The following is a 54241-nucleotide window of genomic DNA, read 5'->3' as shown; positions in this document are numbered from 1 at the left end:
CGCCCTGCGCCTCGGCTGCGGCACCGCCCCGGCCTTCGACATCTCGGCCGCCTGCGCCGGCTTCGGCTACGGTCTGGGCATCGCGGACGGCATGATCCGCGGCGGCAACGCCGAGTACGTGCTGGTGATCGGCGTCGAGCGGCTCAGCGACCTGACCGACAAGTCGGACCGCTCGACCGCCTTCATCTTCGGCGACGGCGCCGGCGCCGCGATCGTCGGCCCGTCCGACGTCCCCGGCATCGGCAAGCTGGTCTGGGGCTCGGACGGCTCGCAGGCGGACGTCATCTCGCAGACCGCCGCCTGGGACACCGCCTTCGCCAAGCCGGACGCCGTCAACGGCGCGGGCGACGAGCTCAAGTGGCCGGCCCTGCGCATGGAGGGCCAGCCGGTCTTCCGCTGGGCGGTCTGGGAGATGGCCAAGGTGGCCCAGCAGGCGCTGGACGCCGCCGGGATCTCCGCCGAGGACCTCGGCGCGTTCATCCCCCACCAGGCCAACATGCGCATCACCGACGCCATGATCAAGGCGCTCAAGCTTCCCGCCTCGGTGCCCGTCGCCCGCGACATCGCCGAGACCGGCAACACCTCCGCCGCCTCCATTCCGCTGGCGATGGAGCGCATGCTGGAGAGCGGCGAGGCCCGCAGCGGGGACCTCGCGCTGATCATCGGGTTCGGGGCGGGTCTCGTCTACGCGGCGACAGTCGTTACGCTCCCCTAGGCGCGTTTCGCCCCACTCATCCACAAACCCGCACCCGGCCGCCGGTCGGATGCGTTCAACACCGAAGAGGAGCAGCCAGTATGGCTACCAAGGACGAGGTTCTGGCCGGTCTCGCGGAGATCGTCAACGAGATCGCCGGCATCCCGGCCGAGGACGTCGAGCTCGACAAGTCCTTCACCGACGACCTGGACGTCGACTCGCTGTCCATGGTCGAGGTCGTCGTGGCGGCCGAAGAGCGTTTCGACGTCAAGATCCCGGACGACGAGGTCAAGAACCTGAAGACCGTCGGCGACGCGGTGGACTACATCCTCGCCAACGCCGCCGCCTGATCGTTCGGCACGTTCGACACGTTCGACCGTCACGTCCGTCCGGCACTCACCGCCACGGACGGCTGACCCTTCGGTCCGGCTCCCCGCGAGCCGGGCCGATCCGCCGGCCGGGACGCCCCACCGGGTGCCCGGCCGGGCCCGTACTCGGCTCGCCGCCGACCCCGCACAACGTGAAAGAAGAAGAACCAGTGACCGCTGAAAACCGTACCGTGGTCGTCACGGGTATCGGCGCCTTCACGCCGCTGGGCGGCGACGCCGCCACCACCTGGGAGAACCTGGTCGCCGGGCGCTCCGGAGTGGCGGCCCTGACCGAGGAGTGGGCGGCCGAGCTGCCCGTCCGGATCGGGGCGCGCGTCGCCGTCGAGCCGGGCGAGATCCTGCCCCGCCCGCTGGCCCGCAAGCTGGACCGCTCCGCCCAGTTCGCCCTGATCGCCGCCCGCGAGGCCTGGGCCGACGCCGGCTTCGAGACCCCGGCCACCGACGAGTCCTCCAAGCTCGCCCCCGAGCGCCTGGGCGCCGTCATCGCCTCCGGCATCGGCGGCGTGACCACCCTGCTCGACCAGTACGACATCCTGCGGGAGAAGGGCGCCCGCAAGGTCTCCCCGCACACCGTGCCGATGCTCATGCCCAACTCCCCGGCGGCCAACGTCGGCCTGGAGGTCGGCGCCCGCGCCGGCGTGCACACCCCGGTCTCGGCCTGCGCCTCCGGCGCCGAGGCGATCGGCTACGCGATCGAGATGATCCGCACCGGCCGCGCCGACGTCGTGGTGGCCGGCGGCACCGAGGCCGCGATCCACCCGCTGCCGATCGCCGCCTTCGCCAACATGATGGCGATGTCCAAGAACAACGACGAGCCCGAGCGCGCCTCGCGCCCGTACGACAAGGCCCGCGACGGCTTCGTCCTGGGCGAGGGCGCGGGCGTGGTCGTGCTGGAGTCGGTCGAGCACGCCGAGGCGCGCGGCGCCCGGATCTACTGCGAGGCCGTGGGCCAGGGCCTGTCCTCGGACGCCCACCACATCGCCCAGCCCGAGCCGACCGGCGCCGGCGTGGCCCGCGCGCTGGCCGACCTGTTCGAGCGCAACGACCTGTCCAAGGCCGAGATCGTGCACGTCAACGCGCACGCCACCTCCACCCCGCAGGGCGACACCGCCGAACTCAAGGCGCTGCGCAAGGAGCTGGGCGAGGACCTCGACCACATCGCCGTCTCCGCCACCAAGTCGATGACCGGCCACCTGCTGGGCGGCGCCGGCGGCATCGAGACGGTCGCCACCGTCCTGGCCCTGCACCACCGCCTGGCCCCGCCGACCATCAACGTCGAGGAGCTGGACGAGGACGTCGAGGGCGCCGACATCGTCCGCGGCGAGGCCCGCGCCCTGCCCGCCGAGGGCCGCATCGCCGCGCTGAACAACTCGTTCGGCTTCGGCGGCCACAACGTGGTGCTGGCCTTCCGCACCCGCTGAGCCCGTACGGAAAGGGGCCGGCGCTCTCGTTGAGCGCCGGCCCCTTCCGCGTACCCGCCCGGTGTCAGACCACCTGGTGCAGCCAGCGCACCGGGGCGCCCTCGCCCGCGTACCGGAAGGGCTCCAGCTCGTCGTCCCAGGGCTTGCCGAGCAGCCGGGAGACCTCGGCCTCCAGGTCGGCGCCCTCGCTGCGGGCGCGCAGCAGGACGGCGCGCAGCCGGTCCTCGGGGATGAGGATGTCGCCGTGGATGCCCGTGACGGCGTGGAAGATGCCGAGGGTGGGCGTGCTGCTGTAGCGCTCGCCCTCCGCCGTGGCGCAGGGCTCGCTCGTGACCTCGTACCGCATCAGCTGCCAGCCGCGCAGCGCGGAGGCGAGCTTCGAGGCGGTGCCGGACTCCCCCGTCCAGGAGAGTTCGGCACGCCAGTGCCCGGGCGCGGCCGGCTGGCGGATCCAGTCCAGACTCACCCGCACACCGAGCACCCCCGCGACGGCCCACTCGACGTGCGGGCACAGCGCGCGGGGCGCGGAGTGGATGTAGAGAACTCCACGTGTCGTCACCGGGACCTCCAGGCTGTGGACGAGGGTCGCCTTCCCCAGCTGCCTCGTGCTGCCTGCAGTTGATCCACAGTTACCCACGTTAGCCGACATTAAGCGACTAAATCGAGCAAAACGGACAGGCTTTCGCTCAATGCTAGTCGAATCCTCAACGGGGTCCACCCCTCGGCCGGATCTCTCCCCCGAACGGCCCCATCGCCGGGCGGGACCACCGTACCGCGCCTCCGGGCGGGATGGATGACGCACTTTCGAATCCGGCCGGAATGCGGTAGTGAGGCCCGATCCCCTGCGCCGTGCACGCGAACCGCCCCGCGCGCCCCCTGGTCGGGGCGGGCGGGGCGGTCGGGGTGCTGACGGAGGGTCAGCCGTCCAGGCGGACGACCATCTTGCCGGTGTTGGCGCCGCGCAGGAGGTCGAGGAAGGCCTCGACGGTGTTCTCGACGCCGTCCACCACCGTTTCCTCGTACCGCAGTTCGCCCGAGCGCAGCCAGCCGGCCACCTCGGCGGTGAACTCCGGGCGCAGGGCGGCGTGGTCGCTGACGAGCACGCCCTCCAGGCGCAGCCGCTTGCCGATCGCCAGTGCGAGGTTGCGCGGGGCGGCGGGCGCCCCGGTGTCGTTGTACTGGGCGATGGCGCCGCAGAGCACCGCGCGGCCGTGGACGCCGAGGGCGCCGATCGCGGCCTCCAGGTGGTCGCCGCCGACGTTGTCGAAGTAGAGGTCGATGCCCTCGGGGGCGGCCTCGGCGAGCTGCTCGGCGACCGGGCCGTCCTTGTAGTTGAAGGCGGCGTCGAAGCCGTACTCGTCGACCAGCCTGGCGACCTTCTCCGGCGAGCCGGCCGAACCGACCACCAGGGAGGCGCCCTTGAGGCGGGCGATCTGGCCGACCAGGGAGCCGACGGCGCCGGCCGCGCCGGAGACGAAGACCTTGTCCCCCTCCTTGAGGGCGCCGACGGCCAGCAGCCCGGCGTAGGCGGTGAGCCCGGGCATGCCGAGCACGCCGAGGTAGGCGGAGAGCGGGGCCGCCTCCGGGTCGACCTTGACGGCCGCCCGGGCGTCGAGGGTCGCGTACTCGCGCCAGCCGAGCCCGTGCAGCACCGCGTCGCCCGGGGCGAAGCCCTCGGCCTCGGAGGCGACGACGTAGCCGACCGCGCCGCCGTCCATGGCCTCGCCGAGCCGGAACGGCGGGACGTACGACTTCACGTCGTTCATCCGGCCGCGCATGTAGGGGTCGACGGACAGGGCGGTGTTGCGGACCAGGATCTCGCCGGGGCCGGGCCGGCGGACCGGGGCCTCGACCAGGGCGAAGTCGGCGGGCGTCGGCCAGCCCTGGGGGCGGGCGGCGAGGTGCCATTCACGGGCGGGGGCGGCCTGCTCGGCCATGGCGCTGCTCCTCGGATGGGGTGGAGGGAGTTTGCTACCTGAAAGGTTTAGCAACTGAAGTAACGATGGACATGAAAGGTTCATGTTGTCAACTTTTCAGGTAGACTCTGCGCCATGGAGACCATGCCGACCCGGGCCGACGCGCCGCAGTCCGACGAGATCACCCGCGAGGTCGTCGACCTGATGGCCAACCTGGTCGCACTCTTCCACCGCGAGTACGAGGACGCCGCCGCGGCCCGCTCGCTCACCGGCGCCCAGGCCAAGGTGCTCGCCCTGCTGCGGCGCGGCCCGATGCCCATGCGCCAGATCGCCCAGACGCTCAGCTGCGAGCCGTCCAACATCACCGGCATCGTCGACCGGCTGGAGGCCCGCGGTTTCGTCACCCGGGCCGCCGACCAGCACGACCGCCGCGTCAAGCTGGTCGCCGCCACCGAGACCGGCGCCGTCGCCTCCGAGGAGCTGCGCGAGTCGCTGAACTTCGCCCGGGAGCCGCTGGCCGCGCTCGGCCAGGACGAGCGGGCGGTGCTGCGCGACCTCCTGCGGCGGATGCTCACGGGGGCCTCCGGCCCCGGCGCGTGACCAGCATCACAGGCCCGGGCGGCGATCCGGGCGACGCCAGGGGGTAACCGAACAGCCCTTCGGAACGTCTAACGTTCGAATGTCGAACGAGAGAGATCCTGAGGACGGGGGGCACGGAGGATGAGCAGCAGCACGCGCCGGCGCCGCTTCCTGCGCACCGCCATCGGCCTGGCCGCCGTACTGGTGCTGTCGGTGGCGGGAGTCGGAGCCTGGTTCTACAACCGGCTCAACAGCAACATCACCACCTTCGACGCGGGCGGCGTCGCCACCGAGCGCCCGCCCTCGCCCGTCCCGGCCTCCCCCGGCGCCCAGGTGCCGGTGAACCTGCTGGTCCTCGGCTCGGACACCCGGGACAACGGCAACAACTCGCTCGGCGGCGGCGACGGGGGCGTCGGCAACTCGGACACCGCGATCCTGGTGCACGTCTACGCCGACCACAAGCACGCCGTGGGCGTCTCCATCCCGCGCGACACCCTGGTCACCATCCCCTCCTGCAAGCTGGCGGACGGGACGTGGAGCAAGCCGCGCACCGATCAGATGTTCAACTCCGCGTTCAGCCTGGGCGAGCTCCCCAGCGGCAACCCGGCCTGCACCCAGAACACCGTGGAGAAGCTCACCGGGCTGCGGATCGACCACACCGTGGTCGTCGACTTCAAGGGCGCAGCCGCGATGTCCGAGGCCATCGGCGGCGTCGAGGCCTGCGTGCCCAACGACGTGAACGAGTACGGGATACACCTCAAGAAGGGCCTGCAGAAGCTCTCCGGGCAGTCCGCCGTGGACTACCTGCGGGCCCGGCACGGCATCGGGGACAACTCCGACATAGGCCGGATGAAGCGCCAGCAGGCCTTCCTCTCCTCCATGATCAAGAAGGTGCAGGACCAGGGCTTCTCGCTCCCCACCCTGCTGCCGCTGGCCGACGCGGCCACGAAGTCGCTGACCGTGGACGAGGGGCTGGGCACCGCCTCCAAGCTGGTGGACTTCGCCCGCTCGATGTCCGACATCAAGCTCTCCGACGTCACCTTCGTCACCGCGCCCTGGCGCTTCGCCGGGGAGCGGGTGCGGCTCGTCCAGCCCGACGCCGACACCCTGTGGAAGCTGCTGCGCGAGGACCGCACCCTGGACGGGCACAGCACCTCCGGGACGGGCCAGGTCACGGGCTCCCCGAGCCCCACCGCGCCCGGCGCCCCCGCCGCGAGCACCCCGCTGACCCCCGAGCAGGCCGCCGCCCCGATCACCGTGGTCAACGGCGTCGGCACCTCCGGGCTGGCCGGCTCCGGCGCGCAGACGCTCAAGGCGCGCGGCTTCCAGAACGTCGTGCTCGGCGCCAACGAGCCCGGCAGGCAGCACACCGAGGTCGCGTACGACCCGGCGCAGAAGGCCGTGGCCGACCAGGTCGCCGCGCTCTTCCCCGGGGCGACGGCGGTGGAGCGGCCCGGCACGGACTCGGTGACCGTCACCCTCGGTGCGGACTACCAGCCGGCCGGGGGCACGAAGCTGGACGCCGCCTCCGCGCCGAGCCCGGGCGCGAGCGCCGCGCCCAGGGCCGGCCCGTCCACGCCCGCCGTGCCCAGCGGGGTGCCGACCGGGATAGCGGAGAACATCCGGGGCGCCGACACCGACCCGTGCGCGAATCTGACCTTCGGATGATCCGGACCGGCCTCGCCGGACCTCAGCAGGGGTCCGGCAGGCCGGTGACCACGGCGGTCAGCCTGGTCCCGCGGGGGAAGGCGCCCCCGGCGGCCAGGCCGGACAGCGCGGCCAGCAGCTTGGCGACGTAGCGCAGCTCCACCGGGACGCCGTGCGCGCGCTCGAACCCGGCGGCGAAGGCCGCGAGTTCGGCCGGCACCCGCCCGTAGCCGCCACCGTGGTGCCCGTGGTCGATCCGCCAGTTCGCGAACTCCCGCCCGTACGCGGCCCGGTGGAGCCGGGCGACCTCCGCCTCCAGGTACCCCTCGCCCCCGCGCAGCACGGCCACCCCCAACGCCCGCGCGCCCGGCGGCAGTCCGGCGGCGATTCCGGCCAGGGTGCCGCCGGTGCCGACCGGGCAGCAGACCACGTCCCGCTCCCCCAGGTCGGGCAGCTCCGCCGGGACAGCGGCGGCGCCCGTCACCGCCAACGCGTTGGAGCCGCCCTCGGGCAGCACCAGACAGGGCTCCCAGCGGCGCCAGGGCCCCTCCTCCCTCCGCTCCGCCCGGCCGACGGCCTCGCGGTACTCGGCGCGGGTCAGGAACTCCAGCCGCATCCCGCTCCGCTCGGCCGCCCGCAGCGACCAGTTGCGCGGCCGGTCGGCCAGCTCCTCCCCACGCACCAGCCCGACGCTCTCCAGCCCCAGCGCGGCGGCGGCCGCCGCGACCGCCCGCAGGTGCGTCGAGTACGCCCCGCCGAAGGTCAGCAGCCGGGTGTGCCCCGCCTCGACGGCGGCGGCCAGGTTGGGCGCGAGCTTGCGCCACTTGTTGCCGGGGACGCCCGGATGCAGCAGGTCGTCCCGCTTGAGCCTCAGCTCCACCCCGGCCCGGGCGAACACCTCGTCCGTACAGTCCACGAGCGGGGTCGGCAGCAGGGCGGGTTCGAGCACCCGGCCAGGATACGAGGGCCGGACGGGTGCGGCGTAAGGTAAAGAGTTCGTAACGACCGCAACCCGGCGGCGGGCCGCGCGTCCCCTTTCCAGGGGCCTGAACACGGGCCCGAGGCCCAACCCCGCCGCTCCGGCGGGCGGGGCGATGCTTCACACTTGTCTCACTCGAGGATCGCCCGCACGAGCCTTCGAGTGTCCGAAAACCTTTCATCTCATGGGGGAACGCCGTGCCGCTCGCGCCATCCGATGTGGCAGAGACGACAGGAGACTCTGCTGCCTCTCCGTCACCCGGCTCGCCGGGCGGCCGCCCTGGCGGAGGACCCGCCTCCCGCCCGGGCCGCGGACTCCCGACGAACGGCCTGCTCCTGTTCGCCGTCGTGCTGCTCGGGCTGCCCCCGCTGCTCCACCTGGTCAAGGCCGACCTGCTCAGCCTGCTGCTGATATGGGGCGGCGCGGCCACGCTCATACGGTCCTCCCGCCTCTCCCTCCTCGACCGGCTGATGGTCTCCGGGGTCACGCTGATCGGCTGGACCTGCGCGCTCGGCCTGATCGCCAGCTACTGGCCGTGGGGGCTCAACCCGCTGGCCCTCGCCGAGGCGACCGCCGCCGTCCTGGTCGCGATCCGCGCCGTCCGCGGGCCCGCCCCGGCCCGTCCGGCGCTGCCGCCGCTCGCGCGGCTGCGCGCGCTGGTGCCGGTCCGGGACGTCCCGCTGCTGCTCTCCTCGGCCCTGGTCAGCGCCTTCGCCCTGTACCCGGTGCTCATCCGCAGCGCCACGGAGCGCCTCGCGATGATCGTGGCGGCGGAGGACCTCGGCCGGCACGTCGCCCTCTACGACACCATCCTGCGTCTCGGCGGCCTCACCTCCCTGCACCAGGGGGCGGCCGCCGAGACGGTGACGCAGGGCCTGGCCACGTACCCCGAGGGCAGCCACCTGACGCTGGCCGTCCTCACCGGCTTCCTGCACGGCGGGCCCGAGCGGGGCGCGCCGATGGACCAGATCTCCCTGTTCGTCCTGCTGTACACGGTGATGTACGCGGCGCTGGCGGTGGCGGTCCTCTGGGCGGTCAACCGGGTCGCCGGGCCCGCGCTGCGGGGCTGGCGGGGCTTCGCCCTGATGCTGCCCGTCGCCGCGTACCTGGCCGTCACCGAACTGCCGAAGCTCTACTTCAACGGCTTCATCAGCGAGGTCTTCGCGCTCGGCCTGCTGGCCGTCCTGGTCGCCCTGGCCGTCCGGCCGCTCACCCGGCTCCCCGAGCAGGTCGCCGCGCTCTCCGCGCTGACCGTCGGCGTCTCCTTCGGCCACTACCTGCTGCTGCCCGCCGCCGGCGTCACCGTGCTCGGCTGGGCCGCCGTCCACTGGCGCGTCTGGAAGCGCCACTGGATGGCCGTCCTGGCCGTCTCCGTGGTCACCGGCGCGCTCGCCCTCTTCCCCGCGTACGTCAACAGCAAGACGGCCAACTCCGACGCGCTGGTCCTGACCGGCGGTATCGGCCCCGTCGACCGGCGCTTGTTCTTCCCGCTCGTCGCCCTCACCCTCGCGATGCTGCTGACCCCGGCCGCGCGCGCCAACCGCGCCCGGCGGGTGGCCCTGATCTCCTGCGGCGGGATCGTGGCGCTCTGCTACGGGCTGATGCGGTACCAGGCGTGGAAGGTCGGCCAGACCAGCTACTTCTACGAGAAGATGCTGCACCAGCTCCTGGTGATCGGCCTGATCGCGATGGCCGCCGCCCTGCTGCCCGCCTTCGGCCGCCGCACCCTCGCGGGCGGGCCGGCCACCGGCCGCCTGGCCGGCCTGCCGGCCGGGCTCCGCTCGGGCCTGCCCGTCCTGGCGGTCACCGGCCTCCTGGTGTTCGGCGTGATCTTCGAGAGCCAGCCCGACTCCAGCCTCAAGTACGGCTGGGAGGGCAGCCCGGGCCGCCGGATGGCCCGCGGCGAGCAGTCCCGCGGGGACATCGCCTACCGGGTCGCCGCCCTCGACCTCTCGCGCCCGGCGAACGACCACCAGGTGGCGGTCTCGCTGCTCGGCCACCGCGCGTACGGCGACGCGACCCCGGACTGGGGCTCCGTCGAGGACAACCTCTGGCTCGGCGTGCTCAACCGGGACCAGGGCCGCTCCTGGGTGGCCTGGTACTGGGCGATCAACCGCCGCGGCCCGGAGGAGATCCTGGACTACGCCGACAAGTCGCCCGAGCCCCTGCGGTTCTACATCGACGACCCCAAGCTGCTGGCCGACCTGAAGGCGCTGGCCGCCAAGGGCAAGCACCCCCGCCTGGAGGCCAGCCAGGTCTCGTGGAACACCAAGGGCGAGCTCGTCGTCGTGCCGGTCACCTTCAACTGACCCGGTCGCACGAAAAGGCCGCGGGGCCCGTCACCGGAATTCCGGTGACGGGCCCCGCGGCCTTTCGGCGGGTACGGGTCCCGGCCGCCCCCCGGCGGTCGGGCCCCGCGTTCTCCCCCCGTACGGACCGTCTCCCCTCCGGGCGGCCCGCGGTCTGTGGGATCCGGGATCCCGGATCCGGTACGTCACCCGGCCGAGGACGCGGCCGGCCGGGGCCCGGGCGAACTGCTGCGGGACGGGCCCGGTCAGTCGGCGTCGGTGTCGGAGTCGGCGGCGGAGTCGCCGGTCTCCGGACTCGGTTTGGGCGGGCGGCCGCGACGGGGGAGGCCTGCGGCGCCGCCGGGCATCCGGCCGGCGTCGCCGAGCGCGCGGCGGAGCAGGAACTCGATCTGGGCGTTGGTGCTGCGCAGGTCGTCGGCGGCCCAGCGGGCCAGGGCGTCGTGAACCGAAGGATCCAGTCGCAGCAGGAGCTTCTTCCGTTCCGTCGCCAACGCCCAGCCTTACTGGTAGAGGGAGCCCGTGTTCACGACGGGCTGGGCGCCCCGGTCGCCGCAGAGCACCACCAGGAGGTTGCTCACCATGGCGGCCTTGCGCTCCTCGTCCAACTCCACCACATCGCGTTCGGCGAGTCGCTCGAGAGCCTCCTCGACCATACCCACGGCCCCCTCGACGATCAGCCGCCGGGCGGCGACCACGGCCCCCGCCTGCTGACGCTGCAGCATCACCTGGGCGACCTCCGGCGCGTACGCGAGCCGGCTGATCCGGGACTCGACCACCCGCACCCCGGCCGGGGCGACCCGGGCGGCGATCTCGGCGGAGAGCTGGTGGGCTATCTCCTCCGCCCCGTCGCGCAGCGACAACTGGCCCTCGCGGTGGGCGTCGTAGGGGTGGCTGCTGGCGAGGTGCCGTACGGCGGTGTCGGTCTGGATGGCGACGAAGGCGTTGAAGTCGTCGACCTCGAAGAACGCCATCGCGGTGTCCTGGACCTGCCAGACCACCACGGCGGCCATCTCGATCGGGTTGCCGTCCGCGTCGTTGACCTTGTGGGTCACGGTCTCGTGGTTGCGGATGCGGGTGGAGATCCGGAAGCGGGTGCTGAACGGGTTCACCCAGGTCATCCCCTCGTCGCGGATGGTGCCCCGGTACCTCCCGAGGAACTGGACCACCCGGGCCTCGCCGGGCGGGACGACCGTCAGTCCGCGCATCAGGACGACCGAGAGCACCATCACCACCGGGCCGCCCACGGCGAAGGCGGTGCCCAACCCTCCCTTGCCGCTGGTGAGGAGGCCCGATCCGATGACCGCCAGGGCGAACCCCGCGACCAGCCCGAGGAGCGTCCCCACGAGCACCACGCCTCCGGGCGCCCCGACGACCTGCCGTTCGGTGACCCTGGGCCTCGGTGCGCCCACGACGGGAACGGGGGCGGGTTGCTGTGTGTCCATGAGAGCGGCTCCTCCGGCGAGCGCGTCCGCGCTTGATGGCAAAGTGATATCACTTTTTTCTGATGGTTCGCCAACATCCCATGTCAGAGCGGGTCCAGGCCGCACCCCGGCCGCCCCCGGACCACTCCCGGGCCGTTCCCGGACGCACGAAAAGGCGCCCCCGGGCCGACGGAGGGCCGACCCGGGGGCGCCGAGAGGAGGTTCTGCCGGTCAGGGGCGGACGGCCACGGCCCCCAGGCAGGCGGCCTCGGCGTCGGTGAACACCTCGTCGCCCGGCTCCGGCCGCCAGCGGGGCGTGGAGACGACACCGGGGTCGAGCAGGTCCCAGCCGGCGAAGAACTCCGCGAACTCGCCCGGGGTCCGCGCCCGCACGGGGTTGCCCGCCACCGCGTAGACCTGGCAGATACGTTCCGTCTCCTCCGGCGAGTACTCGGGCGTGATGTGGCTGATCACCAGCGCCGAACCCCGGGCCGCCAGGGCCTCCTTGAAGGTCTCGACGATCTCGTGGGCGCCGTCCGGCACGAAGTGCAGCAGGGCGACCAGGCTCAGGGCGATCGGCCGGGTGAAGTCCAGCACCCCGGTCGCGCGGACGGCCTCCAGCACGGCGGCGGGCTCGCGGACGTCGGCCTGGACGTAGGCGGTCCGGCCCTCGGGGGCGCTGCGCAGCAGGGCCTGGGCGTGGGTGAGGACGATCGGGTCGTTGTCCGCGTAGACCACCCGGCTTCCCGGCTCCACGCCCTGGGCGACCTCGTGCAGGTTGGGCGAGGTCGGGATGCCGGTGCCTATGTCGAGGAACTGGGTGATGCCGGAGCGGGCCAGGCCGCGGGTGGCGCGGCGCATGAAGGCGCGGTTGGCCCGGGCGGCGTGCCTGGCCTGCGGGAAGACCGACAGGGCCTGGGCGGCGGCCTCGCGGTCGGGGGCGAAGTTGGTGACGCCGCCGAGGAAGTAGTCGTACATCCGCGCCGAGTGCGGCCGGTTGATGGCGAGGTTGATCTCCACGTCCGGCGCGGGGGCCGCGCCCCCCTCGGCGTCCCGTTCGACCGTCATCCGTCTCCCCCTCGTGCCGTCGTTCGTGGACTCCCGTCGAGCATCCCCGACCCGGCGGCCCGGCCGCAACAGGGTCCCTCGAGTCCGTTCGGACGGGAACGATCGTCGATGACGCATTATCAGCTGATCGTTCGTCACATGAAGCCTCAAGCGGGCGGATTTGAGATCGGCTTAACCTTTTTCCTCTCATCACGATTGAATGTATGCACGAGACACGGCAGTTCGCCGCAGCAGGAGGTTCCTTGACCAGCGACGACGAGTGGACGTCCTCGGTGCGCGCCCACCGGCTGTCCTACGAGGTGTTCTGCAACGAGCACGAGCGGGCCTGGCGGGGGCTGGCCCGGGCCCGGCTGCACGACCACCGGCTCGTCGAACGGGCCGTCCGCGACATCCGGGACGAGCTGCGGCACCGCTGGGCGGCCGCCCTGCGCGAGCCCGCGCCCGCCGGCTACGCCTGGATGGTCGCCAAGCGGCACGTCGCCGACCTCGCCCTGTGGACGGACGCGGGGACCGCCCCGCCGCGCGCCGTCCTACCGGACTGGGAGCGCGCCCTGCGCGACGCCTGGCCCTGCGACCGGCTCGCGCCGCCCGGCCTCGACGACCACGAGCGCCTCCACGCGGCGATCCTGCGACTCCCGGAGCGCCAGTACGACATGATCGTGCTGCGCTACGCGCTCGGCCTCGCCTACCCGGCGATCGCCGTCCACCTCGGCATCACCGAGGCGGGCGCCCGCACCACCGCCGCCCAGGGCCTCGACAAGCTCCACCGCCTCCTGGGCGCCGACACCGCCGCGCTGGAGGACATGCAGTGACGCACGGACGCGACCACCGGACGGCCTCCCCGCCGGACCGCGCCGCCAGCCTCCCCGGCGCACCGGGCCCCGACCTGCGCCACCTCCTGCGCCCCCCGGCGCCCATGGGCGCCGCACACGCCCAGGCCCGTCACGAACTCGACCTCGCCACAACCCTGGTGATCGCCCAGCCGGCCGCCGCCAGCTCCCTCGACTCGCTCGCCGACACCCGCCGCGTCCAGCCCGGCGGGGCGCTGGTGCTGGGCGCGCTGCTCTGGCTCACCGGGCACGAGGACGCCTGCCAGTTCTGGCTCCAGTTCGCCGCCGGCAGCGGCAACGCCACCGCTGCCAGCTGCCTGTCCCTGCTGCACGCGGGGCGGGGCGAGTTCCGCGACGCCGAGTACTGGCGGGAGCAGGCCGACCAGCTCACCGTGGAGCCGCCACCCGCCACCGCCCGTGCCGCCTCCTGGCCGACCGCCCCGCTGCCGCCCGCCGTCTGGGAGGACACCCTCGCCGCCTGCCACGCCGGGCTCTCCCTGGGCCTGCCGCCCCGCGTCGCCGCCGTCGTCCACCAGCTGCCCGTCGACTCCGACGACCGCCACCACGGCGAGATCCCCCGGCCCACCCCCCGGCTCGCCCAGGACCTCACCCGCGCCGCCACCCACCCCCGCGACGCCTGACCGACGCCCCGGCGGATGCTGCCGCGAGCCTCCGGGGCGGGCCCGGCGCGACGTCAACGGAAATTCGACGGAAGGGCCTGCGGCGGCGTGGCAACACGGGGCGACGCGGCGCGACCGGCCTAGAGTGGGAAGGGTGTGGCCGGACGATTGAGCTGGTCAGACAGGATTTTGATCTGACGAAACGTCGGGCCATGAGGTGGGGCGGGTGGGACTCGAACCCACGACCAAGGGATTATGAGTCCCCTGCTCTAACCGGCTGAGCTACCGCCCCGGTTCGCCGCGCGGGCCCGTGGACGGCCGCAGCAGCAGTGCGCGGCCCCGGAAGGCCGCTCCGGGCAGCATAGCCGGTCGATCACCGGTGGTGCGCGCCGGGGGCGCACACGGGTAGCCGGGGGTGCGCGCCTCTCCGGGCGGGGGACGCCGGGTGGCGGTGGAGGGCCCCGGCAGGGCAGCCTGGGCGGATGACGACACGTGGGACGGCAGTGGCGGCCGGGGCGCTGTCCCTGGCCCTCGCGCTGGCCGGCTGCACGACCGCCGCGAGGCCGGGCGCGAGCGCCCCGACCGTCAGTTCGGCGCCCGCCACCGCGGCCGGGAGCAGCCACGGCTGGACGAAGCAGCGCTTCAAGGGCGCCGTCGCCCGCAAGACCGGCGTCACCCGCACCGCCAAGCCGACCGTCCTCAACGGCCTCGTCGGCGCCGTCTTCACCCGCAACGCCGACGGCGACCACTTCTGCACCGCCAGCGTCGTCGACAGCGCCGGGCTCAACCTGGTGGTCACCGCCGCCCACTGCGTCTGGGACCCGAAGCTCGGCCAGCGCAGCGACCTCGTCTTCGTGCCCGGCTACCGCGACGGCGAGACCCCGAGCGGCGTGTGGCCACTGCTGGCCGTCACCGTCGACGACGCCTGGAAGGGCGGCGCCGACCCCGACATGGACGTGGCCTTCGCCGTCGTCCAGGCCCAGAACGGGCAGCAGGTGCAGCAGGTCCTCGGGGCCAACAAACTCGGCGTCAACCGCGGTTACCAGGTGCCCGTGAAGATCACCGGCTACCCGGGCAGCAGCGACGTCCCGATCACCTGCTCCAACACCAGCACCGAGCAGAGCCCCACCCAGCTGCGGATCGACTGCCCCGACTACACCGGCGGCACCAGCGGCAGCCCCTGGGTCACCGACTTCGACCCGAGCACCCGCACGGGCACGGTGGTCGGCGTGATCGGCGGCTACCAGGAGGGCGGGGACGACCCGAACACCTCCTACACCAGCTACTTCGGCGACCGCGTCCAGGCCCTCTACGACCGGGCCACCGGCTAGGGCCCGGCCGGGGCAACGGCCGGCGGGGACCCGGCGGTGGCGTCGCCCGCCCCGGACTGGTAGATGTTCCTCACGAACGGCGGAGCGCACGGCCCGGTTGCCCGCCCCGAGGAACGAGACGGAGCCCGCGATGGCCCCCCGCCCGGCACGGCCCGCACGCACGGCCCGCACGGCCGCGCTGACGGCCCTGCTGCTCGCCGCCGGCGCCGCCTGCGGCGGTCACGAGGACAAGGCCGCGCCCACCGCCGAGGTGGCCCAGCAGACCCCCGCCCGGGACCGCGTCGGCACCCTCTCCGTCCACACCCCCCAGGGCCCCCGCGCCTGCACCGCGAGCGTCGTCCACAGCCCCGGCCGCAACCTGCTGGTGACCGCCGCGCACTGCGTACAGAGCCACAGCGTCGGGCTGCTGGACGGCCTGGTGTTCACCCCGGGCTACCGCAACGGCTACTCCCCGTACGGGAGTTGGCCCGTGAAGTCGATCACCGTGGACCCGCGCTGGGCGGAGGACGCCGACCCGGAGTACGACGTGGCGTTCGTCACCGTCGGCGGAACGGACGGGCGGCAGGTCGAGGACGCGGTGGGCGGCAACCCGATCGCCACCGGGAAGGGCTTCGGCCTGGCCGTCTCCGTGACCGGGTACCCCAACGAGAGCGACGAGCCGATCACCTGCTCGGTGCAGACCCGCTCGCAGAGCCCGACCCAGGAGCGCTTCGACTGCGGCGGCTACACGGACGGCACCAGCGGCAGCCCGTGGGTGACCGCCGACGGGACGGTGATCGGCGTGATCGGCGGCTTCCAGGGGGGCGGGGACAACCCGGACACCTCGTACAGCGTGGCCTTCGACCAGCGGGTCTCCGACCTGTACCGCCAGGCCACCGCCTGAGATCCGGGGCGCCGGGACGTGACGAGGGCAACACGAAGGCCCCCCGGTCGTCCGAGGGGCCTTCGCTCTGAGCAGTCACCGGGCGAGCCCGGCGCAGCTCCCGCATTTGGACTCGAACCAAAAACCTGCCGGTTAACAGCCGGCTGCTCTGCCAATTGAGCTATGCGGGATCGCGGCACCCAACTACTGCGCCACGTAAGGAAGGAGAGCCTTGACGGGCTCCTTCCGAGCTCCCCCAATTGGACTCGAACCAATAACCTGCCGATTAACAGTCGGCTGCTCTGCCAATTGAGCTATGGGGGATCGGCTTCCGCTCCGGCCCCGGTCTCCCGGGCTCCTCGGCGTTCGCTGCGGGACATACATTAGCGCACTCGGGGGGGTGCTCCGCCAATCGCTTTCCCGGCCGACCCGGCCCGGCGCCCGGCGTGCCCCGTGCACGACGGGCGCCGCCCGGGGATGCTGGGGCGCGGACGGTTCGCCGTCCCGACCAACGGGTAGGGCAATGCGGCAACGGGCCGCCAGGAGAGGGTGGGTTTCGACCATGTGGAAGCTGTCGTTGGCCGTGGGTTTCGCGGCCGGCTACGTCCTCGGCTCCAAGGCCGGGCGGGAGCGCTACGACCAGATCGCCAAGGTCACCCGGCAGATCGCCCGGAGCCCCTCGGTCCAGGGGGCGACCGACCGGGCCAGGCAGCAGGCCGGCGCGGTCGCGGGGAAGGCGGCCGGAGCGGTCGCCGACCGGGTGGGGGGCCGACTGCCGAACGCGGTCACGGACCGGGTGCCGTACCTGAACCGCACCCGCGCCGAGGCCGAGGACGGCTGGGGTACCGTCCGGCCGTGACCGGCCGGTAGCGCCGGGGGGAACTACGGCCCAACGCCGGGTCGCGAACCTGCAACGGCGAGCCCGGCCCGGACGCGTCCCGGGCCGGGCTGAGGCATGATCTCGGCATGGCCATCGTCGCGGGGATAGACAGCTCCACCAACAGCACCCGGATCGTCGCGTGCGACGGTGACACCGGCAAGGTGCTGCGCTCCGGCAAGGCGCCCCACCCCGTGCCCGAGGACCAGGACCTGCGCCCCGGCGAGGCCGATCCGCAGATGTGGCTGCACTCCCTCGGCGACGCCGCCACCGGCGGCCTGCTGGAGGGCGTGCGGGCGATCGGCGTCAGCGCCCAGCAGCACGGCATGATCGGCCTGGACGCGGGCGGGGTGCTGGTGCGGCCCGCGATCCTGTGGAACGACCCGCGCTCCAGCGGCGCCGCCGCCAAGCTGCTGGACGCCCTCGGCGGCCCGGCACCCTGGACGGCCGCGATCGGCGCCGTTCCCGCCCCGACGTACACCATCGCCAAGCTGCGCTGGCTGGCCGAGTTCGAGCCCGCCAGCGCCCGCCGCGTCGCCGAGGTGCTGCTGCCCCACGACTGGCTGGTCTGGCAGCTGCTCGGCCACCCCAAGCGCCGCACCACCGACCGGGGCGACGCCTCCGGCACCGGCTACTGGTCCCCCGTGACCGGGGAGTACCGCCAGGACCTCGTCGAGCTGGCCCTCGGCCACGAGCTCAGACTCCCCGACGTCCTCGGCCCCTCCGAGCCCGCCGGGCACACCCCCGAGGGCCTGCTGATCTCCGCCGGCACCGGCGACAACATGGCCGCCGCCCTGGGCCTGGGCCTCGGCCCGGGCGACGCGGTGGTCTCCCTCGGCAGCGCGGGGACGATCTTCGCCGTGCACGAGGAGGCCGTCGTGGACGCCACCGGCCTGGTCTCCTCCTTCGCCGACGCCACCGGCCGCCACCTGCCGATGGTCGCCACCCTCAACGCCGCCCAGGTGCTGCGCTCCACCGCCGCCCTCCTCGGCCACGACCTGGAGGGCCTCAGCGACCTCGCCCTGCACTCCTCCCCCGGCGCGTACGGGCTGGTGCTGCTGCCGTACCTGGACGGCGAGCGCACGCCCGCCCTGCCGCACGCCGCCGGGACCCTGACGGGGCTGCGGGCCGAGGCGATGACCCCTCAGCACCTGGCCAGGGCCGCCGTCGAGGGCATGCTCTGCAACATCGCGGACGCGCTGGACGTGCTGCGCGCCCGGGGCGTCGCGGTGAAGCGGGTGTTCCTGCTCGGCGCCGCCGGCCGGCTGCCCGCCGTACGGCACGTCGCGCCGATGCTGTTCGGCGTCCCCGTCGTGGTGCCGCCGCCGGGGGCGCACGCCGCGCGCGGGGCGGCCCGGCAGGCCGCCTGGGCACTGGCCGGCACCGCCGAGCCGCCGCAGTGGGAGCTGCCGGAGGCCGAGACCGTCGAGCCGGAGGGCGAGCAGGACCTGGCGATCGGTTCGGCCGTGCGCCAGCAGTACCGGGCCGCGCGGGACCGGATCCACCCGGAGGCCGAGGGCTCCTGAGCCGTCGGCGGCCGGAAACCGTCGATGAGGATGCGTCACCCCCGCACCGGTGGCAGCGTGGACCGGGACACGGCCACGGGCGGGAAGGGCGGCAGGACGCGATGGCACTGCACAAGGGGGCCGGCGACGACCGCCGGCTGAGCATCGGCCCGTTCACGGGCATCGCCGATCCGCTGGGCGCCATGGAGCTCGCCCCGCCGCTGCACCGCCTCGGCGACGGCCCCGTCACCGCCGACACCGCCTACCAGCTCGTCCACGACGAACTGCTGCTCGACGGCAACGCCCGGCTCAACCTGGCGACCTTCGTCACCACCTCGATGGAGACGCAGGCCACCCGGCTGATGACCGAGTGCCTCGACAAGAACATGATCGACAAGGACGAGTACCCGCAGACCGCCGAGCTGGAGCGGCGCTGCGTGGCGATCCTCGCCGACCTCTGGCACGCCCCCGCCCCGGACGCCGCCGTCGGCTGCTCCACCACCGGCTCCAGCGAGGCCTGCATGCTCGCCGGGATGGCCCTCAAGCGCCGCTGGATGCGCCGCAACGCCGACCGCTACGCGACCGGGGCCCGGCCCAACCTGGTGATGGGCGTCAACGTGCAGGTCTGCTGGGAGAAGTTCTGCACCTTCTGGGAGGTCGAGGCCCGCACCGCCCCGATGAGCGGGGACCGCTTCCACCTCGACGCCGAGCAGGCCGTGGCGCTGTGCGACGAGAACACCATCGGAGTGGTCGGCGTGCTGGGCTCCACCTTCGACGGCTCGTACGAGCCGATCGCGGAGATCTGCGCCGCCCTCGACGCCTTCCAGGAGCGCACCGGCCTCGACGTGCCCGTGCACGTGGACGGCGCCTCCGGCGGCCTGGTGGCGCCCTTCCTCGACCCGGACCTGGAGTGGGACTTCCGGCTGCCCCGGGTCGCCTCGATCAACACCAGCGGCCACAAGTACGGGCTGGTCTACCCCGGGGTCGGCTGGGCGCTGTGGCGGGACAAGGAGGCGCTGCCCGAGGAACTGGTCTTCCGGGTCAACTACCTCGGCGGGGAGATGCCGACCTTCGCGCTCAACTTCTCCCGCCCCGGGGCGCAGGTCGCCGCGCAGTACTACGTGTTCCTGCGGCTCGGCCGGGAGGGCTTCCGCGCCGTGCAGGGCGCCAGCCGGGAGGTCGCGCGGTACCTGGCCGGGGAGATCGAGAAGCTCGGCCCGTTCCGACTGCTGACGCGCGGCGACGAGGTGCCCGTGTTCGCCTTCACCACCACCGAGAACGCCTCCTTCGACGTGTTCGACGTCTCCCGGCGGCTGCGCGAGCGCGGCTGGCAGGTGCCCGCGTACACGTTCCCGCCGCACCGGGAGGACCTCTCGGTGCTGCGGATCGTCTGCCGCAACGGGTTCTCCCGCGACCTCGCCGACCTGCTGCTCGCCGACCTCGGGCGGCTGCTGCCGGAGCTGCGGCGCCAGCCCGTCCCGCTCCGGGACCTCGGGGTGCCGACGCGTACGGGGTTCCACCACTGACGTCCGTACGGGCGTGGTGACGTCGTGGCGGCGGGGAGGGCGCGATGGTGAAGCGCCCTCCCCGCCGTGCGTCCCGGGCGAACCGGGGCAGCCTCCCCCCGCGAGGCTGCCTCGGCCGGTGGGGGCGCCGGGACGTGCGGTCGGACCGCTCCCGGAGGCCCGGTCGTGTCCGAACGACGCTGCCGGTCGGCGAACCGGACCGGCCTGAGAACTGTGCCTGACAACGGCATGAATGTTCGAGCGCCCACGGGTGTTGTGAGACACTGCCGAGCGTCTCAACGCCAGGACCTGGGGTTTGAGACGACAGGCGCAGGAGGTTGGAGAGGCGGGAACACCCGGACGGCCGCTCCCCTCGCCCGTTCCGACCCCCCAGTTCTGGAAGGCCGCATGTGAGTTCCGCGTGGAAGGACCTGCCCGAGGAGCTGTCCGGGCCGGCGAGGGAACTCACCGGGGAGCTCCGGGCGATCAAGGACGCCACCGGGCTGTCGCTCTCCGAGCTGGCCGCCCGGACGCACTACAGCCGGGCCTCCTGGGAGCGCTGGCTCAACGGCAAGCGGATCATCACCGAGCAGGCGCTGGAGGCGCTGATCGGGTCGGTCGAGTGCGACGGCCCGGCGCTGCGGGAGCTGTGGCGGCGCGCGGTGGACGTGCCCGCGGCGGAGGAAGCCCCGGCCGAGGAGACCGCCGAACCCGTTGCGGAGGAGGCGGAAGAGGCCGAGGAGGCCGAGGAGGGGCCTGCGGCCGACGAGCCCCGGCCCGTCGCGGCCCGGTGGCGGCGTCCGGCCGTCCTGGTCGCCGGGGCGGCGGCGCTGGCGGCCCTGCTGGTGCTGGCCGGCCTGGGCGTCAGCCGTCACGGCGACCGCGCCGCCCCCGTCGCCCGGCCGCTGCCGACGACACCGACGCTCACCCCGCCCTCGCCCGTCCCCACCGCCCCGACCTGCCGGGCGCTCGGCTGCGCGCACAAGGACCCGAAGTACACCGGCTGCGGTGTCGACGCCCGGACGCTCCAGACCCAGGTCATCGGCAAGGTGGTCGTCTACCTGCGCTACAGCCGGGCCTGCGAGGCCGCCTGGGCGGCGATCACCGAGGGCGAGCCCAAGGACTACGCGACGATCACCGACAGCACCGGGGACAACGAGACGGCGCTCATCCACTACGGGTACGACAACTACTCGCTGATGCTGAACGCCGGGGACCCGGCGATCGGCTTCCAGGTCTGCGGGTTCCAGCCCGCCGGGACCGACTGCACCAAGACCGTCGCCAACCTGGCCGTGGTGGTGGACTCCACGCCGATCCCGATCGGACGGGCCAGCCCTCCCCCGGGCACGGGCGCGGGCGCTCGGACGGGCGGCACGCCGACAGCCACGGATACGGCTACGGATACGGCTACGGATACGGCGACCCCCTAATCGAGGTAGCCGCGCAGCTGCTGCGCGTAGGCGTGGGCGCGGAGCTTGACCAGCGTCTTGGACTCGATCTGGCGGATGCGCTCCCTGGTCACGCCGAAGACGGCGCCGATCTCCTCCAGCGTGCGCGGGCGGCCGTCGTCCAGCCCGTAGCGGAGCTGGACGACCTGGCGCTCGCGCTCGCCCAGGGTGTCCAGGACGGCGTCCAGGTGCTGGCGCAGCAGCAGGAAGGCCGCGGACTCGGCGGGTGAGGCGGCGTCGGCGTCCTCGATCAGGTCCCCGAGCGCGACGTCGTCGTCCTCGCCGACCGGGGTGTGCAGGGAGATCGGCTCCAGGGCCAGCCTCAGGAGGTCGCGCACCCGCTCCTCGGTCAGTTCCAGCGCGGCGGCGATGTCGGCCGGGGCGGGCTCCAGGCCGCGCTCCTGGAGCAGGGCGCGCTGGACGCGGACGACGCGGTTGATCAGCTCGACCACGTGCACCGGCACCCGGATCGTGCGGGCCTGGTCGGCCAGCGCGCGGCTCATCGCCTGGCGGATCCACCAGGTCGCGTACGTGGAGAACTTGTAGCCCCGGGCGTAGTCGAACTTCTCCACCGCCCGGATCAGGCCGAGGTTGCCCTCCTGGACGAGGTCCAGCAGGGTGAGGCCCCGGCCGACGTAGCGCTTGGCGACGGAGACCACCAGGCGCAGGTTCGCCTCGATCAGGCGGCGCTTGGCGATCCGGCCGTGCACCACCAGGGTGTCCAGCTCGCGGGCCAGGGCGTCGGGCGGGGGCGGGTCGGCGTTCAGGCGCTCCTCGGCGAAGAGGCCGGCCTCGACGCGGCGGGCCAGCTCGACCTCCTCGGCGGCGGTCAGCAGGCGGACCCTGCCGATCTCGCGCAGGTACTGACGCAGCAGGTCGGCGGCGGGGCCGGCGCCCGCCTCGACGGCGCGCTCGCGGGGCTCGTAGGCCGACGGGTCGAGCGGGTCGGGCTCGAACCCGGTGTCCGGCGCGGTGGGGGTGGGGGCGGTCGCTGCGGCGGGGCCTCGGTCCACGGGCATCCCCTCGGGGCGGGGCGCGACTCTGGCGGACCCGCGCTGTACGGAGGTGGGGCGTCAACCAGTGTGCGCCACGCCACACTCCGTGGCCGAGACTCGTGCGTCGACTTTCTGCGCTACAGGGCCGCTGATCCCCGGCTCTTCAGCTGATCGCCGTACTGCTGGAGCTGCCACAGCTCGGTCTGCACCGCGTGCAGCTGCTCCGCGTCGGCGCGGGGGCCCAGGCGCTGGAGGTAGGCGCGGCCCTCGGCGATGCGGCGCTCGACGGCCAGCAGGCGCAGCTTGACGAGGAACTCCCCCGCGTAGATCGCGTCGGCCTTGCGGCGGGACCGGACGGGCTCCACCGTCAGCTCCGTGACCAGCGAGCGGACCCGGTCGTCGGGGGCGGCCTCGCGCACGGCGGTGGTGAAGTCCGGCAGCGTGGCCCCGTACGCGGCTCCGCCGGCCTTGGCGACGGCCTGGCGGACGGCGGTGTACGGCGGGGTCGGGAACTCGTCCTCGCCGTAGTGGTCGAAGGCCGGGCTGACGAGGTCCGGGTGCTGGAGGGCCAGCTTGAGCAGCTCGCGCTCGACGAACTGGGCCGCGTCGCGCGGGTTCAGGCGGAAGGCGGGCTGGGCGGGGCCCTGCGGGGCGGCGGCCTCGGGGCGGCGCAGCGCGGCGGCGCCCCGGGGGTTCTGCTGGCGCTCGCGGTCCCAGCGGGCGAGCTGGGAGATCCGGCGGACGACGAACTGCTCGTCCAGGATGCCGAGCATGCCGGCCAGGCGGACGGCGTACTCGTGCTGGATCGAGCGGTCCTTGATCTTGGCGACGATCGGGGACGCCTCCTCCAGCGCCGCCGAACGCCCCTCCGGGGTGTCCACGCGGTGCCGGGCCACGGCGGAGGTGAGGGCGAACTCGAAGAGCGGGACGGGGTTGTCGATCAGGTGCTTGACGGCCTCGTCGCCCTGGGCGAGGCGCAGGTCGCAGGGGTCCATGCCGCCGGGGCTGACGGCGATGGAGGTCTTGGCGGCGAACTTCTGGTCGTCCTCGAAGGCGCGCAGGGCGGCCTTCTGGCCGGCGGCGTCGCCGTCGAAGGTGAAGACCGTCTCGCCCCGGTACTGGGAGGTGTCCATCAGCAGCCGGCGGATGATCTTGATGTGGTCCTCGGCGAAGGCCGTGCCGCAGGTCGCCACCGCCGAGGTGACCCCGGCCAGGTGGCAGGCCATCACGTCGGTGTAGCCCTCGACCACCACCGCGCGACCGGACTTGGCGATCTCCTTCTTCGCCAGGTCGATGCCGTACAGCACGTGGGACTTCTTGTAGATCGGCGTCTCGGGGGTGTTCAGGTACTTCGGGCCGTTGTCGTCCTCGCGCAGACGGCGGGCGCCGAAGCCGACCACCTCGCCGGCGATGTCGCGGATCGGCCAGACCAGCCGGCCGCGGAAGCGGTCGATCAGGCCGCCGCGCTGGCCCTGGGAGGCCAGGCCGCCGAGCAGGATCTCCTTGTCCGTGAAGCCCTTGCCGCGCAGGAAGCGGACGAGGTGCTCCCAGCCGGCGGGCGCGTAGCCGACGCCGAAGGTCTTCGCGGCCTCCTCGTCGAAGCCGCGCTCGGCGAGGAAGCGGCGCCCGATCTCCGCCTCCGGGGAGGCCAGCTGCTCCTGGTACCAGGCGGCGGCCACCTTGTGCGCCTCGACCAGGCGGGTGCGCTCGCCCTGCTGGTGGCGGGGGCTGTAGCCGCCCTCCTCGTAGCGCAGGGTGATGCCGGCCTGGGCGGCCATGCGCTCGACGGCCTCGGCGAAGGTGAAGTGCTCGATCTTCATCAGGAAGGCGATGGTGTCGCCGTTCTCCTGGCAGCCGAAGCAGTGGAAGACGCCCTTGGCGGGGTTGACGTAGAAGGAGGCGGACTTCTCGTCGTGGAAGGGGCAGACGCCCTTGTACTCGCCACCGCCACCGTTGGTCAGCTGTACGTAGTCGCCGACCACCGCGTCGATGGGCAGTGCGCTGCGCACCGCCTGTACGTCTTCGTCCCTGATCCGCCCGGCCACCCCGGAAGTCTACTGGGGCGGGCGGGGGTTCCGGTGGGGGTTCCGGTGGGGGCTGCGGCGGAGGTTGCGGCGGAGGTTGCGGCTTCCGCCGGGGGCGGATTGTTAATGATGAGCATTAACAATCCCGAGGCGGCCCCGGGGCTAATAATGGCAAGCATTATTAGCCCCGGAGTACCGGCCCGTACCGCCTACGTCCAGGCGGAGCCGACGAGGTTGGCGTGGAGGGCGAGGGCCGAGGCGTCGGTGAGGGTGGCGATCTGGTCGATGACGGTGCGCAGGGCGGCGCGGTCGTCCTCGGCCTCGTGGTACATCGCCGTGAAGACCGGGTCGAGGCCCTCCGGGGCGCGCTGGGTGAGGACGTACGCCAGCTCGGCGATCACGATCCGCTGGCGGGCCCGCAGCTGGGCCTGCTCGTCGCGCTGCATGACGTAGCGGACGGCGACGGCCTTGAGCACCGCGCACTCCAGCCGGACGCCCCGGGGCACCACCAGTTCGGCGGTGTAGCGGGAGAGCCGGCCGGGGCCGTAGCGGGCGCGGGTGGCCTGTTCCGCCGCGAAGCAGAAGCGGCCGATGAGCTGGCTGGTGAAGTCCTTGAGCCCGGCGCGGGCGCGGGCGGTGCCGTCGTAGGAGCGCGGCCACCAGTCCTGGGCGAGCAGCCGGTCGAGGGCCGCGGCGAGCTCCTCGGGCTCGGCGTCGCGAGCGTAGTGCTCGGCGACCTTGAAGAGTTCGGCGCGCTCCTCGGGGCTGCGCAGGGCGGCCGGGTCGATGTGGCCGGCCTGGAGGCCGTCCTCCACGTCGTGGGTGGAGTAGGCCACGTCGTCGGACCAGTCCATGACGGTGGCCTCGAAGCACTTGCGCCCGGGCGGGGAGCCGGCCCGCATCCAGCGGAAGACCGGCAGGTCGTCGGCGTAGACGCCGTACTTGGGCGAGGCCGGGTCGGTGGGGTGGGAGCCGCGCGTCCAGGGGTACTTGGTGGCGGCGTCCAGGGCGGCGCGGGTGAGGTTGAGGCCGACGGTGCGGCCGGGCCAGGGCGCGAGCCGGCTCGCGGGCTCCTCCTGGGGTGCGAACCGCTTGGGTTCGAGCCGGGTGAGGATGCGCAGCGACTGGGCGTTGCCCTCGAAGCCGCCGCAGGCCTCGGCGGCCTGGTCGAGGGCCTCCTCGCCGGTGTGGCCGAAGGGCGGGTGGCCGATGTCGTGGGCGAGGCAGGCCGTCTCCACCAAGTCCGGGTCGCAGCCCAGGGCGGCGCCCAACTCCCGCCCGACCTGGGCGCATTCGAGGGAGTGGGTGAGCCGGGTGCGCGGGAAGTCGCTGCGCATCGGGGCGACCACCTGGGTCGTGCCGGCCAGGCGCCGCAGCGCCGCCGAGTGCAGCACGCGGGCGCGGTCGCGCTGGAACGCCGTACGGCCGGGGCGCTTGTCCGGTTCGGGGACCCAGCGGGCCTCGGCGGCGTGGTCGTACGGGTTCGGGGCGGCGAGGCGGTGCGCGGTGTCGTCCATATGCGTCTCACGGTACGCCGCGCCCCCGACACGCGGGGTGTGCCGCGCGCGAAGGCGCATGGGCCGGGGCGTGAATGCTCGGGGGCGCGCCGGTGCCGCGTCCGCGCGTATCGCTCGTACCCGGACGGCCCGTTTCAGCGGTGAGCGGTCAGCCCCGGACGGCCTTGAGGACGGCGGCCGCCACCGCCTCCTGTCCCTTGGCATTGGGGTGGACGGGCGCGAGGCCCTCGGCCGGGAAGGGCGGCTCCACCCAGCGGGCCTCCTCCCCCGCGCACATGTCGTGCCCGGCGGAGGGCGCGGCCGCGTCCACGAAGACGGCTCCGGCGGCCTCGGCGCGCTTCTTGAGCATGCCGTTGAGCTGCTGCTCCTTCTCCGCGAGGAAGCCGAGGTCCCCGGGGGTGACGGTACTGCCGAGCACCGGCTTGCAGGTCGCCGGGTCGGCCGGCAGCAGCGAGGGGTACCCGACCACGTAGACCCGGGCCTGCGGGGCGCGGCGCCTGACCTCCTTCAGGGCCTGGGCGAGGCGCTCCCCGGCCGCGTCGACCTTGCGCTGGACCTGGTCGGCCCCGTCGGTGGCGTAGTGGTCGCGACAGGGCGCGGCGGAGCGCTCGCCGACGAGGCCCTTCACCGCGTCGACCAGGTTGTCCTTGGCGCACTCGGTGAGGACCTCGGTGAACCCGGCGTCGTTGCCGCCGATCCCGAGGGTGACCAGCCGGGTGGCCGTGGTGACGGCGTCCAGCTGGGCCGGGTTGGAGCCGTCCGGGGTCTTCTGCGGGGCGGTGAGGTCGGGCGTGCGGGCGCCGGTGCAGCTGACGTCCTGGAACTGGGCGGCGGCCAGCCCCAGGCCCTTGGCCACCAGGGAGGGGTAGTTGACCGAGGAGCGGTAGCAGCCGCGGGGCTCGCCGGTCTGCGGGGCGATCTTCAGGCCGGCGGTGTACGAGTCGCCGAGCGCCACGTACGGCCAGGTCGGCGGCGGGGTGGGCGTCGGCGTCGCGTGGGCGCGGGCGGGCACGGCGCCCGCGAAGCCCTGGCCGTCCCCGTCGGAGCCGCCGCCGCTCGTGCAGCCGGTCAGCAGCAGGGCGGCCGGGAGCAGCACGGTCAGACCGGCCGTCAGCGGGGCCGTCGGGCGGGTGGTCCTGGGCATGGGGAGTCCTCGGGAGCGTCGGCGTCACGGGCGGTTCGCTGCGGCGGCCCGTCCCCCGGGCACCTCCGGCTCAACGTCCGGGCCCGGCGGATGACTCCCGCCGGGCACCGACCTCCCCCGAACGTCTACGCGCCGTCCACTCCGCCCGCCTACTCGGCGCCGCGCTCGTGCTCGGCGAGGAACTGCTCGAAGCGGCGGCCGAGTTCGTCCGCCGAGGGCAGGTCGACGGGCTCGGCGAGCAGGCTCTCGCGGCCCTCGGAGCCGGCGACCGCGTCGTACTGGCCCTCCATGCCGCGGATCGCCGAGCTCAGCTCGCCGTCACCCTGGGCCAACTGCTCCTCGATGTCGGCGTAGACCTCGCCGACGCGCTCGCGCAGGCCGGTGCCCGGCAGGACCAGGCCGGTGGCGGACTGCACGGCCTCCAGGATCACCACGGCGGCGGCCGGGTAGGCGGAGCGGGCGATGTAGTGCGGGACGTGGGCGGCGAAGCCCAGCACGTCGTGGCCGGCCTCGGCGAGGCGGTACTCCAGCAGGGCCTGCGCGCTGCCGGGGACCTGGGCCTGCTCGAACCACTGCGGGTACCCCGCGGCGAGGTCCAGCCGGTTGCCGTGCGGCGTCAGGCCGACCGGGCGGGTGTGCGGCACGCCCATCGGGATGCCGTGGAAGTCGACGGTGAGGCGGACCTCGAAGCGCTCGGCCAGCGCGCGCACGGCCCGGGCGAAGCCCTCCCACTCGGTGTCCGGCTCGGGGCCGGTGAGCAGCAGGAAGGGCGCTCCGGCGGCGTCGTGGACGAGCTGGAGCAGGATCTCCGGCGGGTCGTAGGACGTCCAGTGGTCGCGGTCGAAGACCATCGCGGGGCGGCGGGCCCGGTAGTCCACCAGGCGGTCGTGGTCGAAACGGGCCACGACCTGCGGCGATCCCGTCTCCAGCAGGTGCCCGACCACCTGGCCGCCGGCCTCGCCGGCGTCCATGAAGCCCTCGAAGTGGTGCAGCAGCACGAGACCCGCGCCGGTGTCGCGCAACTGCGCGTTGGCAGCGGCCACGGCGGCCACGCCCTGCTGATCCAGCTCGTACAACGCCTGGAAGTCACGCACCGCGCACCCAACCCCGATCTCTGCTCGCAACGCCGTCGCTCCGACGCACCGGCCTCTCGTCCTCTCCAGCGTGCCGGGCGCCGCCGGAATTCCCGCGCCCTCGGGCTCCCTCGCCCGCCGTCGCGGACCATGATCGCATCCGGGGGTGAAACCGCTGGTCACGGGGCTGTGGCGACCCCTTCCGGGGCCCGCCGCAGCGGGCCGTTCCGACATTCGCGCGCCGCGAAGTGACGCACCGCCTTCTGGCGGGTATCGTCCTCTCGCTGCCTCGCATCGTCGCGTCGTCGTCACGTCGTCCGTAACGCCGTCGATCACGTCCCGGTCCGGTGCTCGGCCAGTCACCCACGACGCATCTTGCCTTCACCTGGCCGCCTGCTTCCCTTCGCGCACTCTTCCTCTCTTCGGCCATTTCGCGGACGCACACTGTCCCCTCGCTCATCCCGCCGGACCGGTCCGAGGACCCGCGTCCGTTCCGGCACCGCGCCGCCCGTTCCGGGCCGCCGCCCCCGCCCCGCCCGACCGGAGTGATCCGGCCTGCACGGGTACCCGGTGGGCGGTTCCGGGCCGGGGCGAACAGTCCACTGCAGCCCGTGCCGCACCCCGGTGCGGGATGCGCCCTACGACCGATGAAGGACCGAAGGTTCCGTGCCCGTACCTGTCATCCTCACCGGCCGCACCGTGCGGCTGGAGCCCCTCGCCGCGCACCATGCCGAGGCCATCGCCGAGGCCGGCGCCGAGGACCGTACGACTTACGCCTTCACCCCCGTCCCGCACGGCCTGGAAGCGGCCCGCGACTACGTCGCGCGCGCCCTCGCCGACCAGGCCGCGGGCCGGTCGGTGCCGTTCGCGACGGTGAGCACCGCGGACGGCCGGGTGGTCGGGTCCACCCGGTTCCTGGAACTCGACTACTGGCAGGGCCCGCTGGTGTGGCCGCCGGTGCCCGGGGTGCCCTTCGGCGACCCGGCCACGGCCGTCCCCGACGCGGCCGAGATCGGCAACACCTGGCTCTCGCCGCGCGCCCAGGGCACCGGCATCAACACCGAGGCCAAGCTGCTGATGCTCCGCCACGCCTTCGAGACCTGGGGCGTGCAGCGCATCTCGCTGCGCGCCGACGCCCGCAACCTGCGCTCCCGCACCGCGATCGAGCGGCTCGGCGCGACGTCCGAGGGCGTGCGCCGGGCCCACTCGCGCGGGCTGGACGGGGTGGTGCGCTCGACGGCGTTCTACTCGATCCTCGACGACGAATGGCCCGCCGTGCGGGACATCATCGAGCTGCGCATCGCCGCCGCGACGTCCCCGAGCGCGCCGGATCCGGCGATCAACCAGGAGTGCCTTAGACACGGCGGCCCTGGCGCCGGGCAGCTGATGATCACCGCCTGAGGCTCAGCGGCCAGGAGGTTCGGGGAACGCCCACGCGGGCAGCGGTTCGCGGGCGGCCAGCCACTCGGCCGGGATGCCCCCGGTGCCCGTGCGGGCGGCGACCACTCCCCCGGTGATCGCGGCGACGGTGTCCATGTCGCCGCCCGCCCCGATCGCCTCCCAGGTGGCGGCCCGGTAGTCGGTGAGGTGCCGGGCCGCGCACCACAGGGCGTACGGGACGGTGTCCAGCGCCGAGGTGCGGCTGCCGTTGCCGAGCAGTCGGGCGACGGCCGTCGCGTCCGGCAGGCCGAGCAGGCCGGCCGCCTCGGCCAGGGCCCGGCGGACGGCGCCCTGCGGGGTGAGCTCGACCACCGCCGCCAGGAAGGCCTCCGGCGTCGTCGCCCCGGTCCGGGCGCGGGCGGCGCAGGCCGCCGCCACGGCGACCGCGATCGCACCGTCCACCGCCTGCGGGTGGGTGTGGGTGATGACGGCGGTGTCGGCGGCGGGCCCGACCACGGCGGCCGGGTCGTACGCGTACGCGGCCCCCAGCGGGGCGACGCGCATCGCGGCGCCGTTGCCGTACGAGCCCTGGCCGTCGAACATCCCGGCGGCCAGCGCCTTCGCGTCGCCGCCCTCGCGGATCAGCCGCAGCAGGCGGTTGGCGGACGGGCCGTAGCCCCGGTCGAAGTCGTGGCGGCGGGCGAAGGCGTGGGTGAGGCCGGAGGCGTCGATCGCGCCGCCCTCGGTGTGCGCGGCGTACACCGAGCAGGCCATCTCGGTGTCGTCCGTCCACGGCCAGGGGCCGGGCGGGTCGGTGCGGGCGGCGAAGTGGGCGCGGGCGGTGGCGGGGACGAAGAACTGGGCTCCGAGGGCGTCGCCGACGGAGAGGCCGTTGAGCGCGTCGAGCGCGGGGTCGGTGTGTGCGGACGTCATAGGGGGTCAACAGCAGCGGACCGGGCCCGGGTTCGTCAACACCATTCCCGGCACTCCCCGCAGGGCTGATGTTTCGCATACCTCCGATCCCGGCGGGCAGCACCCCGGCATGACCCGCGCGAACCCCCTCGACCCGGTCGTGCTGCTCGGCGCCGACCAGCAGCACATCGCCACGCGGGCGCAGCTGCGCCGGCTCGGCGTGCCCTCCGGCACCATCGCCCACCGGCTGCGCCCCGGCGGGCCCTGGCAGCAGGTGCTGCCCCGGGTGATCTGCCTCCAGACAGGGAGGTTGACGATCCATCAGAAACTGCGCGCGGCCCTGGCGTACGCGAGCCCGAAGGGGCGCGAGCCGCAGGACGGGGAGGTGCTGCTGACCGGGCTCGCGGTGCTGGCCGAGGCCGGGCTGCCGTCCGCCGGGCACCCGGCGGACCTCGCGGAGGTGGACGTGCTGATCCCGGGCCGGCGGCGGGTCGGGGAGCGCGGGTTCGTCCGGGTGCACCGGGCCTCCGGGCCGATGCCGGGCGGGGTCGAGCGGGGGGACGGCCTGTGGGGCACGACGGTGGCACGGGCGCTCGCGGACCTCGCGACCCGGGAGAGCGGGCAGCGGCGCTTCCGGGCGCTGTGCGCGGAGGCGGTGCAGCGCCGGGCGTGCGAACTCGGGGAGCTGCTGGACCAGTTGCTCTCCCGGCCCGGCGCGCTGGGGCTGCCGCAGGTGGCCCGGGTGGTGGAGGAGCTGACGGCCGGGGTGCGGTCGGTGGTCGAGGGCGAGGCCCGCGAGCTGATCACGCACACGGGCCTGCCCGAGCCGCTGTGGAACCCGGTGCTCTTCCTGGACGGCCGCTTCCTCGCCGTGCCCGACGCCTACTGGCCGCACGCCTGCGTCGCCCTGGAGATCGACTCCCGCGCCTGGCACCTGCGCCCGGCCGACCACGAGCGGAGCCTCGCCCGCGCCAACCGGCTGACCGCCGCCGGCCTCCCGGTGGTGCGGACCACGCCCGTGCAGCTGCGGCGGGACCCGACACCGGTGCTGCACGAGCTGACGGCCCTCGTCACCACCGGGCCGCACGGCCCGCACGAGCGGATCAGCTGGAAGCGGGCGCGGTGAACCGGCCCGTGGGGGCGGGGAGTTGGGCCCCGCCCGGCGAGGGGGCAGGGTCAGCAGCGGGGGTCGATCTCCTGGAAGGTGGCGTAGTGGTCGGCCGACCAGTACTGCTCGCCGGAGCCGCCGGTGACGACGCGTCGGGTGCCGCGGTCGTTGGAGCCCGGGGTGACGACGGTGAACTCGTGGTAGTAGCCGTCCGACTTCTTCGGCAGGCGGCTCTCGCGGTTCTCGAAGACGATGCCGTCCCGGCTGTAGGGGTACGGGCCGTTCTTGGCGATCAGGCCGAGGGTGTCCTGGGCCTGGCTGGGGAGCTTGGTGCGGCAGACGTCGGCCAGCGCCGGGTCGGCGGGCACCCAGGTGCCGGCGGCGGCGGAGGGCGGCGCGGTGGACTTGGGGGCGGAGGGCTTGGGCGCCGAGGACGTGCCCGAGGTGCCCGACGTGCCCGAGGTGCTCGCCGCGGTGGAGGTGGAGGTCGCGGCGGCCTTGGGGTGGCTGCCTCCGCCCTTGCCGGCGAGCAGGTACCCGACTCCGGCCAGGGCCGCCAGGATCAGGACGGCCACGAGGACGAGCGGGCTCTTGCTTCTGGTCATGCGGACCAGCTTGGCAGGCCCGCCCACGGCGGCCGAGGTGTCACACGCGTGGCGGAGGCCACACGAACGTACGGCCGGGGGGGGGGGGGCGCGGGGGGGGGGGGGCGCCCCGACCGGGGGCGGGGGGGGGGGGGCCCCCCGCCGCGCGGGGGGGGGGGGCCCCCCCGGGGGGGGGGCCCCCCCCCGGGGGGGGGGGGGGGGGGCCCCCGCCCCCGGCCCCCCCCCCCCCCCCGGCCGTGTCACGTACGCCGGTTCTCCTGCGCCGAGCTCCGGTGTACGCCCTCCCGACGGGAGGGTTGAGCGGTCAGTCGAGCCCGCGCGAGGTGGGGATGCCTACCCTCCTCAGCGCGAGTCGCTGCCCGCCGTCTCGATGGCGGCGCGGCCGGCCTCCAGGCGCGCCACCGGGATGCGGAAGGGGGAGCAGGAGACGTAGTCCAGCCCCACCTCGTGGAAGAAGTGGACGGAGTCCGGGTCGCCGCCGTGCTCGCCGCAGACGCCGAGCTTGAGGTCGGGGCGGGTGGCCCGGCCGGCCTCGACGGCGTGCTTGACGAGCGAGCCGACGCCGTCGCGGTCGATGGTCTCGAACGGGGAGACCCCGAAGATGCCCTTCTCCAGGTAGGCGGTGAAGAACGAGGCCTCCACGTCGTCCCGGGAGAAGCCCCAGACCGTCTGGGTGAGGTCGTTGGTGCCGAAGGAGAAGAACTCGGCGGCCTCGGCGATCTGGCCGGCGGTCACGGCGGCGCGGGGCAGCTCGATCATGGTGCCGAGCTTGATCTCCAGCTGGACGCCGGTGGACCGGGCGACCTCGGCGAGCACGCGCTCGCACTCGTCCCGTACGAGCTCCAGCTCCTGGACGGTGCCGACCAGCGGGATCATCACCTCGGGGCGCGGGTCCCCGCCGGCGAGCCTGCGCTCGGCGGCCGCCTCGGCGATGGCGCGGACCTGCATGCCGAACAGGCCGGGGATGACCAGGCCCAGGCGCACGCCGCGCAGGCCGAGCATCGGGTTCTGCTCGTGCAGCTTGTGCACGGCCTGGAGCAGGCGCAGGTCGTTCTCGTTCGGGTCCTTGCGGGCCTCGGCGAGGGCGACGCGCACCGACAGCTCGGTGATGTCGGGCAGGAACTCGTGCAGCGGCGGGTCGAGCAGGCGGACGGTGACGGGCAGGCCGTCCATCGCCTGGAACAGCTCCAGGAAGTCGCTCTTCTGCAGCGGCAGCAGGGTGCTGAGGGCCTGCTCGCGGTCCTTGTCGTTGTCCGCGAGGATCAGGTGCTCGACCTCCTTGCGGCGCTCCTCGCCGAGGAACATGTGCTCGGTGCGGCACAGGCCGATGCCCTGGGCGCCGTAGCGGCGGGCGCGCCCGCCGTCCTCGGCGTTGTCGGCGTTGGCCCGCACGGCGAGGCGGCGGCGGCCGTCCGCGTGGGACATCAGCCGGTGGACGGCCTGGACGAGCCCGCCCTGGACGTCGGCGCCGGCGTGCAGGGTGCCCTCGAAGTACTCGACGACGGGGGACGGCAGGACGGGCACCTCGCCGAGGTAGACCTTGCCGGAGGCGCCGTCGATGGAGACCACGTCGCCCTCGTGGACGACCAGGCCGTCCGCGGTGGTGAACTTGCGGGACTTGGTGTCGACCTCCAGCTCCTCGGCGCCGCAGACACAGGTCTTGCCCATGCCGCGGGCGACGACGGCGGCGTGCGAGGTCTTGCCGCCGCGCGAGGTGAGGATGCCCTCGGCGGCGATCATGCCGTCCAGGTCGTCCGGGTTGGTCTCGCGGCGGACGAGGATGACCTTCTCGCCCGAGCGGGACCACTTGACGGCGGTGTACGAGTCGAAGACGACCTTGCCGATCGCGGCGCCCGGCGAGGCGGCGAGGCCCCAGCCGATCTGCTTGGACTCGGCGTTCGGGGCGAAGCGCGGGAACATCAGCTGGGCCAGCTGGCCGCCGGTGACGCGCATCAGCGCCTCGTCCAGGTCGATCAGGCCCTGGTCGACGAGCTGGACGGCGATGCGGAAGGCGGCGGCGGCGGTGCGCTTGCCGACGCGGGTCTGGAGCATCCAGAGCTTGCCGCGCTCGATGGTGAACTCGATGTCGCAGAGGTCGCGGTAGTGGTTCTCGAGCTTCTGCATGATCGCCATGAGCTCGTCGTACGACTTCTTGTCGAGCTTCTCCAGCTCGGACAGCTGCAGGGTGTTGCGGATGCCGGCCACCACGTCCTCGCCCTGGGCGTTGGAGAGGTAGTCGCCGTAGACGCCCTGGGTGCCGGTGGAGGGGTCGCGGGTGAAGGCGACGCCGGTGCCGGAGTCCTCGCCGAGGTTGCCGAAGACCATGGTGCAGACGTTGACCGCGGTGCCCAGGTCGTTCGGGATGCGCTCCTGGCGGCGGTAGAGCCGGGCGCGGTCGCCGTTCCAGGAGTGGAAGACCGCGTGGATGGCGAGGTCCATCTGCTCGCGCGGCTCCTGCGGGAAGGCCCGGCCGGTCTCGCGCTCGACGATTCCCTTGAAGACCTCGACGAGGGCCTTGAGGTCCTCCGCGTCGAGGTCGAGGTCGTTGACGGTGCCCTTGGCGTGCTTGGCCTCGTCCAGGGCCTCCTCGAACAGCTCGCCCTCGACGCCCAGCACGGTCTTGCCGAACATCTGGACCAGGCGGCGGTAGGAGTCCCAGGCGAAGCGCTCGTTGCCCGACTGGGCGACGAGGCCGGCCACCGAGGCGTCCGAGAGGCCGATGTTGAGGACGGTGTCCATCATGCCGGGCATGGAGAACTTGGCGCCCGAGCGTACGGAGACGAGGAGCGGGTTGTCGGCCTGGCCGAGCTTCTTGCCCATCTCCTGCTCGAGGGCGTCCAGGTGGGCGCTGATCTCCTCGTGGAGGGAGGTGGGCTCGCTGCCGGTCTCCAGGAAGACCTTGCAGGCCTCCGTGGTGATGGTGAACCCCGGAGGGACGGGGAGACCCAGGTTGGTCATCTCGGCCAGGTTCGCGCCCTTGCCGCCGAGAAGGTCCTTGAGGTCCTTGTTTCCTTCGGTGAAGGAGTAAACAAACTTCTGCTGGGACGTCACGGGAAGGTCTCCTCGTACGCGGTTGCCCTGACGCCGGAGAACATACCCATTTCGAAGGCACTTCTCTGCCCTGAATAGGCCACACGAGGCCGGTACCGAGGGGTAACCCGTTAGATCGAATGCACATAAAGGCGTTCACCTCTGTTGGTGAAATCGTCCGCCTGACGCTAGGGCGTGTTCGACTCTTGAAGACATCGCCACGCGAAGATCACACCAGCCGGACGGAGCGTAGTGACGGATCGCCCCTCGTGTTTCCCGGCTTGATTTCCTGCACCCTGATCCGCCGATCCCCGGCCGCCCGGCTTCGGGAAGCGATCCACGGCCGACCTGTCCAAAACGTCCACTGACCGGTCGTCAGTCGAGCCCTCGTGTGGTCAGCGTCACCAGCGCGTCTCACGGACCGGGCGCGGACCATCCTCACACTGCGCGCCGGATCACGCACCTTGAGTCATATCCGTACGCCAAAAAGGAGCCCTCCTGTCCAGGATGGACAAGAGGGCAGGGCCGGGATGGCCAGAGGCCTTCGAGGGGCCATTTCGACGGATCGTCTAGATCATCCGCCGGAGGTGTCCGATTCGGCGTCCTCGCCCGGTCGGGCGCAGTCGTACGGATCGTCCAACCAGCCCTCGGGCAGGACCACCCGGCCGTTGCCGCTGGTGCGGCCCCGGGGGCCGTCCGCGCCGATGGGCCAGGTCTGGGTCTGCTCCACCTGGGCCAGGGTTTCGGCCAGTTCGTCCAGGGAGGAGGAGTTCGCCAGCCTGACCCGCAGTTCGGAGCCGACCGAGAAGCCCTTGGTGTACCAGGCGACGTGCTTGCGGAAGTCGACCACGCCGCGGGTCTCGTCCCCCATCCACTCGCCGAGCAGCTGGGCGTGGCGCACCATCGCCCGGGCCACGTAGCCGAAGTCGGGGCGGGCGGGGTCCAGGTCGCCCTCGAAGATCGAGACCAGGTCCTTGAACAGCCAGGGCCGGCCCAGGCAGCCTCGGCCGACCACCACGCCGTCGCAGCCGGTCTCGCGCATCATCCGCAGCGCGTCCTCGGCCGACCAGATGTCGCCGTTGCCGAGCACCGGGACGTGCGCGGGGACGGACTCGCGCAGCCGGGCGATCGCCGACCAGTCGGCGGTGCCGCCGTAGTGCTGGGCGGCGGTGCGGCCGTGCAGGGCGATCGCGGCCACGCCCTCCTCGGCGCCTATCCGGCCCGCGTCCAGGAAGGTGAGGTGGTCGTCGTCGATGCCCTTGCGCATCTTCATCGTCACCGGCAGGTCGCCCGCGTTGGCGACGGCCTCGCGCAGGATCTCGCGCAGCAGGTTGCGCTTGTACGGCAGGGCCGAGCCGCCGCCCTTGCGGGTGACCTTGGGGACGGGGCAGCCGAAGTTGAGGTCGATGTGGTCGGCCAGGCCCTCGTCCGCGATCATCCGGGCGGCCTTGCCGACCGTCGAGGGGTCCACGCCGTACAGCTGGATGGAGCGGGGCTTCTCGCTCGCGTCGAACGTGATCAGCTGCATGGTCTTGGCGTTGCGCTCGACCAGGGCCCGGGTGGTGATCATCTCGGAGACGTACAGGCCCTTGCCGCCGCTCTGCTCGCGGCAGAGGGTGCGGAACGGGGCGTTGGTGATCCCGGCCATCGGGGCCAGCACGACCGGCGGCCACACCCGGATCGGGCCGAGGTCCAGCGGCGCGAACTCGGTGGCGGGCGCGGGGCCGGGCACGGCGTCGCTCGCGGGGCCGGGCGCGGTGGGGGCGGGCGTGGCTGTCATGACGCGGCTGACCTCGGGTGACCTCGGGGAGGGGGACGGGACTCTCCATTGTCCCCCACCCCGATCACCCGCCGGGACTACTGGGGACGCGGTGCGGCCGGAGCCTTCGGCGCAGCGGACCCGTAGCCGATGTCCAGCGAGCCCGAGCCGACGTCGGCGGTCAGGCTGTTCGGGCTGGTGGCGTCGCCCAGGGCCGGGTCGATGGTGCTGCCGCCGGAGCCGGACCGGCCGCTGATCCGGTAGTGGCTGCCCTGCGGCAGGGTCACCGACGCCGCGCCGGAGCCGGTGCTCACCTTGGCGTCCCGGGGCGCGGTGGCGAAGCCCAGGTCCACCGCGCCGGAGGCCGTGCTCACCTCGACCTTCCCCGACCTGAGGGCGGTGCCCTGGACCATGCCGGAGGACGTACGGGCGCGGACCTCGCCGGAGAGGCCGTTGAGGTAGATCGCCCCCGAGGTGCCGCCCAGGTCGACGGGGCCGGTGAGGCCCTCCAGCGTGACGCTGCCCGAGGTCACCTCGCCGGCGACCTCGGTGCCGGCCGGCACCTCCAGCTCCAGCTGGGCGCCGCAGTTGTAGAAGGGGAGCTCGCGCCGGCACCGCACGTCGAGCGTCATCACCCCGGAGGCGTCGACATCGGCCCGCACCTTCGGCTCGCTCACCGTCCAGTCCAGGTTCTTGTGCAGCACGACCCTGCCCGGCGCCCCCGCCCTGACGCTCACGCCGGAGCTGCCCGTGGACAGCTGCAGCTTGTGGACCTCGGCGGTGAAGACCCTGTCCTCCTGCCGCTGCTGCTTGGCCACCACGGCGAGGGTCTGCCCCGCGCCCATGAGCAGGACGAACAGCACGGTGACGACCCCGGTGATCCGCCAGATCCGGACGGCCCTCACGCTCCCCCCACCTCCAGGAAGCGCAGCACCGCCATCACCCGGCGGTGGTTGTCGTCGGTCGGGGGGAGGTCGAGCTTGGTGAGGATCGAGTTGATGTGCTTGGCCACCGCGCTGTCGCTGACCACCAGGGAGGCGGCGATGGCCGCGTTGGAGCGGCCCTCGGCCATCAGCGCGAGGACGTCCCGCTCGCGCGGGGTCAGCTTCTCCAGCGGGTCGTACCTGCGGCGCACCAGCAGCTGGGCGACGACCTCCGGGTCCAGCGCCGTACCGCCCGCGGCGACGCGCTGGAGCGCCTCCACGAAGTCGTCCACGTTGGCGACCCGCTGCTTGAGCAGGTAGCCGACGCCGCTGGTGTTGGTGGCCAGGAGGTCCGCCGCGTAGCGCTCCTCGACGAACTGGGAGAGCAGCAGCACGGCGACCTCCGGCCACTGGCGGCGGATGATCATCGCGGCCTTGACGCCCTCGTCGTGGAAGCCCGGGGGCATCCGGACGTCCGCGACCACCACGTTCGGCCGGTGCTCCTCGACGGCGGCCAGCAGCTCGACGGCGTCCCCCACGGCGGCGACGACCTCGAAGCCCACCGCCTCCAGGACCTTGACCAGGCCGACCCTCAGCAGGACCGAGTCCTCGGCGATCACAGCACGCACGGCAACTCCACGGTGATGGTGGTGGGGCCCCCGAGGGGGCTGAGAACGGACAGGGTGCCGTCGACGGAGGCGGCGCGCTTGCGCAGACCGGTGAGCCCGGTGCCCCGCCCGGCGTCCGCCCCGCCGACGCCGTCGTCGCTGACGACCAGGCGCAGCCGGCCGCCGATCGTCCGGACGGAGACGTCGGCGCGGCCGGCGCGGGCGTGCTTGGCCACGTTGGTGAGGGCCTCGGAGACGGTGAAGTAGGCGACGGCCTCGACGGTCGGGGCGATCCGCTCGGTGACGTCGACGTCCAGGTGTACGGGGAACGGGGCGCGGGCGGCGATGCCGGAGAGCGCGGCGTCCAGGCCCCGGTCCTCCAGGACGGCGGGGTGCAGGCCGCGGACGAGGTCGCGCAGCTCGTCGATGGCGGCCTGGGCCTCCTCGTGCGCGTCGACGATCACCTGCATGACCTCGGGCGGGGCGTCCTTGAGGGTCCGCCGGGCCAGGCCGAGGTTCATCGCGAGGGAGGTGAGGCGCTGCTGGGCGCCGTCGTGCAGGTCGCGCTCGATGCGGCGGCGCTCGGCGTCGACGGCGTCGACCAGGCCGGCCCGGCTCTCGGCGATCTCCTCGACGCGGCGCTCCAGGGCCTCGGCGCGGTCGGGGCCGAGCAGCTTCTGCGCGGCGAAGACGTCCAGCCAGGCCAGGGCGGCCGTCAGCCAGGGCGTCACCACGATCAGCACCACGCCGACCACGGTGAGCAGCACGTCCAGGCCGGCCAGGTCCTGGCGCACGCCCGCGTCGGCGGGCACCAGCCAGACCCAGGCGTACAGGGTGGTCAGCACCAGCGCGACGCCCCACAGGTAGACGACGCCCAGGGCGCCGACGGCCAGCAGCGGGCCGGCCACCAGGTGGTGGACGAGCTGACGCCAGTTCAGGCTGAGGCGCAGCGGCCCGATCCGCCAGGCGCGGGAGGCGCCGGGCGGCGGCACCTCGACGCCGTACAGGGCGCGCAGCCGGCCGCGCTGGGCGGCCGTCATCAGGCGGGCGCACACCAGCACGAGCGCGAAGGCGGGCCAGAGCGCGTCGGGCGAGACGATGCCGAGCATCATCGGCAGGGCCAGGGGTATGCCGGCGGCAGTGAACAGGGTGTCCCGCCAGACCCCGGGCGACCACGGTGGGCGCCCCAGGCTCCTGACGAGCGCTCGGCGCAGCGTGGTGGAGGTCATGGGCGACAGCGTAGAACTCGCAGATCAGGGCCCACCATGAAGGGGGGTTCCGCTCGGGGGGTGTAGCTAGATACACCCCCGATTCGGTGTGGAGCACCACCGACAACCCCCCTGGTCCGGCGGGAGCCTTGAGGGCATGACGACGACCGCATCGCACTCCGCCAACCCGCCGCACCGGCGGCCCGTCCTCGGGGGTCACGGGGGTGTCCCCGAGGACGGGCTGCGGCCTGCGCCGGGTCCGGAGGGCGCGCTGCCGGTCGGGGGCGGGCCCTGGTCGGTGCGGTCCGTGCGGCCGGGCCGGGGGCGGGCGGCGCTGGAGCTGTACCAGCACGGGGAGTTGGCCGATGTGCTGGTCGCCGCCCGGCTCACCCCGCAGCTGCTGCGGGGGGCGCGGCGCAGCCCGTCCGGCTCCGGGCGGTCCTTCCTGGCGCTGGCCTGGGGGCGGCTGCCGGCGGGCGGGCGGGCGCCGGCGGTGGAGTTCACCGGGCGGCGGCTGCTGGGCCGGGTGCGGTGCGTCGTCGGGGCCGAAGTCGCCACGGTGGGAGGGGAGTTCTGGCTGGCCTGGGCCGAGGGGCCGGTGGACGCGGTGTGGGTGCGGTGCGGGGAGGCGGCGGAACGGCTGCCGCTGGAGCGGGTGCGCGGGCCGCAGGGCGCGTCGGCGGGGGGTGCCGCATGAGCACCGCCGTCGCGTTCGGCGGGCCGGTGCCGGTCGCTTCGGGTGCCCGGCTGGCCCGGGTGCCGCTGGCCGCCGCCGTCGCCCTGGTGCCGTGGCTGCTGGTGCTCGCCGCCCGGCACGAGACGCCGTGGGTGGTGCTGGACCTCGTGGAGTTCTCCGTGCTGCTGTGGCTGGACGCGCTGGTGCGCCGGCGCAGTTCGGCCGCGTCCTGGGTGGGCGCGGCGGCGGCCCTGCTGCTGGCGGGGGACGCGCTGGCGGACATCGCCCTCGCCGGGCCGGGCCACGAGGTGCTGGCGGCGCTGGCGATGGCGGGCGGCGTGGAGCTGCCGCTGGCGGCGGTGTGCCTGGTGCTGGGAGCGCGTGACGGGTTTCAGAGCCGCTGCATCAGGGCGCGGGTCTCCTCGTCGAGCGGGGTGTAGGTGATCATGCGGGTGCCGTGGGAGGGGCTGAGCCAGAAGTTGGTGTACTCGCAGCGCAGCACGCCGAGGTCCGGGACGGCGAAGCGCTTGACGCCGTTGCCCGGCAGCATCACCTCGTGCCGCTGCCAGGCCTCGTCGAAGTCCGGGGAGGCCTTGCGCAGCCTGGTCAGCAGGACCTTCCAGACCGGTTCGGCGCCGTGGTCGGCCATGCCGGACCGGAAGCGGGCCACCATGCCGAGGCGTTCGGTGCGGTAGTCGATCAGCACCTCGCGGAAGTGGGAGGGGGTGAACGCCAGCCACATCAGGTTGCGGTTCTCGGGCGGCAGTTGTTCGAGGTCGCCGACGATGTTTGGGTACGTCCGGTTGTGCGCCAGCACGTCGTAGCGGCTGTTGATGACCACCGCCGGGTACGGCTCCATCTGCTCCATGAGCAGCCGCACGCCCGCCGTCACCGAGGAACACATCTTCACGGCCGCCGGGTCCTCCGCGCCCGCGAGGGTGAACAGGTGGGCGCGCTCGCTCGGGTCGAGCAGCAGCGCCCGGGCGACCGCGTCCAGTACCTGGGTGGAGACCTGGATGTCGCGACCCTGCTCCAGCCACGTGTACCAGGTCACCCCGACGGCGGCGAGCTGCGCGACCTCCTCGCGGCGCAGGCCCGGGGTGCGGCGGCGGCCGGTCATCGGCAGGCCGACCTGCTCGGGCGCGATGCGCTCGCGGCGGCTGCGCAGGAAGGCGGCCAGCTCGTGGCGGCGGGCCTCGCCGGGGGAGGCGGGCCGGGGCGCGGCCGTCTGCGGGTGCGTGGGGGTGGGCGTGGGGGTGGCGGTGCGGGTGTGCAGGGCCTGCGTCATGACGCTCATGCTCCCAGGATGCGGTAGCGGGGAGGCGGTTGCCAGGTACTCGTTATACCCGGATAAGAACACTCTGGTACCAGGCTACGGCGTACCGGATCGTAGGACCCGTGACCCGACAACTCGCCGCTCCCCCCACCCTCGCCCGACCCTCAGCCGCTCCCCTCCCCTCCTCGCCCTCCTCTCCCGTCGGTCCCGCGCTGGGCACCGCGGGGCTGGTGACCGTCCTGCTCGGGGCCTTCCTCCCGATGCTCGACTTCTTCATCGTCAACGTCGCCCTGCCCACCATCGACCACGACCTCGCCGCCGGGCCCGCCGTCCTGGAGCTCGTCGCCGCCGGGTACGGCATCGCCTTCGCCGTGCTGCTCGTCCTCGGCGGGCGGCTCGGCGACACGTACGGCCGCCGGAGGCTGTTCGTCGTCGGCGCCGTCGCCTTCGCGCTCACCTCCCTCGCCTGCGGCCTCGCCCCCGGCGCGTGGAGCCTCGTCGCCGCCCGGGCCGCCCAGGGCGCCTCGGCCGCGCTGCTGCTGCCGCAGGTGCTCGGCACCATCACCGCCGCCACCGAGGGCGCCCGGCGCGGGAAGGCGCTCAGCATCTACGGGGCCTGCGGCGGGATCGCCGTGGTCATCGGGCAGGTACTCGGCGGGATGCTCGTCGCCGCCGACCTGTTCGGGACGGGCTGGCGCTCCGTGTTCCTGCTGAACGTGCCGTTCGCGCTGCTCGCCCTGGTGATGGCCGTCCGGTACGTGCCGGAGAGCCGCGCCACCTCGGCGGCGAAGGTGGACGTGCCCGGGACGCTGCTGCTCACGGCCGCGCTGCTCGCCCTGCTCGTCCCGCTCATGGAGGGCCGCGCGGCCGGGTGGCCGGTGTGGTCCTGGGTGATGCTGGCGCTGTTCCCGGTGCTGGCCGCCGCGTTCGCCCTCGTCGAGCGGCGGACGGAGCGGGCCGGAGGCACGCCGCTGGTGCCGCCGTCCCTGCTGCGCATCCCGGAGATGCGGCGCGGGCTCGGGATCGCGCTGCCGTACTTCGCCGGGTTCGGCGGGTTCATGTTCGTGATCGCCGTCGTGCTGCAGCAGGGACTGCACCTGGGCGTGGTCGCGGCCGGGTGGGCGCTGGTGCCGATGGCCGTCGGCTACTTCTCCGCCTCGCTGGCCAGCCCCCGGCTGATCGGCCGCTGGGGCAGCCGGGTGCTCAGCGCGGGGGCCGTCGTCCAAGGGGCGGGCCTGGCCTCGCTCGCCGTCACCGTCCTCACCGACTGGGAGCACCTGACCCCGCTGACGATGGCGCCCGGCGTGGCCCTCGCGGGCATCGGCCAGGGGCTGATCGGCACGCCGCTGTTCCGGATCGTCCTGTCCAAGGTGCCCGCCGCCCGGGCCGGCGTCGGCAGCGGGGTGCTGGCCACCGGGCAGCAGTCCAGCCTGGCGCTGGGGGTCGCCACCCTCGGGTCGCTGTACCTGGCGCTCTCGCCGAGCCTGGGCGTGGACCGGGCGCTGGCGCTGTGCCTGGGGATCCAGTTCGTCGGGTCGGTCACGATCCTGTACCTGACGACCCGGCTGCCGCGCTCCATCGGTTGAGGGCCCGGTTCGGGCGTGTCAGGGGCCCGGGCTCGTCAGGGCGCTGTTCGTCGGGGGCGCGGTTCGGGCGTTGTCAGGGGCGCAGCGTGTCCAGCCAGTCGGCGAACACCGCGCGGACGGCGTCGGCGGCCTCCAGCTGGGGGTTGTGGCCGACGCCGTCCAGCAGCGTCAGCGCCATGCGGGGGTAGTGGTCGAGCAGCTCCAGCTGGTCGCGCCAGCCGACCAGGGCGTCCTGGCGGGTGGTGACCAGCAGGTGGCTCCCCCGGTGCGGGGGCGCGGTGTGCTCGGGCCATCGCGGCAGCAGGAACTCCGCCTCCAGTTCGGCGGCGGCCGCGCGGTCGCGCAGCCGCAGGCCGGGCAGGAGGTAGCGCTCGAAGACCTCCCAACTCGCCTTGGTGTGGCGGGCCGTGACGTACTCGAAGAGGGCGCGCTCCTCGGCGGTGGCGTCACCGACGGGCAGGCCGTCCTCGCGCTCGACCACCGCCTCGGCGGGCAGCGTACGGTCGTCGCCCCAGCGCACCACCGGGGCCAGCAGCGCCGAGCCGAGCACCTGCTCCCCGTAGCGCGCCGTCACGGCCCGGGCCAGCTGGCCGCCGAAGGACTGGCCGACGACGGCGAAGGGCCGGTCGCCCAACTCGGCGTCGATCCAGGCGAAGAGGGCCTCGGCCAGGGCCGTCGCCGTGGCGGGGCCGGCCGGGCGCGGGGTGGCGCCGTGGCCGGGGAGGTCGGGGTAGAGGCGGTGCCAGCCGGGGCGGTCGTCGAAGACCGGTTCGAGGGGCAGCAGGACGCGGTGGTCGACGGTGTAGCCGTGGACGAGGACGATCGGGGTGCCGGCGCTCGGGCCGTGGGCGTGGTGGTTCAGGTGGTTCAGGTGGTTCAGGGGAGATGCGCTCATGGACCACAGCCTTCACCTTCACATCGGTGGCAAGGTCAAGCGCGCTCTCACGTCAGCTCTCACGTCAGCTCTCAGGCCATGCTCCGGACCACGGACAGGTACTGCTGGATGGCGTCCCGGTTGCGCGTCAGGCAGTCGATGCGTCTGGACATCCGCTCGGTCTCGGACTCCAGGGTCTCCAGCATCTCCGGGGTGGCCTCGGCGAAGTGGATCGTCCGGGGCGCCTCCAGGCAGGGCAGGATCTGCTTGATGATGCGGGTCGGCAGGCCCGCGTCCAGCAGGCCCCGGATCTGCAGCACCCGGTCCACCAGGTAGTCGTCGTAGTCGCGGTAGCCGTTGGGCTCGCGGCTCGGGGCGATCAGGCCCTGCTCCTCGTAGTAGCGCAGCAGGCGCGGGGTGCTCTCCGTCATCCTCGCGAGCTCGCCGATCCGCATGTGACCACCCTCACGCCGGGGCCGGGGACCGGCCGGCTGGACCTTGCCATGGATGTCAACGATAGAGCATCGGCCCCATGCCGATTCCTGAACTCCTCGACGGCGAGCGGGCCGTGGACGCCGCAGCGCCGCCGCTCCCCTGGCCTGCCCTGCTCGCGCTCAGCACCGCCGGGTTCGTCACCCTGATGACCGAGGCCCTGCCCGCCGGAGTGCTGCCCGCCATGAGCGCCGACCTCGGCGTCGGGCAGTCCGCCGCCGGGCAGGCCGTCACCCTGTACGCCGCCGGGTCCATCGCCGCCGCGATCCCGCTGACCGCCGCCACCGCGCGGTGGCCCCGCAAGCGGCTGCTGCTGCTCGCCGTCGGCGGGTTCGCGGCGGCCAACGCCGTCACCGCCGCCTCGGGCGACTACCTGCTCACCATGGCCGCGCGATTCGCCGCCGGGCTCGTCGCCGGGCTGCTCTGGGCACTGCTCGCCGGGTACGCCCGGGCGATCGTCGCCCCGCGGCAGCGCGGGCGGGCCATGGCCGTCGCGATGGCCGGCTCGACCGTCGCCCTCTCCGTCGGGGTACCGGCGGGCACCCTGCTCGCCGGGGCCGCCGGATGGCGGGCCGCCTTCGCCCTGATGAGCGTGGCGGCGGTGGGGCTCACGGGGTGGATCGCGCTCGGCGTCCCCGCCCTGCCCGGGCAGGCGCCGGGCGGCCGACGGACGCCGCTGCGGCGGGTGCTGGGGACCCCCGGGGTGGCGGCGGTCCTGGCCGTCACGGCCGCCTTCGTGCTCGCGCACAACGTGCTCTACACGTACGTCGCCGCGCTGCTCGAACCGCTCGGGCTGGGCGGGCGGACGGACACCGTGCTGCTGGTGATCGGGCTCTCCTCGCTGGTGAGCATCCTCGCCACCGGAGCCCTGATCGACCGGCACCTGCGCGCCCTCACCCTCACCGCCTGCGCACTCCTGGCCCTCGCCGCCGCCCTCCTCGCCCTCTGCCTGCTCACCACGACGCCCTGGCCCGCCTACCTCGCCGCCGCCGTCTGGGGCCTCGGCTTCGGCGGGGCCGCCACCCTCCTCCAAACCGCCGTCGCCGACACGGCCGGCCCCGACGGCGACCTCGCGCAGTCCCTGCTCGTCACCTGCTGGAACCTCGGCATCGCCACCGCAGCCGGCGCCGGTGGCCTCCTCCTCTCCTGGGGCGGCCCCTCCACCCTGCCCTGGACGGCCCTGGCCCTCCTGGGCGTCGCCCTCGTCGCGGCAGGAGCCGGGCGGACCGGCTTCCCGGCCCCGACGGGTCGGGCGGTAGCTCGTTCGAATGACAGTGCCGCACAACCCTCGCAATCGCCGCACGATCCGGCCTAGCGTGAGTCGCATGACAGCGAGAGTGCCCGTCCAGCAACTACTGCAACATGCAGGCGAGTTGGTCGACCTCGCCGCGTCAGGCGAGCGGATCGGGATCACCCGGAACGGCCGGCTGATCGCCGTCCTGGCGCCGCCCGATCCGGAGCAGAGAGTGCTGGAGGCCCTGGTCCGCGACGGCACCGTCGCTCCGGAGAACGCTGCCACCGCTCGCGGTCTCGCCGACTGGACGCCGCCGCCGGTCGGCATCCGGCTCGACTCGGCGGCGGACGCCCTGCACGCCATGCGTGAGGAAGAGGGCCGTTGATCCGCCCGGACTCGTACACGGTCCTCAAACTCCTGGCTCCGGAGAACTGATCCGCAACCCGCGCACCTTCCTCTCCGCCTGCGGCTCCGAAGGACATGCCACCAGCGCGGCCGCTCAGGTCGAGGTCCCCCGCACGCTCATCCGCGTCGGCGCACCACAGGCGTTGATCGACGCCTCGGAGGACCTCCTCGACCGGCTGCTCCGCATCCGGCTGTCCGACCCGATCCTGCGCGCCGCCCGGCAGTTCCCCGCCCAGCACCTGCGCACGCTCGATGCCCTCCACCTCGCCAGCGCTGAGCACTTGGAACACGCGCTCACCGCCTTCGTCACCTACGACAAGCGCCTGGCCGAGGCGGCCGAGGCGCGGAGCCTGCCGGTCGTCGCCCCCGAGCCGGGCGTCTCGGCGCCGTAGGTCTACGGGGCCACGGGCAGGGTGGCGAGGTGGGTGTTGAGGCGGGTGAGGACCTGGTGGAGGACGGCCACGGAGGCGAGGGGGTCGGGGAGTTCGAGGGAGTGGTCCGCATCGGGGATCTCCAGGACCTCGTGGCCCGTCGAGGCGGCGGCCTCGCCGTTCCAGAGGCGGTCGGCGGTGCCGCCGACCAGCAGGGTCGGAGCCTCGGCCGCGCGCAGGGAGCCGACGACGCGGTCGACGGTCAGCAGCGGCGTGAGCCAGGCCGCCGGGAGGCCGCGCTCGGCGGCGAGGCCGCAGGCGAGGGAGCCCAGGGACTTGCCGAGCAGGAGTCCGCAGGCGCCGTCCTCCGCGTCGATCGCCCGGGAGACCTCGGCCTCGACCCAGGCGATCCGCTCGTCCATCGGCAGTTCGGCCAGGTTCGCCGGCACCTGCCACCACAACTCCTGGACGGTCCAGCCGTGTCGGAGCAGAACCTCACGGGCGAAGTGCAGCAGCGGCCGGGCCGGCGAGTAGCCGACCCCCGGGACGAGCAGGGCGACCCGGCCCCGGCCGGCGTCGAAGCGGGTGGGCACGGCGAGGGGCGAGTCGGTGGGCATGGGGGCCAACCTATCGGCGTGGTGGGCGTACTGACATCCTTCGGGTTCGCCCGCACCGCGCCTCGCAGAACCCAGGGGAGATGCCATGCCGTGGTTCACGCTCGAACCGTTCGAGCCGTCCTTCTTCGACACCGCCCCGCACCGCCACTCGTACACCATGGACCTCCCCGTCAGCCCCGAGGCCGTCTGGGAGGGCCTGGCCGGGCCCGCACCGCTGTCCTGGTGCCGGGGCCTGAGCAACGGGCGCTACACCTCTCCCCCGCCGCACGGCGTCGGCACCACCCGGGAGATCACCGCGCTCGGACTCCTGCACCTGCGCGAGGAGTTCGTGCTCTGGGAGGAGGGCCGACGGCACGCGTTCCAGGTGGCGGAGGCCTCGCTGCCGCTGTTCCGCCGCTTCGGCGAGGACTACCAGGTCGTCCCCACCCCGACCGGCGCCCGCTTCACCTGGACCTTCGCCTACGAGCCCGAGCCGCTGCTCAGCCGGCCCGCGCTGCTGACGGACGGGCCCGGAACGTCGTTCATGAAGAAGCTGATCGCCGACACCAAGCGGCACTTCGGCGCGGCCTGACGGGCCGCGAGGGGTGTGGGTGCGGCGTGCGACCATCGACGGGTGCGCGCACTCGAAGACCTGATCGCCGTCGACGACCCCGCCTGGCCCGTGCTCGGCCCCGCCCTCGCGGCGGCCGGAGCCGTACGGGTCCTGCCGCCCGCGGACCCGGAGGAGGGGCGGCGGTGCCTGCTGCAACTCCAGGTCAGCGCGCGGTCGACGCTGGGCGCGCTCGTGCTGCACACGGGCGGGCTGCTGGTGGACGGGGGGTGGCTGCGCGTCCTCGGCGGGGGTGGGGGTGCGGGCGGGAGCGGGGATCTTCCCGGGCTGGGGCGTGCGAACCGCTTTCCCGCAGCCGTCGATCCCGGGTGGCATCCGGCCGCCGCGCTGGTCGTCGGGTACGACGTGCTCGGCGGTGTGTTCGCGCTCAACGGCCATGACCCCGCAGCGGCGGGGCGCCCCGGGGCGCCCGGGCAGATGACGTACTTCGCGCCCGACACCCTGGCATGGGAGGCCATGGAGACCGGCCACTCCGGGTGGATCGCCTGGCTGCTGGACGACCGGCTGGATCAGTTCTACGACGGCCTGCGCCATCCGGGATGGCGCGAGGAGACGGCGGCGCTGGGCCTCGGCGAGGGCTTCACGGTGTACCCGTTCCTCTGGTCGGAGGAGGGGCAGCGCAGTGGCGCCGCCGCTTCGCGCCGCCCGGCACCGATGAGTGAACTCCTGGGCGTGGCCGGTGAGTTCGCCCGCCAGATGGGCCTCGCCGACCCGGGGTTCCTGGGCGAGCTCTGAAGCGCTGCTGCGTGGGAGGTCGGCGCGGCCGACTTTCCACGCAGCCGCAGGCGGGGGGCCTAAATCACGTTGCCCCCGGGGTGGGGAGCGGGGATGCTCCTGGGATGGAGACACCTCAGCCTGTGATCGCCCTGTCGGATGGCCTCGTGCTGCGTCGATTCGAAGACGGGGAGGCGGATCTGCCCGAGTTCTACCAGGTGATCGAGGAGTCCCTGGAACACCTGCGGCCCTGGATGCCGTGGGTGGCGGAGCACGGGCCGGAGACGACGCGGGAGTTCGTCGCCGGGCGGGCCGAGCGGTGGGAGAGCGGGCAGGAGTACACGTACGCCGTCACACTGGACGGGGCGATCGTCGGCGTCTGCGGGCTGTTCCGGCGGGAGGACACCCCGGAGGACGGGCGGGAGATCGGGTACTGGCTGCACCCGTCGGCGACCGGCCGGGGGCTGATGACCAGGACCGTCCGCGCCGTCGTCGAGGAGGCCTTCCGGCTGCCCGGGGTCGCGTACGTCGAGGTGGTGCACGACACCGCCAACCACGCGAGCGGGGCCGTCCCCGAGCGGCTCGGGTTCGCCGTCCACAGGACCAGGGTCGGCGAGCCGCTCGCCCCGGCCGAGACCGGCGAGGACCGCATCTGGCGGCTGACCAGGTGAGGACGGAGTTCCGCTGCGCCGCCTGCGGCGGGCTGCTCGCCGCCGGGCTGGAGGCGCTGCCGAACGTACCGCCCCGCCACGTGTTCGACGGCGAGCCCGTGGACGGGAGGCGGCAGGCCGCGCCGACCGTGCCGCGCGGGCACTACGCCGTCGACCCCGAGCCGCACGGCCCGCCGTTCGTCCCGGCCGAGGACCAGGACGGGTTCCCGCCCGCGTACCCCGGCGGCCCCTGCATCAGCGGCCCCGACGGTGAGGTCCTCGTCTCGGCGGGCGTGCGCGGCACCTTCGTCCTCCACCCCCTGGACGCCCCCGCCCTGCTGCCGCACCCGACGCCGCCCGGCTCCCCGATCGGCTGCTGCGGCGCCCCCGGCGACGGCCCGCCGGACCGGGCCTGCCCGTGCGGGGCGGTGGTCGGCAGCGAGATCTCGGACTGCTACACGCCGTACGAGCTGCATCTGCTGCCCGGCGCGGTGCTGCTCGGCGCGCGCTAGGCGGCCAGGCGGGCGATCTCGGCCGCGACGGCGGCCGGTTCGGCGGCGGCCGTCACGTGGGCGACGCCGTCCAGGCCAGGGTGGGTGCCGACGCGGACGGAGTGGGCCGCGTTGCGGAGCAGGTCGAGGTCGTTGACGTCGTTGCCGAACGCGTTGTACCGCTCGATGCCGAGCGAGCGCAGGGCCTCCCACTTGTTGGTGGTGCCCGGGGCGAAGTCGACGATCGCCTCGTCGAGGTGGTGGTTGACGGTCATCCCGAGCCTGCGGCCGGCCTCGGCGAGGCCCGCGAGGTCGGTGGCGTCGACGACGAGGAACTTCACGACGGCGGGGAGTTCGGCGAGCTCGACCCGGCGGGCGAGGCCGCCCTGGTCGACGCGGTCGAGGATCGGGTGGCCGACGGGCCCGGTGTAGGCGTAGTCCCAGGGGCCGTCCGCGAGGTAGCCCGCCCGGAAGCGGTCGGCCTCGGCCAGCAGCCCGCCGAGGGCGGCGGGGTCGAAGGCGGCGCGGGCCCGGACCTGGCCGTCGACGGAGACGAGGCTGCCGTTGCCGCCGATCAGGGTGGCGGCCGGGAAGGCGCCGTCGAGGACGGGCAGCAGGTCGCGGACGGGCCGGGCGGAGGCGAAGACCAGCCGGTGGCCCGCGCGTTCGCAGGCCCCGATGGCGGCGAGGATCCGCCCGTCGATCGTCCGGCCGTCGAAGCAGAGCGCGCCGTCGACGTCGAAGACCGTGGTGGTGGCGCTGGGGGTGGTCACGGCGACGATCGTACCGATACGTCCCATTCGCCATCGTCGAGGGCCGTCGCGTCGCTCAAGTCCTCGACGCGCATCGGCCGTTGGCCGTGGAAGACGACCGCGAGGCCGTACGGGTCGCAGATCGGCAGGTTCCCCTCGGCGAAGCGGAGGTGCCACTCGTCGTCGGCGTAGAAGTTGAGCTGCGGGGAGTCCAGCTCGACGGAGGCCGGAGCGGTGGCGAGGCCGAAGAAGGCCGGGTCGGCCGCCAGCGCCGCACGGACGAAGTCCAGGCCGGCCTCCAGGTGCTGGTCGAGGCACCCGAGGACGGAGGCGATCAGCGGCAGGTCCGCCCGGTCGAGGTCGTCGGCCGCGTCGAGGAGGATGTTCGTCTCGACGGGAGCGCCGAAGAGCGCGCTCACCGGCGGCTCCGCCACCGTCCGGACCGTCGTCCCGTCGGGCCCGGGAACGAGGAGCAGTCGACCGATGCCGCTGCGGAAGTCGTACGAGGACACGGCGTCACGTTATCCCGGGCGCCTCACCACTCGCCGACCCGGGCCGCTTCGTGGATGATGGACGGACCAACGCACAGGGGAGGCTCGGCCCATGGGGATCGTCCTGGTGTTCGCCGTCGCAATGGTCGGTGCCGTCGTCGGCACGGCGGTGTTCCTGGCGCATCGGGACCGGTCGCGGTCGCGGGTGGACGGCGGCTGGGAGGGTGCGCTGATCGAGCGGCGGCAGACGGCGGAGGCCGCGCGGATGCGGGCGGTGTACGCGAGCGTGTCCGTCCACGAGAACGCCCTCGGCAACGAGGTGCTGTACAGCCGCGGTTGAGGGCGGGCCGGGCCGGTTGTCGGTGCCGGGTGACAGGCTGCGCCCATGAGTTACGACCTTGCCGTCTGGGAGGGCGAGCGCCCCGCCGATGACGCCGCCGCGGGCCTGCGCTTCGAGGAGCTGTACGCCGAGTACGTCGAGTCGGACGGGCCCGGCGCGCCCCCGACCGAGCGGATCGCCGCCTACGTCGCCGCGCTGCTGAAGCGGTGGCCCGATCTCGACGAGGACGAGGACGACACCTCGCCCTGGTCGAGCAGCCCGCTGATCGGGGAGGCGAGCGGCCCGTTCCTCTACTTCCCGATGCGCTGGAGCATGGCGGTGGAGGCCGCCGTCTTCGCGGCGGAGACGGCGCGGTCCATGGGCCTGACCTGCTACGACCCGCAGTCGCAGTGCCTCATAACCTGATGATCATCGCGGTACCCCTCCGCTAACCTCTGCCGGATGACAATTCCTCATGAGGTGGCGGGCGAAGGCCCCGCAGTGGTGCTGCTGCACTCGTCGGTGTGCGACCGGCGGATGTGGGACGGGCAGTGGCGGGCCCTGGTCGAGGCCGGGTACCGGGTGGTGCGGCTCGACTTCCGGGGGTTCGGCGAGTCGCCGATGGCGGACGCCCCGTACAGCGACGCCGGGGACGTGCTGGACCTCCTCGACCACCTGGGCGTCGGGAGCACCGCGCTGGTCGGCGCCTCGTACGGCGGCAAGGTCGCGCTGGAGGTGGCGGCCTCGCGGCCCGGGGCCGTGACGGCGCTGGCGCTGCTGGCCGCCGGGATGCCGGGGCACGCGCACAGCGCGGAGCTGCGGGCGTTCGGCGCCCGGGAGGACGAGTTGCTGGAGGCGGGCGACGTCGCGGGCGCGGTGGAGCTGAACGTCGAGGCGTGGCTCGGCCCGGAGGCCGGCGAGGAGGCCCGGGCGCGGGTACGGGAGATGCAGCGGCACGCCTTCGAGGTGCAGTTGGCCGCGACGGAGTTCTTCCGCAGCAGCCCGGAGGTCGACCTCGGGCGGGTCACCGCCCGCTGCCTCGCCGTGGCCGGGGCGCACGACTTCGCGGACTTCCGCGAGATCGCGGCCGCCCTGTCCGGGCGGATCGCCGGGCCCGCCCGGCACCTGGAGCTGGAGTGGGCCGGGCACCTGCCGGGCCTGGAGCGGCCGGAGGCCGTCACCCGGCTGCTGCTGGACTTCCTCGGCGAGTGACCGGACGGGGAGCGCCCCGGGCGGGGACGACCTACGCCCGGGCGTGGTCGGCCAGGTACTCGGCGAGGCTCGGCAGGGCGCTCCACAGCTGGTCGAAGTGGGCGGTGAAGTAGCTCATGAAGGTCCGGTCCTCGACGCTGAAGCCGTTGAGCTTCTGGCGGGCGTGGCCGGAGAAGGCGAGGAAGACGACGCTGTCGTCGATCAGCGCCATGTTGAGGCCGTCGGCGGCGGCCGTCCAACGCTGCACGCGGGCCTCGTAGTTGTTGATGCCGCCGGTGGCCTCGTGGTGCTTCCGGGCCCAGGCCAGCATGTCGGCCTGCGGGACGCCGTCGCGCTCGGGGATGCCGATGATGCGGCGGACGCTGCGCTCGTCCTCGCTCTCCGCGGCGGCCCAGACGAGGACCTCGCGGAAGTACTCGACGGAGGCCGGGGTGGTCAGCGCCGTCGGCGGGGACTGCCGGGTGTAGGTGAGCCGGATGTCCGCGCGGGCCAGGCGGACGCGTTCGGTGGCCGCGGCGTAGAACTCGGGGTTGTTCCGGTACCAGTGGGCGGACAGTTCGGCGGCCCCGGCGAGGTGCTCCACGATCGGGAGGACGGGGGCGGGCGCGGGCGCGTCCTCCTCGGGCTCCGGCGGCCCCGCCGGCTCGGCGGACGTGGCGCAGCCGAGGCGCAGGGTGGTCAGGTGGCCGCGCGCGTCCCGCCAGCGCGGGCGCCACGCCTCCGGCGTCTCGCCGCAGGCCTCGGCCAGGGCGGCCATCTGCTCCCAGCTGGGGAACCGCTTGCCGTTCAGCAGCGCGGACACCGTGGTGCGGCCCCACCGCATCCGCTCGGCGAGGTCCTGGAGCGTGGGCTCGCCGCCGCGGGTCCAGAGCTTGCGCAGCTCGGCGGCGAACCTCAGCTGCGGCGCCGGGATCGGTTCGTACGGCTTCGACATGACTTCCCTCGGGACGGGCGCGGACGGCGGCGGGAATCGGCGGGCGTCGACGGGCAGCGGCGGAACCACTGCCCCGATTGTCCGTCAACGACGGCTCTGATCACGGGAGTTCCGTCGTTCGTCGGCGAATGCCGCCCGCGCCCGACCTGTTCCGTGGGCGTTCGCGTTTCGTTGAAGCCCGCCGGGCCCGCTCGCAGACTCGAAGTGGCCGGAGGGACCGGCCGGTCGGGCGGGAGGAGAGCCCCATGTGATCCACCGGTAGACGTCGCATCCATCGATCACGCCGTGCCGGGCGCCGCCCGGCACGGCTCCCGACCACCAGTGAGGAAGACACCGTGTTCGTCGACATCACCCTGAACCCGCCGCGGGCGCAGCTGCTGTTCGTGGCCGTGCTCGTGCTCGGCACCGTGCTGGTGCTGAGCGGCCGCCTCCCGGCGGAGACCCTGTGGGCCGGTCTCGCCGCCCCGCTGGCGCGCCTGGCCACCGGCGGCCGGGCCCGCAGCCGGAGCGCCCGCGGCGGGAGGGCCGCCCGATGACGGGGCCCGCCGAGAGGTCCTGCCCCTCCTGCGGGGCGCCCGCCCCGTTCGACGGCCCCCGCACGGCCCCGGTCGTCCACTGCTCGGGCGCCCTGGAGGTCCGCGAGGAGTGGACCTGCCGACACTGCCGCGCCCGTACCGCCACCGAGGTCACCGAGCCCCGCCCCTCCTGCCTCCCGGGCCCGCCCGGAGGCTGTCGCTGAACCCCACGGCCCCGGGGGGGGCCCCCCCCCCCGGCGGGGGGGGGCCGGGGGGGGGGGCGGCCGGCGGGCGCGGGGGGCTGTGGGCGGGGGGGGGCGGGCGGGTAGAACTTT

Annotated in this window: 56 protein-coding genes and 3 tRNA genes (1 of these 59 running past the window's edge); 31 read left to right on the top strand and 28 right to left on the bottom strand. The window is 73.9% G+C overall.

Going from position 1 to position 54241, the window contains the following annotated elements; translation table 11 throughout:
- From ACIRRS_RS25540 to fabF, 3 genes are all read left to right on the top strand, one after another.
- Positions 1-715, top strand: partial view of a beta-ketoacyl-ACP synthase III gene (locus ACIRRS_RS25540; protein ID WP_402975031.1) — the 3' portion only. Its footprint begins 317 nt before the window's first position; the window shows 715 of its 1032 coding nt (coding positions 318-1032); its start codon lies beyond the left edge, outside the window; its stop codon occupies positions 713-715.
- Between the two features lie 80 nt (positions 716-795).
- Entirely contained in the window at positions 796-1044 is a 249-nt protein-coding gene (locus ACIRRS_RS25535; protein WP_402975028.1) for an acyl carrier protein, read from the top strand.
- A gap of 188 nt (positions 1045-1232) precedes the next feature.
- A complete protein-coding gene (fabF, locus tag ACIRRS_RS25530; protein ID WP_402975025.1) occupies positions 1233-2504 on the top strand; it encodes a beta-ketoacyl-ACP synthase II in 1272 nt (423 codons plus the stop codon).
- Between the two features lie 64 nt (positions 2505-2568).
- Here fabF and ACIRRS_RS25525 read toward each other — a convergent pair whose 3' ends face one another.
- Both ACIRRS_RS25525 and ACIRRS_RS25520 read right to left on the bottom strand, forming a co-directional pair.
- Positions 2569-3063: a DUF3145 domain-containing protein gene (locus tag ACIRRS_RS25525; protein ID WP_402975022.1), complete on the bottom strand. Its 495-nt coding sequence runs from the start codon at positions 3061-3063 to the stop codon at positions 2569-2571.
- Positions 3064-3421: 358 nt separating this feature from the next.
- Entirely contained in the window at positions 3422-4441 is a 1020-nt protein-coding gene (locus ACIRRS_RS25520) for an NADP-dependent oxidoreductase (RefSeq protein ID WP_402975020.1), read from the bottom strand.
- A gap of 123 nt (positions 4442-4564) precedes the next feature.
- Here ACIRRS_RS25520 and ACIRRS_RS25515 point away from each other — a divergent pair, with 123 nt between their 5' ends.
- Entirely contained in the window at positions 4565-5020 is a 456-nt protein-coding gene (locus ACIRRS_RS25515) for a MarR family winged helix-turn-helix transcriptional regulator (RefSeq protein ID WP_402975084.1), read from the top strand.
- 120 nt (positions 5021-5140) lie between these two features.
- Positions 5141-6667 carry an LCP family protein gene (locus ACIRRS_RS25510; protein ID WP_402975017.1) on the top strand — a complete coding sequence of 509 codons (1527 nt, stop codon included), beginning with the start codon at positions 5141-5143 and terminating at the stop codon, positions 6665-6667.
- Positions 6668-6689: 22 nt separating this feature from the next.
- Here the strand turns inward: ACIRRS_RS25510 and ACIRRS_RS25505 are convergent, their stop codons facing one another.
- Positions 6690-7595: a 1-aminocyclopropane-1-carboxylate deaminase/D-cysteine desulfhydrase gene (locus tag ACIRRS_RS25505; protein ID WP_402975014.1), complete on the bottom strand. Its 906-nt coding sequence runs from the start codon at positions 7593-7595 to the stop codon at positions 6690-6692.
- Positions 7596-7972: 377 nt separating this feature from the next.
- Between ACIRRS_RS25505 and ACIRRS_RS25500 the strand changes: the two genes are divergently transcribed.
- Complete coding sequence (locus tag ACIRRS_RS25500) at positions 7973-9934, top strand: hypothetical protein (RefSeq protein ID WP_402975011.1); 1962 nt, start codon at positions 7973-7975, stop codon at positions 9932-9934.
- A gap of 245 nt (positions 9935-10179) precedes the next feature.
- Here ACIRRS_RS25500 and ACIRRS_RS25495 read toward each other — a convergent pair whose 3' ends face one another.
- The 3 genes from ACIRRS_RS25495 to ACIRRS_RS25485 form a co-directional block, all read right to left on the bottom strand.
- A complete protein-coding gene (locus tag ACIRRS_RS25495) occupies positions 10180-10425 on the bottom strand; it encodes a hypothetical protein (protein WP_402975008.1) in 246 nt (81 codons plus the stop codon).
- 9 nt (positions 10426-10434) lie between these two features.
- On the bottom strand, positions 10435-11376 hold the full coding sequence (locus tag ACIRRS_RS25490; RefSeq protein ID WP_402975005.1) for an SPFH domain-containing protein: 942 nt from the start codon (positions 11374-11376) through the stop codon (positions 10435-10437).
- 210 nt (positions 11377-11586) lie between these two features.
- Positions 11587-12423 carry an SAM-dependent methyltransferase gene (locus tag ACIRRS_RS25485; RefSeq protein ID WP_402975002.1) on the bottom strand — a complete coding sequence of 279 codons (837 nt, stop codon included), beginning with the start codon at positions 12421-12423 and terminating at the stop codon, positions 11587-11589.
- Positions 12424-12665: 242 nt separating this feature from the next.
- Between ACIRRS_RS25485 and ACIRRS_RS25480 the strand changes: the two genes are divergently transcribed.
- Positions 12666-13235 carry an RNA polymerase sigma factor gene (locus ACIRRS_RS25480; RefSeq protein ID WP_402975000.1) on the top strand — a complete coding sequence of 190 codons (570 nt, stop codon included), beginning with the start codon at positions 12666-12668 and terminating at the stop codon, positions 13233-13235.
- Complete coding sequence (locus tag ACIRRS_RS25475; RefSeq protein WP_402974997.1) at positions 13232-13894, top strand: hypothetical protein; 663 nt, start codon at positions 13232-13234, stop codon at positions 13892-13894. The genes ACIRRS_RS25480 and ACIRRS_RS25475 overlap by 4 nt, the downstream gene beginning before the upstream one ends.
- 197 nt (positions 13895-14091) lie before the next feature.
- Here ACIRRS_RS25475 and ACIRRS_RS25470 read toward each other — a convergent pair.
- Positions 14092-14165: transfer RNA gene (locus ACIRRS_RS25470), tRNA-Ile, on the bottom strand.
- A gap of 190 nt (positions 14166-14355) precedes the next feature.
- Here ACIRRS_RS25470 and ACIRRS_RS25465 point away from each other — a divergent pair.
- Complete coding sequence (locus ACIRRS_RS25465) at positions 14356-15204, top strand: trypsin-like serine peptidase (RefSeq protein ID WP_402974994.1); 849 nt, start codon at positions 14356-14358, stop codon at positions 15202-15204.
- Positions 15205-15334: 130 nt separating this feature from the next.
- Positions 15335-16087, top strand: a complete 753-nt coding sequence (locus ACIRRS_RS25460; protein ID WP_402974991.1) for a trypsin-like serine peptidase — start codon at positions 15335-15337, stop codon at positions 16085-16087.
- Between the two features lie 97 nt (positions 16088-16184).
- Here the strand turns inward: ACIRRS_RS25460 and ACIRRS_RS25455 are convergent.
- Both ACIRRS_RS25455 and ACIRRS_RS25450 read right to left on the bottom strand, forming a co-directional pair.
- Positions 16185-16257, bottom strand: a tRNA-Asn gene (locus ACIRRS_RS25455).
- 60 nt (positions 16258-16317) lie between these two features.
- A tRNA-Asn gene (locus tag ACIRRS_RS25450) sits at positions 16318-16390 on the bottom strand.
- Positions 16391-16628: 238 nt separating this feature from the next.
- On the opposite strand from ACIRRS_RS25450, the gene ACIRRS_RS25445 reads away from it, so the two are divergent.
- The 4 genes from ACIRRS_RS25445 to ACIRRS_RS25430 all read left to right on the top strand — a co-directional run bounded on the left by ACIRRS_RS25445 (position 16629) and on the right by ACIRRS_RS25430 (position 21383).
- Positions 16629-16925 (top strand): hypothetical protein, encoded by a 297-nt coding sequence (locus tag ACIRRS_RS25445; RefSeq protein WP_402974988.1) that lies wholly within the window; start codon positions 16629-16631, stop codon positions 16923-16925.
- A 107-nt stretch (positions 16926-17032) separates the two neighbouring features.
- Positions 17033-18469, top strand: a complete 1437-nt coding sequence (locus ACIRRS_RS25440; protein ID WP_402974985.1) for an FGGY family carbohydrate kinase — start codon at positions 17033-17035, stop codon at positions 18467-18469.
- Positions 18470-18570: 101 nt separating this feature from the next.
- The gene (locus ACIRRS_RS25435) at positions 18571-19974 is read left to right on the top strand and encodes a glutamate decarboxylase (RefSeq protein WP_402974982.1); all 1404 of its coding nucleotides are present in this window, start codon (positions 18571-18573) and stop codon (positions 19972-19974) included.
- A gap of 389 nt (positions 19975-20363) precedes the next feature.
- Entirely contained in the window at positions 20364-21383 is a 1020-nt protein-coding gene (locus ACIRRS_RS25430) for a DUF2690 domain-containing protein (RefSeq protein WP_402974979.1), read from the top strand.
- Here ACIRRS_RS25430 and ACIRRS_RS25425 read toward each other — a convergent pair.
- The 5 genes from ACIRRS_RS25425 to ACIRRS_RS25405 form a co-directional block, all read right to left on the bottom strand.
- Positions 21380-22420: an RNA polymerase sigma factor gene (locus ACIRRS_RS25425; RefSeq protein WP_402974976.1), complete on the bottom strand. Its 1041-nt coding sequence runs from the start codon at positions 22418-22420 to the stop codon at positions 21380-21382. The two genes, ACIRRS_RS25430 and ACIRRS_RS25425, sit on opposite strands and share 4 nt — an antisense overlap.
- Before the next feature lie 113 nt (positions 22421-22533).
- Positions 22534-24441, bottom strand: coding sequence for a DNA primase (gene dnaG, locus ACIRRS_RS25420; protein WP_402974973.1), 1908 nt, complete (start codon positions 24439-24441; stop codon positions 22534-22536).
- A gap of 188 nt (positions 24442-24629) precedes the next feature.
- Positions 24630-25937: a deoxyguanosinetriphosphate triphosphohydrolase gene (locus tag ACIRRS_RS25415; RefSeq protein WP_402974970.1), complete on the bottom strand. Its 1308-nt coding sequence runs from the start codon at positions 25935-25937 to the stop codon at positions 24630-24632.
- 148 nt (positions 25938-26085) lie between these two features.
- Positions 26086-27081, bottom strand: coding sequence for an SGNH/GDSL hydrolase family protein (locus ACIRRS_RS25410; protein WP_402974967.1), 996 nt, complete (start codon positions 27079-27081; stop codon positions 26086-26088).
- Between the two features lie 149 nt (positions 27082-27230).
- Positions 27231-28175 (bottom strand): PAC2 family protein, encoded by a 945-nt coding sequence (locus tag ACIRRS_RS25405; protein WP_402974964.1) that lies wholly within the window; start codon positions 28173-28175, stop codon positions 27231-27233.
- Between the two features lie 645 nt (positions 28176-28820).
- Here ACIRRS_RS25405 and ACIRRS_RS25400 point away from each other — a divergent pair.
- Positions 28821-29555: a GNAT family N-acetyltransferase gene (locus ACIRRS_RS25400; RefSeq protein WP_402974961.1), complete on the top strand. Its 735-nt coding sequence runs from the start codon at positions 28821-28823 to the stop codon at positions 29553-29555.
- 3 nt (positions 29556-29558) lie between these two features.
- Here the strand turns inward: ACIRRS_RS25400 and ACIRRS_RS25395 are convergent, their stop codons facing one another.
- Entirely contained in the window at positions 29559-30467 is a 909-nt protein-coding gene (locus ACIRRS_RS25395; RefSeq protein WP_402974958.1) for an ADP-ribosylglycohydrolase family protein, read from the bottom strand.
- A gap of 109 nt (positions 30468-30576) precedes the next feature.
- Here ACIRRS_RS25395 and ACIRRS_RS25390 point away from each other — a divergent pair, with 109 nt between their 5' ends.
- Positions 30577-31572, top strand: coding sequence for a hypothetical protein (locus tag ACIRRS_RS25390; protein WP_402974956.1), 996 nt, complete (start codon positions 30577-30579; stop codon positions 31570-31572).
- Between the two features lie 50 nt (positions 31573-31622).
- On the opposite strand, the gene ACIRRS_RS25385 is transcribed toward ACIRRS_RS25390, so the two are convergent.
- The 6 genes from ACIRRS_RS25385 to ACIRRS_RS25360 all read right to left on the bottom strand — a co-directional run bounded on the left by ACIRRS_RS25385 (position 31623) and on the right by ACIRRS_RS25360 (position 39708).
- On the bottom strand, positions 31623-32159 hold the full coding sequence (locus ACIRRS_RS25385; RefSeq protein WP_402974953.1) for a ribonuclease: 537 nt from the start codon (positions 32157-32159) through the stop codon (positions 31623-31625).
- A gap of 342 nt (positions 32160-32501) precedes the next feature.
- Positions 32502-35210: a pyruvate, phosphate dikinase gene (gene ppdK, locus ACIRRS_RS25380; protein ID WP_402974950.1), complete on the bottom strand. Its 2709-nt coding sequence runs from the start codon at positions 35208-35210 to the stop codon at positions 32502-32504.
- A gap of 553 nt (positions 35211-35763) precedes the next feature.
- The gene (dusB, locus tag ACIRRS_RS25375) at positions 35764-36969 is read right to left on the bottom strand and encodes a tRNA dihydrouridine synthase DusB (protein WP_402974948.1); all 1206 of its coding nucleotides are present in this window, start codon (positions 36967-36969) and stop codon (positions 35764-35766) included.
- Positions 36970-37046: 77 nt separating this feature from the next.
- Complete coding sequence (locus tag ACIRRS_RS25370) at positions 37047-37853, bottom strand: DUF4097 family beta strand repeat-containing protein (protein ID WP_402974945.1); 807 nt, start codon at positions 37851-37853, stop codon at positions 37047-37049.
- Positions 37850-38500, bottom strand: coding sequence for a response regulator (locus tag ACIRRS_RS25365; RefSeq protein ID WP_402974942.1), 651 nt, complete (start codon positions 38498-38500; stop codon positions 37850-37852). The genes ACIRRS_RS25370 and ACIRRS_RS25365 overlap by 4 nt, the downstream gene beginning before the upstream one ends.
- On the bottom strand, positions 38488-39708 hold the full coding sequence (locus tag ACIRRS_RS25360) for a histidine kinase (protein WP_402974939.1): 1221 nt from the start codon (positions 39706-39708) through the stop codon (positions 38488-38490). The genes ACIRRS_RS25365 and ACIRRS_RS25360 overlap by 13 nt, the downstream gene beginning before the upstream one ends.
- A 136-nt stretch (positions 39709-39844) precedes the next feature.
- Here ACIRRS_RS25360 and ACIRRS_RS25355 point away from each other — a divergent pair, with 136 nt between their 5' ends.
- The gene (locus tag ACIRRS_RS25355; RefSeq protein WP_402974937.1) at positions 39845-40384 is read left to right on the top strand and encodes a hypothetical protein; all 540 of its coding nucleotides are present in this window, start codon (positions 39845-39847) and stop codon (positions 40382-40384) included.
- Positions 40381-40803 (top strand): hypothetical protein, encoded by a 423-nt coding sequence (locus ACIRRS_RS25350; RefSeq protein WP_402974934.1) that lies wholly within the window; start codon positions 40381-40383, stop codon positions 40801-40803. Before ACIRRS_RS25355 ends, ACIRRS_RS25350 begins: the two co-directional genes overlap by 4 nt.
- Here ACIRRS_RS25350 and ACIRRS_RS25345 read toward each other — a convergent pair.
- Positions 40755-41651: a helix-turn-helix transcriptional regulator gene (locus tag ACIRRS_RS25345; RefSeq protein WP_402975081.1), complete on the bottom strand. Its 897-nt coding sequence runs from the start codon at positions 41649-41651 to the stop codon at positions 40755-40757. The two genes, ACIRRS_RS25350 and ACIRRS_RS25345, sit on opposite strands and share 49 nt — an antisense overlap.
- Before the next feature lie 110 nt (positions 41652-41761).
- Between ACIRRS_RS25345 and ACIRRS_RS25340 the strand changes: the two genes are divergently transcribed.
- A complete protein-coding gene (locus tag ACIRRS_RS25340) occupies positions 41762-43225 on the top strand; it encodes an MFS transporter (RefSeq protein WP_402974931.1) in 1464 nt (487 codons plus the stop codon).
- 73 nt (positions 43226-43298) lie between these two features.
- Here the strand turns inward: ACIRRS_RS25340 and ACIRRS_RS25335 are convergent, their stop codons facing one another.
- Both ACIRRS_RS25335 and ACIRRS_RS25330 read right to left on the bottom strand, forming a co-directional pair.
- On the bottom strand, positions 43299-44120 hold the full coding sequence (locus ACIRRS_RS25335; RefSeq protein ID WP_402974929.1) for an alpha/beta fold hydrolase: 822 nt from the start codon (positions 44118-44120) through the stop codon (positions 43299-43301).
- Between the two features lie 71 nt (positions 44121-44191).
- Positions 44192-44554: a MerR family transcriptional regulator gene (locus tag ACIRRS_RS25330; protein ID WP_402974926.1), complete on the bottom strand. Its 363-nt coding sequence runs from the start codon at positions 44552-44554 to the stop codon at positions 44192-44194.
- Between the two features lie 77 nt (positions 44555-44631).
- Between ACIRRS_RS25330 and ACIRRS_RS25325 the strand changes: the two genes are divergently transcribed.
- The 3 genes from ACIRRS_RS25325 to ACIRRS_RS25315 are packed head-to-tail and all read left to right on the top strand — an operon-like array spanning position 44632 to position 46622.
- Positions 44632-45906, top strand: coding sequence for an MFS transporter (locus ACIRRS_RS25325; RefSeq protein WP_402974923.1), 1275 nt, complete (start codon positions 44632-44634; stop codon positions 45904-45906).
- Positions 45907-45916: 10 nt separating this feature from the next.
- Positions 45917-46210, top strand: a complete 294-nt coding sequence (locus tag ACIRRS_RS25320) for a type II toxin-antitoxin system Phd/YefM family antitoxin (protein ID WP_402974921.1) — start codon at positions 45917-45919, stop codon at positions 46208-46210.
- Positions 46191-46622 (top strand): type II toxin-antitoxin system VapC family toxin, encoded by a 432-nt coding sequence (locus ACIRRS_RS25315; RefSeq protein ID WP_402974918.1) that lies wholly within the window; start codon positions 46191-46193, stop codon positions 46620-46622. The genes ACIRRS_RS25320 and ACIRRS_RS25315 overlap by 20 nt, the downstream gene beginning before the upstream one ends.
- 2 nt (positions 46623-46624) lie before the next feature.
- On the opposite strand, the gene ACIRRS_RS25310 is transcribed toward ACIRRS_RS25315, so the two are convergent.
- The gene (locus ACIRRS_RS25310; protein ID WP_402974916.1) at positions 46625-47218 is read right to left on the bottom strand and encodes an alpha/beta hydrolase; all 594 of its coding nucleotides are present in this window, start codon (positions 47216-47218) and stop codon (positions 46625-46627) included.
- 85 nt (positions 47219-47303) lie between these two features.
- On the opposite strand from ACIRRS_RS25310, the gene ACIRRS_RS25305 reads away from it, so the two are divergent.
- The 4 genes from ACIRRS_RS25305 (at position 47304) to ACIRRS_RS25290 (ending at position 49704) form a co-directional block, all read left to right on the top strand.
- A complete protein-coding gene (locus tag ACIRRS_RS25305) occupies positions 47304-47789 on the top strand; it encodes an SRPBCC family protein (RefSeq protein ID WP_402974913.1) in 486 nt (161 codons plus the stop codon).
- A gap of 42 nt (positions 47790-47831) precedes the next feature.
- The gene (locus tag ACIRRS_RS25300) at positions 47832-48563 is read left to right on the top strand and encodes a DUF2625 family protein (RefSeq protein WP_402974910.1); all 732 of its coding nucleotides are present in this window, start codon (positions 47832-47834) and stop codon (positions 48561-48563) included.
- 146 nt (positions 48564-48709) lie between these two features.
- The gene (locus ACIRRS_RS25295; protein ID WP_402974907.1) at positions 48710-49213 is read left to right on the top strand and encodes a GNAT family N-acetyltransferase; all 504 of its coding nucleotides are present in this window, start codon (positions 48710-48712) and stop codon (positions 49211-49213) included.
- Entirely contained in the window at positions 49210-49704 is a 495-nt protein-coding gene (locus tag ACIRRS_RS25290) for a hypothetical protein (protein ID WP_402974905.1), read from the top strand. The genes ACIRRS_RS25295 and ACIRRS_RS25290 overlap by 4 nt, the downstream gene beginning before the upstream one ends.
- Here the strand turns inward: ACIRRS_RS25290 and ACIRRS_RS25285 are convergent.
- Together ACIRRS_RS25285 and ACIRRS_RS25280 are read right to left on the bottom strand one after the other, a co-directional pair.
- On the bottom strand, positions 49701-50456 hold the full coding sequence (locus ACIRRS_RS25285; RefSeq protein ID WP_402974903.1) for an HAD hydrolase family protein: 756 nt from the start codon (positions 50454-50456) through the stop codon (positions 49701-49703). The two genes, ACIRRS_RS25290 and ACIRRS_RS25285, sit on opposite strands and share 4 nt — an antisense overlap.
- Positions 50453-50947: a hypothetical protein gene (locus ACIRRS_RS25280; RefSeq protein ID WP_402974901.1), complete on the bottom strand. Its 495-nt coding sequence runs from the start codon at positions 50945-50947 to the stop codon at positions 50453-50455. The genes ACIRRS_RS25285 and ACIRRS_RS25280 overlap by 4 nt, the downstream gene beginning before the upstream one ends.
- A 91-nt stretch (positions 50948-51038) precedes the next feature.
- Between ACIRRS_RS25280 and ACIRRS_RS25275 the strand changes: the two genes are divergently transcribed.
- Genes ACIRRS_RS25275 through ACIRRS_RS25265 form a run of 3 tightly spaced genes read left to right on the top strand, consistent with a single transcriptional unit; the run spans position 51039 to position 52457 of the window.
- The gene (locus ACIRRS_RS25275) at positions 51039-51266 is read left to right on the top strand and encodes a hypothetical protein (RefSeq protein ID WP_402974899.1); all 228 of its coding nucleotides are present in this window, start codon (positions 51039-51041) and stop codon (positions 51264-51266) included.
- Positions 51267-51311: 45 nt separating this feature from the next.
- A complete protein-coding gene (locus ACIRRS_RS25270; RefSeq protein ID WP_402974896.1) occupies positions 51312-51671 on the top strand; it encodes a hypothetical protein in 360 nt (119 codons plus the stop codon).
- Positions 51672-51707: 36 nt separating this feature from the next.
- Positions 51708-52457, top strand: coding sequence for an alpha/beta fold hydrolase (locus ACIRRS_RS25265; protein ID WP_402974893.1), 750 nt, complete (start codon positions 51708-51710; stop codon positions 52455-52457).
- A 31-nt stretch (positions 52458-52488) separates the two neighbouring features.
- Here ACIRRS_RS25265 and ACIRRS_RS25260 read toward each other — a convergent pair whose 3' ends face one another.
- On the bottom strand, positions 52489-53391 hold the full coding sequence (locus ACIRRS_RS25260; RefSeq protein WP_402974890.1) for a helix-turn-helix domain-containing protein: 903 nt from the start codon (positions 53389-53391) through the stop codon (positions 52489-52491).
- Between the two features lie 335 nt (positions 53392-53726).
- Here ACIRRS_RS25260 and ACIRRS_RS25255 point away from each other — a divergent pair, with 335 nt between their 5' ends.
- Positions 53727-53927: a hypothetical protein gene (locus ACIRRS_RS25255; RefSeq protein WP_402974887.1), complete on the top strand. Its 201-nt coding sequence runs from the start codon at positions 53727-53729 to the stop codon at positions 53925-53927.
- Positions 53924-54130: a hypothetical protein gene (locus ACIRRS_RS25250; protein ID WP_402974885.1), complete on the top strand. Its 207-nt coding sequence runs from the start codon at positions 53924-53926 to the stop codon at positions 54128-54130. Before ACIRRS_RS25255 ends, ACIRRS_RS25250 begins: the two co-directional genes overlap by 4 nt.
- Positions 54131-54241: the final 111 nt, after the last annotated feature.

The sequence above is a fragment of the Kitasatospora sp. NPDC101183 genome, from assembly GCF_044767945.1.
Classification (GTDB): Bacteria; Actinomycetota; Actinomycetes; order Streptomycetales; family Streptomycetaceae; genus Kitasatospora.
The sequence above is the reverse complement of the archived record's forward strand: the minus strand, read 5'-3'. Positions and strand labels throughout refer to the sequence as shown.

Excerpts from the sequence above, each read along its gene's own strand:
- ACIRRS_RS25275 (WP_402974899.1), top strand. The coding sequence starts at position 51,039 with ATGGGGATCGTCCTGGTGTTCGCCGTCGCAATGGTCGGTGCCGTCGTC.
- ACIRRS_RS25260 (WP_402974890.1), bottom strand. The coding sequence starts at position 53,391 with ATGTCGAAGCCGTACGAACCGATCCCGGCGCCGCAGCTGAGGTTCGCC.
- ACIRRS_RS25345 (WP_402975081.1), bottom strand. The coding sequence starts at position 41,651 with ATGACGCAGGCCCTGCACACCCGCACCGCCACCCCCACGCCCACCCCC.
- ACIRRS_RS25360 (WP_402974939.1), bottom strand. The coding sequence starts at position 39,708 with ATGACCTCCACCACGCTGCGCCGAGCGCTCGTCAGGAGCCTGGGGCGC.
- ACIRRS_RS25385 (WP_402974953.1), bottom strand. The coding sequence starts at position 32,159 with ATGACCAGAAGCAAGAGCCCGCTCGTCCTCGTGGCCGTCCTGATCCTG.
- ACIRRS_RS25415 (WP_402974970.1), bottom strand. The coding sequence starts at position 25,937 with ATGGACGACACCGCGCACCGCCTCGCCGCCCCGAACCCGTACGACCAC.
- ACIRRS_RS25485 (WP_402975002.1), bottom strand. The coding sequence starts at position 12,423 with ATGACGGTCGAACGGGACGCCGAGGGGGGCGCGGCCCCCGCGCCGGAC.
- ACIRRS_RS25335 (WP_402974929.1), bottom strand. The coding sequence starts at position 44,120 with ATGAGCGCATCTCCCCTGAACCACCTGAACCACCTGAACCACCACGCC.
- ACIRRS_RS25390 (WP_402974956.1), top strand. The coding sequence starts at position 30,577 with ATGACCCGCGCGAACCCCCTCGACCCGGTCGTGCTGCTCGGCGCCGAC.
- ACIRRS_RS25330 (WP_402974926.1), bottom strand. The coding sequence starts at position 44,554 with ATGCGGATCGGCGAGCTCGCGAGGATGACGGAGAGCACCCCGCGCCTG.
- ACIRRS_RS25395 (WP_402974958.1), bottom strand. The coding sequence starts at position 30,467 with ATGACGTCCGCACACACCGACCCCGCGCTCGACGCGCTCAACGGCCTC.
- ACIRRS_RS25435 (WP_402974982.1), top strand. The coding sequence starts at position 18,571 with ATGGCACTGCACAAGGGGGCCGGCGACGACCGCCGGCTGAGCATCGGC.
- ACIRRS_RS25465 (WP_402974994.1), top strand. The coding sequence starts at position 14,356 with ATGACGACACGTGGGACGGCAGTGGCGGCCGGGGCGCTGTCCCTGGCC.
- ACIRRS_RS25320 (WP_402974921.1), top strand. The coding sequence starts at position 45,917 with ATGACAGCGAGAGTGCCCGTCCAGCAACTACTGCAACATGCAGGCGAG.
- ACIRRS_RS25535 (WP_402975028.1), top strand. The coding sequence starts at position 796 with ATGGCTACCAAGGACGAGGTTCTGGCCGGTCTCGCGGAGATCGTCAAC.
- ACIRRS_RS25425 (WP_402974976.1), bottom strand. The coding sequence starts at position 22,420 with ATGCCCGTGGACCGAGGCCCCGCCGCAGCGACCGCCCCCACCCCCACC.
- ACIRRS_RS25310 (WP_402974916.1), bottom strand. The coding sequence starts at position 47,218 with ATGCCCACCGACTCGCCCCTCGCCGTGCCCACCCGCTTCGACGCCGGC.
- ACIRRS_RS25445 (WP_402974988.1), top strand. The coding sequence starts at position 16,629 with ATGTGGAAGCTGTCGTTGGCCGTGGGTTTCGCGGCCGGCTACGTCCTC.
- ACIRRS_RS25515 (WP_402975084.1), top strand. The coding sequence starts at position 4,565 with ATGCCGACCCGGGCCGACGCGCCGCAGTCCGACGAGATCACCCGCGAG.
- ACIRRS_RS25520 (WP_402975020.1), bottom strand. The coding sequence starts at position 4,441 with ATGGCCGAGCAGGCCGCCCCCGCCCGTGAATGGCACCTCGCCGCCCGC.
- ACIRRS_RS25440 (WP_402974985.1), top strand. The coding sequence starts at position 17,033 with ATGGCCATCGTCGCGGGGATAGACAGCTCCACCAACAGCACCCGGATC.
- ACIRRS_RS25250 (WP_402974885.1), top strand. The coding sequence starts at position 53,924 with ATGACGGGGCCCGCCGAGAGGTCCTGCCCCTCCTGCGGGGCGCCCGCC.
- ACIRRS_RS25410 (WP_402974967.1), bottom strand. The coding sequence starts at position 27,081 with ATGCCCAGGACCACCCGCCCGACGGCCCCGCTGACGGCCGGTCTGACC.
- ACIRRS_RS25460 (WP_402974991.1), top strand. The coding sequence starts at position 15,335 with ATGGCCCCCCGCCCGGCACGGCCCGCACGCACGGCCCGCACGGCCGCG.
- ACIRRS_RS25325 (WP_402974923.1), top strand. The coding sequence starts at position 44,632 with ATGCCGATTCCTGAACTCCTCGACGGCGAGCGGGCCGTGGACGCCGCA.
- ACIRRS_RS25350 (WP_402974934.1), top strand. The coding sequence starts at position 40,381 with ATGAGCACCGCCGTCGCGTTCGGCGGGCCGGTGCCGGTCGCTTCGGGT.
- ACIRRS_RS25355 (WP_402974937.1), top strand. The coding sequence starts at position 39,845 with ATGACGACGACCGCATCGCACTCCGCCAACCCGCCGCACCGGCGGCCC.
- ACIRRS_RS25510 (WP_402975017.1), top strand. The coding sequence starts at position 5,141 with ATGAGCAGCAGCACGCGCCGGCGCCGCTTCCTGCGCACCGCCATCGGC.
- dusB (WP_402974948.1), bottom strand. The coding sequence starts at position 36,969 with ATGACAGCCACGCCCGCCCCCACCGCGCCCGGCCCCGCGAGCGACGCC.
- ACIRRS_RS25270 (WP_402974896.1), top strand. The coding sequence starts at position 51,312 with ATGAGTTACGACCTTGCCGTCTGGGAGGGCGAGCGCCCCGCCGATGAC.
- ACIRRS_RS25490 (WP_402975005.1), bottom strand. The coding sequence starts at position 11,376 with ATGGACACACAGCAACCCGCCCCCGTTCCCGTCGTGGGCGCACCGAGG.
- ACIRRS_RS25265 (WP_402974893.1), top strand. The coding sequence starts at position 51,708 with ATGACAATTCCTCATGAGGTGGCGGGCGAAGGCCCCGCAGTGGTGCTG.
- ACIRRS_RS25305 (WP_402974913.1), top strand. The coding sequence starts at position 47,304 with ATGCCGTGGTTCACGCTCGAACCGTTCGAGCCGTCCTTCTTCGACACC.